38 protein-coding genes and 2 pseudogenes are annotated in these 41,947 nt (G+C 71.7%); 14 read left to right on the forward strand and 26 right to left on the reverse strand.

What is annotated here, in order from left to right; genetic code table 11:
- Positions 1-416 precede the first annotated feature (416 nt).
- The 3 genes from I6A81_RS24110 (at position 417) to I6A81_RS24120 (ending at position 2,995) form a co-directional block, all read left to right on the forward strand.
- On the forward strand, positions 417-575 hold the full coding sequence (locus I6A81_RS24110) for a hypothetical protein (RefSeq protein ID WP_203004029.1): 159 nt from the start codon (positions 417-419) through the stop codon (positions 573-575).
- Between the two features lie 640 nt (positions 576-1,215).
- Complete coding sequence (locus I6A81_RS24115) at positions 1,216-2,703, forward strand: helix-turn-helix domain-containing protein (protein WP_238429428.1); 1,488 nt, start codon at positions 1,216-1,218, stop codon at positions 2,701-2,703.
- Positions 2,696-2,995 (forward strand): 4a-hydroxytetrahydrobiopterin dehydratase, encoded by a 300-nt coding sequence (locus I6A81_RS24120; RefSeq protein ID WP_203004027.1) that lies wholly within the window; start codon positions 2,696-2,698, stop codon positions 2,993-2,995. Before I6A81_RS24115 ends, I6A81_RS24120 begins: the two co-directional genes overlap by 8 nt.
- A gap of 212 nt (positions 2,996-3,207) precedes the next feature.
- On the opposite strand, the gene I6A81_RS24125 is transcribed toward I6A81_RS24120, so the two are convergent.
- Positions 3,208-4,680, reverse strand: a complete 1,473-nt coding sequence (locus I6A81_RS24125) for a PEP/pyruvate-binding domain-containing protein (RefSeq protein WP_203004026.1) — start codon at positions 4,678-4,680, stop codon at positions 3,208-3,210.
- A 154-nt stretch (positions 4,681-4,834) separates the two neighbouring features.
- A complete protein-coding gene (locus I6A81_RS24130) occupies positions 4,835-5,719 on the reverse strand; it encodes a hypothetical protein (protein WP_203004025.1) in 885 nt (294 codons plus the stop codon).
- A 71-nt stretch (positions 5,720-5,790) separates the two neighbouring features.
- Here I6A81_RS24130 and I6A81_RS24135 point away from each other — a divergent pair, with 71 nt between their 5' ends.
- A complete protein-coding gene (locus tag I6A81_RS24135; RefSeq protein ID WP_307874875.1) occupies positions 5,791-6,378 on the forward strand; it encodes an NUDIX domain-containing protein in 588 nt (195 codons plus the stop codon).
- An 11-nt stretch (positions 6,379-6,389) separates the two neighbouring features.
- On the opposite strand, the gene I6A81_RS24140 is transcribed toward I6A81_RS24135, so the two are convergent.
- From I6A81_RS24140 to I6A81_RS24185, 10 genes are all read right to left on the reverse strand, one after another.
- Positions 6,390-7,058, reverse strand: a complete 669-nt coding sequence (locus tag I6A81_RS24140) for a 3'-5' exonuclease (RefSeq protein WP_203004024.1) — start codon at positions 7,056-7,058, stop codon at positions 6,390-6,392.
- Entirely contained in the window at positions 7,052-8,113 is a 1,062-nt protein-coding gene (locus tag I6A81_RS24145; RefSeq protein ID WP_203004023.1) for a DegT/DnrJ/EryC1/StrS family aminotransferase, read from the reverse strand. The genes I6A81_RS24140 and I6A81_RS24145 overlap by 7 nt, the downstream gene beginning before the upstream one ends.
- A 14-nt stretch (positions 8,114-8,127) precedes the next feature.
- The gene (locus tag I6A81_RS24150; RefSeq protein WP_203004022.1) at positions 8,128-9,180 is read right to left on the reverse strand and encodes a radical SAM protein; all 1,053 of its coding nucleotides are present in this window, start codon (positions 9,178-9,180) and stop codon (positions 8,128-8,130) included.
- Positions 9,177-9,896: a nucleoside/nucleotide kinase family protein gene (locus I6A81_RS24155; protein WP_203004021.1), complete on the reverse strand. Its 720-nt coding sequence runs from the start codon at positions 9,894-9,896 to the stop codon at positions 9,177-9,179. The genes I6A81_RS24150 and I6A81_RS24155 overlap by 4 nt, the downstream gene beginning before the upstream one ends.
- Entirely contained in the window at positions 9,883-10,644 is a 762-nt protein-coding gene (locus I6A81_RS24160) for a WbqC family protein (RefSeq protein WP_203004020.1), read from the reverse strand. Before I6A81_RS24160 ends, I6A81_RS24155 begins: the two co-directional genes overlap by 14 nt.
- Positions 10,641-11,342 carry a PIG-L deacetylase family protein gene (locus I6A81_RS24165; protein ID WP_203004019.1) on the reverse strand — a complete coding sequence of 234 codons (702 nt, stop codon included), beginning with the start codon at positions 11,340-11,342 and terminating at the stop codon, positions 10,641-10,643. The genes I6A81_RS24160 and I6A81_RS24165 overlap by 4 nt, the downstream gene beginning before the upstream one ends.
- Before the next feature lie 94 nt (positions 11,343-11,436).
- Positions 11,437-12,561: a glycosyltransferase family 4 protein gene (locus I6A81_RS24170; RefSeq protein ID WP_203004018.1), complete on the reverse strand. Its 1,125-nt coding sequence runs from the start codon at positions 12,559-12,561 to the stop codon at positions 11,437-11,439.
- The gene (locus I6A81_RS24175; RefSeq protein ID WP_203004017.1) at positions 12,558-13,049 is read right to left on the reverse strand and encodes a phosphoribosyltransferase; all 492 of its coding nucleotides are present in this window, start codon (positions 13,047-13,049) and stop codon (positions 12,558-12,560) included. Before I6A81_RS24175 ends, I6A81_RS24170 begins: the two co-directional genes overlap by 4 nt.
- Positions 13,039-13,758: a 7-carboxy-7-deazaguanine synthase QueE gene (locus I6A81_RS24180; protein WP_203004016.1), complete on the reverse strand. Its 720-nt coding sequence runs from the start codon at positions 13,756-13,758 to the stop codon at positions 13,039-13,041. The genes I6A81_RS24175 and I6A81_RS24180 overlap by 11 nt, the downstream gene beginning before the upstream one ends.
- Entirely contained in the window at positions 13,758-14,141 is a 384-nt protein-coding gene (locus I6A81_RS24185) for a 6-pyruvoyl trahydropterin synthase family protein (RefSeq protein WP_203004015.1), read from the reverse strand. The genes I6A81_RS24180 and I6A81_RS24185 overlap by 1 nt, the downstream gene beginning before the upstream one ends.
- Before the next feature lie 1,125 nt (positions 14,142-15,266).
- On the opposite strand from I6A81_RS24185, the gene I6A81_RS43825 reads away from it, so the two are divergent.
- The gene (locus I6A81_RS43825; RefSeq protein WP_238429423.1) at positions 15,267-16,850 is read left to right on the forward strand and encodes a hypothetical protein; all 1,584 of its coding nucleotides are present in this window, start codon (positions 15,267-15,269) and stop codon (positions 16,848-16,850) included.
- On the opposite strand, the gene I6A81_RS24195 is transcribed toward I6A81_RS43825, so the two are convergent.
- On the reverse strand, positions 16,786-17,637 hold the full coding sequence (locus tag I6A81_RS24195; RefSeq protein ID WP_203004014.1) for an alpha/beta hydrolase: 852 nt from the start codon (positions 17,635-17,637) through the stop codon (positions 16,786-16,788). The genes I6A81_RS43825 and I6A81_RS24195 overlap by 65 nt on opposite strands.
- Positions 17,638-18,229: 592 nt before the next feature.
- Between I6A81_RS24195 and I6A81_RS24200 the strand changes: the two genes are divergently transcribed.
- The 7 genes and pseudogenes from I6A81_RS24200 (at position 18,230) to I6A81_RS24230 (ending at position 24,149) form a co-directional block, all read left to right on the forward strand.
- Positions 18,230-19,183, forward strand: a complete 954-nt coding sequence (locus tag I6A81_RS24200; protein WP_307874876.1) for a radical SAM protein — start codon at positions 18,230-18,232, stop codon at positions 19,181-19,183.
- Complete coding sequence (locus I6A81_RS24205; RefSeq protein WP_203004013.1) at positions 19,176-19,865, forward strand: hypothetical protein; 690 nt, start codon at positions 19,176-19,178, stop codon at positions 19,863-19,865. The genes I6A81_RS24200 and I6A81_RS24205 overlap by 8 nt, the downstream gene beginning before the upstream one ends.
- 100 nt (positions 19,866-19,965) lie before the next feature.
- Positions 19,966-20,322 (forward strand): annotated as a pseudogene (locus I6A81_RS43830) (AAA family ATPase); the annotation flags it as partial.
- A 283-nt stretch (positions 20,323-20,605) separates the two neighbouring features.
- Complete coding sequence (locus I6A81_RS24215) at positions 20,606-21,073, forward strand: NUDIX hydrolase (RefSeq protein ID WP_203004012.1); 468 nt, start codon at positions 20,606-20,608, stop codon at positions 21,071-21,073.
- A gap of 465 nt (positions 21,074-21,538) precedes the next feature.
- Positions 21,539-22,387, forward strand: coding sequence for a ribulose-phosphate 3-epimerase (locus I6A81_RS24220; RefSeq protein WP_203004011.1), 849 nt, complete (start codon positions 21,539-21,541; stop codon positions 22,385-22,387).
- 62 nt (positions 22,388-22,449) lie between these two features.
- Positions 22,450-23,298 (forward strand): SAM-dependent methyltransferase, encoded by an 849-nt coding sequence (locus I6A81_RS24225; RefSeq protein ID WP_307874877.1) that lies wholly within the window; start codon positions 22,450-22,452, stop codon positions 23,296-23,298.
- A 119-nt stretch (positions 23,299-23,417) separates the two neighbouring features.
- On the forward strand, positions 23,418-24,149 hold the full coding sequence (locus I6A81_RS24230; protein WP_203004009.1) for an AAA family ATPase: 732 nt from the start codon (positions 23,418-23,420) through the stop codon (positions 24,147-24,149).
- Positions 24,150-24,382: 233 nt separating this feature from the next.
- Here I6A81_RS24230 and I6A81_RS24235 read toward each other — a convergent pair whose 3' ends face one another.
- From I6A81_RS24235 to I6A81_RS24290, 12 genes are all read right to left on the reverse strand, one after another.
- Positions 24,383-24,631: a DNA-binding protein gene (locus I6A81_RS24235; RefSeq protein WP_307874878.1), complete on the reverse strand. Its 249-nt coding sequence runs from the start codon at positions 24,629-24,631 to the stop codon at positions 24,383-24,385.
- A gap of 393 nt (positions 24,632-25,024) precedes the next feature.
- Positions 25,025-28,780 carry an AfsR/SARP family transcriptional regulator gene (locus I6A81_RS45060; RefSeq protein ID WP_203004008.1) on the reverse strand — a complete coding sequence of 1,252 codons (3,756 nt, stop codon included), beginning with the start codon at positions 28,778-28,780 and terminating at the stop codon, positions 25,025-25,027.
- A gap of 229 nt (positions 28,781-29,009) precedes the next feature.
- The gene (locus I6A81_RS24245; RefSeq protein WP_238429422.1) at positions 29,010-29,489 is read right to left on the reverse strand and encodes a hypothetical protein; all 480 of its coding nucleotides are present in this window, start codon (positions 29,487-29,489) and stop codon (positions 29,010-29,012) included.
- The gene (locus tag I6A81_RS24250) at positions 29,486-29,938 is read right to left on the reverse strand and encodes a TadE/TadG family type IV pilus assembly protein (protein ID WP_203004007.1); all 453 of its coding nucleotides are present in this window, start codon (positions 29,936-29,938) and stop codon (positions 29,486-29,488) included. The genes I6A81_RS24245 and I6A81_RS24250 overlap by 4 nt, the downstream gene beginning before the upstream one ends.
- A complete protein-coding gene (locus I6A81_RS24255; protein ID WP_238429421.1) occupies positions 29,935-30,351 on the reverse strand; it encodes a hypothetical protein in 417 nt (138 codons plus the stop codon). The genes I6A81_RS24250 and I6A81_RS24255 overlap by 4 nt, the downstream gene beginning before the upstream one ends.
- Positions 30,348-30,629: a hypothetical protein gene (locus I6A81_RS24260; RefSeq protein ID WP_203004035.1), complete on the reverse strand. Its 282-nt coding sequence runs from the start codon at positions 30,627-30,629 to the stop codon at positions 30,348-30,350. Before I6A81_RS24260 ends, I6A81_RS24255 begins: the two co-directional genes overlap by 4 nt.
- Before the next feature lie 48 nt (positions 30,630-30,677).
- Positions 30,678-31,565, reverse strand: a complete 888-nt coding sequence (locus tag I6A81_RS24265; protein ID WP_203004006.1) for a type II secretion system F family protein — start codon at positions 31,563-31,565, stop codon at positions 30,678-30,680.
- Entirely contained in the window at positions 31,562-32,464 is a 903-nt protein-coding gene (locus tag I6A81_RS24270) for a type II secretion system F family protein (protein WP_203010312.1), read from the reverse strand. The genes I6A81_RS24265 and I6A81_RS24270 overlap by 4 nt, the downstream gene beginning before the upstream one ends.
- Complete coding sequence (locus tag I6A81_RS24275) at positions 32,461-33,798, reverse strand: ATPase, T2SS/T4P/T4SS family (RefSeq protein WP_307874879.1); 1,338 nt, start codon at positions 33,796-33,798, stop codon at positions 32,461-32,463. Before I6A81_RS24275 ends, I6A81_RS24270 begins: the two co-directional genes overlap by 4 nt.
- A gap of 245 nt (positions 33,799-34,043) precedes the next feature.
- Entirely contained in the window at positions 34,044-34,925 is an 882-nt protein-coding gene (locus tag I6A81_RS24280) for an SAF domain-containing protein (RefSeq protein WP_203007284.1), read from the reverse strand.
- A 178-nt stretch (positions 34,926-35,103) separates the two neighbouring features.
- Positions 35,104-35,748 (reverse strand): hypothetical protein, encoded by a 645-nt coding sequence (locus I6A81_RS24285; protein ID WP_203007285.1) that lies wholly within the window; start codon positions 35,746-35,748, stop codon positions 35,104-35,106.
- A 248-nt stretch (positions 35,749-35,996) separates the two neighbouring features.
- Entirely contained in the window at positions 35,997-36,599 is a 603-nt protein-coding gene (locus I6A81_RS24290) for a hypothetical protein (RefSeq protein ID WP_203007286.1), read from the reverse strand.
- A 562-nt stretch (positions 36,600-37,161) separates the two neighbouring features.
- Here I6A81_RS24290 and I6A81_RS24295 point away from each other — a divergent pair.
- A complete protein-coding gene (locus I6A81_RS24295) occupies positions 37,162-38,022 on the forward strand; it encodes a hypothetical protein (protein ID WP_203007287.1) in 861 nt (286 codons plus the stop codon).
- Positions 38,023-38,027: 5 nt separating this feature from the next.
- Positions 38,028-39,392 (forward strand): DUF2637 domain-containing protein, encoded by a 1,365-nt coding sequence (locus I6A81_RS43840; RefSeq protein ID WP_285222945.1) that lies wholly within the window; start codon positions 38,028-38,030, stop codon positions 39,390-39,392.
- A 194-nt stretch (positions 39,393-39,586) separates the two neighbouring features.
- Here the strand turns inward: I6A81_RS43840 and I6A81_RS24305 are convergent.
- Positions 39,587-41,947 (reverse strand): annotated as a pseudogene (locus tag I6A81_RS24305) (MobF family relaxase); the annotation flags it as partial.

The raw sequence follows: 41,947 nt of genomic DNA on the forward strand, positions 1-41,947 counted from the left end.
CCCACCGGAACTGGCAGCCCTGCTTGACCACGTGAGCCACTCCCGCCCACTAGCCACCCCAACCTGACCAACCAGCGACTAGCCGACAAGCCGCCACGCACCGCCCGCCCATCCCACCCCACGCCACTGGACCGCGATCATGAACATCGACGACACCGACGGACCCGCCCTCGACGAGGCCGACCCGTCAGGGCAGGCCGACCCGGGCCTGCTGGACGCCCTCGTGTTCGCCCTCGCACCGCGTCTGTTCGCGATCGTCGCCGAGCCCGCGGACCCCGCCGACATCCACATCGCCGCCTGGGGGCTCCAGTTCCCCGACGAGGTGGTCGTGGTCAGACCCGACGGACAGGTGACCGGCTCCTTCGCCTCTCTCGACCGCGCCCTGCGGATCTTCTCCTACCTGAGAGGGCGTTCCGGTGGCTGCCGAAGCCACCCGCAAAGCTCTCCTCACCTGCGAACTCACCGACATCCTCACCCTTGTCGTGACGTCGCACTGGAACCGCCTCGGAGTGGCCGCGGCGACCCGAGCGGCTCTCGCCCAAGCAGCGGCCAACGTCTACCTCCGACAAGACTGACGGCCACGGACACCGGTACCGAACACCACGGGACTGGTCGTCGGCGCGACCCTGACCGCCTTGCCGCGGTCAGGGCGTCGGCGCGCCGCCACTCATCCCACGACACCTAACAGGGGCCCGAGTCCAGCGGTCTTCTTGTTGCCGTCGCCGTCGGTCCTGGGAGAGCGGCCTGGCTCCCAGCGGCGACGCGCCACTCACGCAGATCTCCGCCGCGCGCCCCCAGCAATCACCACGACACGGCGCTCCCGTTGCCTGATGGTGACGATGGCGGGCGCGTGCCTGCCCGCACCTGTCGCCTGCCGCGCGCGAACTAACGCACCGCCTGGCGCCGAACAGATCGCACCGCCTCGCGCCATTTCGGCAGCTCATCGGACTCTTGGCAGCCGAAGAAAATGTTCGCGGTGGGGGAATGACATGTACCACCAGGCTAAGTGATCATTGTGGTGCCTGCCGTCCTCGTGGAGAGGGCGGTGTCGTGGACGACTGGTGCCGCCGGCTCGGGCCCGCAACGGCTGATCATTGAAGTGATCTTGTCATTTCTGGAACGGTGGACCAGCGCCGGTCTGCGGGGTTGATCTGGAGGGGATACGGTGTGAGTAGGCACAGTCTGCGGGTGGAGCAGGAGGAGTTGCGGGCGCGGATGCGTGCGGTGGGCATGTCGCATGACGAGATCGCGATCGAGTTCGCCCGCCGCTACCAGCTGCGCCCCCGCGCGGCCCACCGGGTCGCGCATGGCTGGACCCAGATGCAGGCCGCGAACCACATCAATGCTTACGCCGCCCGCGCCGGCCTCGACCCCCAGGGCACCGCGCCCATGACTGCTCCGCGATTGTCGGAGCTGGAGAACTGGCCGCTGCCGAACAACCGCCGCCGGCCCACCGCCCAGATCCTCGCCCTGCTCGCCGAGGTCTACGACACCAGCATCCACAACCTCATCGACCTCGACGACCGCGAACACCTCACCCCCGCCGACACCCTCCTCATCGACACCGCGCGCCGAGGCCATCGATCGCCGGGGTCACCGCCTGCGGACCCGTCCTCCAGGCAGGCCGGTCCCGGCTTCGAGTCAGGACATCGCGGTGGCGCTCCCAAGCGGCGGCGTCTCGATGCAACTGCTGGGAACATCGAGTGGGTGGATGCTCTCGGCCGCCGCGGGTTCACCTTCCTCGCCGGATCAGCCGTCGTGGCGGGTCTTGTCGGCACCGGGCGCGCCCGCCATGTCGACCCGGCGCTCGTCTCCTACTTCGACAGCCAGCTGAAGGGCCACTACCACGCGGACATGCTGCTCGGCTCCGGCGCACTGATCGGCACGGTCGCCTCCCAATGTGAGATCATCGCGCAGTTGGTGGACTCGGCGGACGGATCGACCCGTCAGCGCATGGCGAAGGTCGGCTCGTCGTTCGCCGCGTTCGCGGCCTGGCTGTGGCTCGACGCCGGCGATCCGGCCGCAGCGATGCGCTGCCACGACGCTGCGCTGGAACTGGCCCACCGCTGCGGGGAGCGTGATGCTGTCGCCTGCGCACTGGTCGACCGAGCGATGGCCTTCACCGACCTGGGAAACGCGGCGGCCGTGATCGACCTGTGCCAGGCCGCGCTGGTCGACGCGCGGCGTCTCTCGCCCGAGGTCCAGGTGTTCGCTTTGCAGCAGCAGGCACACGGTGCCTCGCTGCGCGGCGACCGCCGGCAGGTCGATCTCCTGCTTGATCAGGCTGGCCGGCTCGTGGATCACGTCGACGTCGAGGAGTGGGGGACGGCCTGCCGCCGCACCGACGGCTACGTCGAGGTGCAGCGCGCCACCTGCTACGGCCGGCTCGGTCTCGCCGACGACGCCGACCGTCTCTGGCAGCAGATCATCCCCTCCGCACCCCCGTCAGCCCGCCGCGACGTCGGGGTGTGGTCGGCGCGCCACGCGGTCGCCGCCGCACGGCAGGGAGAACCGGAACGGGCATTGGAACTCGCGCGCCAGGCGAGCGCGCTCGCGGTGGAGACCGGCTCCGCACGCGCCCGGCGGGAACTGGACACGGTCGCGGCGGCGATGGCCCCGTGGCGTGCTCACCCCGTCGGCCAGGATCTGGCGGACGTGCTCACGCCCATCACGATCGACGAGCCAGGGAGGGATCATGGCTGAGGCGCTGTCCAGGGAACAGATCGAGGAACACCTCAAGACGCTGGACGGATGGACGACCGACGGCCGGCGCATCGAACGGCTCTACTCGATACCCCACATCCAGGGCGCGGCGTTCATCACGCACATCGCCGCCATCCAGAACGACATTGGCCACCACTCCGACGCCACGCTCGGCTACAAGACCGTGCACGTGTCCATCAGCTCCAGCGACATCGGCGGCTACGTCGCCGAGCACGACATCGAGCTTGCCAGGCGCATCCAGGCAATTGCGTCAGCACATGGAGCAGGATAAGGAACAGGCCATGCGCCAAATTCAACACCGCTACGGCGCGCGGGCAGGAATTCCCGTCGTCGTCATAGATTCTTGAAGATTATCCCTCTGGGTAGACGTCGTGCTCCTCTCGCCACAGCAGGCGTTCCGGTCAGAACTGGCGGGTTCTATTTTATGGCCTCACACAGTCATCCGCCTACGGCCCGCGTTGTACACAATACTGGGCCGATGGGTCAGGTGAGTTTGGCGGGGTGGGTCGGCCGCTCGTGAATTGTTTCCCGGTCCTCAAGGGCTACCAGCCGGCTAGGGAGGGGGCCTGCATCGGTAGGCCAGGCAATTCTTCCGAGTCCCGGGAGGCGGTATTCCTGGTAGCCGGTCGGCAGTGGCGGGAGCGCTGGCTCTTCGCTGGGTTGGAAAGCGCCGACGGGTGGTTGGGCCGCATGTGAGGCGGCTTCGGCGTCGTTGCGTAGGAGCGGTAGTTCATCGCCCGAGAGATGGAGAAGGAGAGTGGCCGCTCGTCCGTCGAGGGGGATGGATGTCGGTCGGGTTTGCGTGACGACAGCCGCGCCGGCGAGTGCTGGTGGCTGTCGGCGTGGTGGTTCTTCGGCGGTGACGGCGAGTCGGGCCGTGCCCGCTGTTCCGTCGACGGTGAGATGGGTGCCGGGCGTGACCTTGAGGAGTTCGCGGGGCAGGGCGGTCACGCAGGGGATGCCGATTTCGCGGGCGACGATGGCGGCGTGAGAGAGCGGCCCTCCGGATGTCGCGGCGATCGCCGCTGGGCTGGCCAGGAGAGCCGGGAGCGCTTCAGGGCCGATGTTGTCGCAGATGAGTACGGCTCCGGCCGGTATTTTGTCCGTGAGGGCTATGGCCTCGTGACGCTGGTGATGGGCGGGGCCGGTGCCGCGGCCAGGTGCTGCGGGAATGCCATGCCAGATCGAGTCGTCGCCGTGCGGCGCATTGTCGGCGGGGTCGGGGACGGGGCTGGTGAGCGGGCGTGCCTGAAGGATATGGATGGTGTCGTCGGCAGTTACGGCCCACTCGATGTCGATGCGGTCGAGGTTGAGCACCGCGGCGGCACGGCTGGCAAGACGGAGAAGACGGTTCCGGGTCGATGTGGTGAGCAGGTGGGCGTCAGGGATCGGAGCGGGAGCGTAGAGGTGGAGCAGGCCGGCTGCCGAGGTTTGGATCTTGGCGTGCTGTGGTGGTTGTCCGTGGGCTACGGGCAGGGCGATCCACTCGCCGGGTGGCTGGCGGAGCTCGTCGGCGGCGCCGGGCAGAAGGATCACATCCTGCTCGGCCGGCGTCGGGCTGTCGCTGGTGCTGTGGTGGCGTTCGCCGCGCTGGCTTCCGTCGACTACCGGTAGCGCGAGGCCGCGGACAGCGTCGAGGGCCCACGGCGCAAGGTCGTCGGCGTCGCAGGTGGCGGCCAGTACCCCTGCGGCGTGCGGACGGATGGCTGGTTGGAGGAGAACTGCGAGGTGTGGGGTGGGGCGTACGTCGCGGTGCGCGGCGTAGGCGGCGAGTGCAGGCGTGTTTGCGGAGGCGCGCACCTCGTGGATGGCAGCGAGAAGTGCCTCGGGATGGGTGGGGGTGAATCGGGAGGTGTGGAGACCGGCGAAGGACGCCTCGGGACCGTCTTCCGCAGGCGCTGAGGAGCGGGCGACGAGGCCGTAGCGGGTGTCGACGGAGGTTGCCCAGTCCAGCACGGTGAAGACCGCGCTCGCGAGCTGGTCGTCTGGGAAACCGGCGGGCAGGACGAGTCCGTGGGGTACGGGTAGGCCATGGTGGATCAGTGTCGCGAGGGCGGTGGCCTTGCGGCCGTGCCGGACAGGGTCGGTGGCGTCGGCCAGCCTGGTGACCTCAACGGCGTGCATCGGCGTCAGCTCCTTGGAGATCGGCTGCGGCGATCCGGCTTGGGTCTGTGCCGGTGAGGTCGCACCAGGCGTGCGCTGCGGTCAGAAAGCGTTCGCGTAGTTCCTTACGGCGCTCCTCGCTGTCGGCCGCCCACCCCAGGAGCAAGGCCATTGCGCGGATCTCCGTGACGACTTGGTCGTTGCCGGCCGCCGCGAGGAGGGCGGCGGTGGTCCACGCTTCGCGCCGGCGAGCGGCCCGCGTGCGCTGTGCGATCAGGCCAGCTGCCGGGGCGGCCTGTTCCTGCTGTCGAGCCGCCATCTCGACGTCCAAGGCGGTCGCCGCTTCCGACTGGCGGGGGAGCTGCATCTGGGTGGCCAGGATGTGTCCGGGCGCGGCGGGAAGCTGGAGCGCCGACAGGCAGATCAGCGCGGCGTCGCGGGAGCCGAACAGATCGGCGAGTAGGCGTTCCCAGTGGTCTTCGGGGAGCAGCCAGTTCACGATGTGCGTCGCGTTGACCCTCGTGAACGCTGCGGTCGCTGCCGCGAGCGCTCGCGTGAGATCGCCGACGTCGCCTCGCCGCCTGGCATCGTCAACGCGGTCGAGGACGGCGCCGGCGACGTCCCGGTCGTGGGTGGCCCGAGTTATCAGGTTGACGGCATAGTCCAGTCTGGCGAGCTGGCGGTGCCAGGCGCTTGTCAGGTCGCGGTGGGTCGGCTCGGGGATGTCGACGATGCCCGCGCGGCGGAGCTGGCCATACGGCATGGGGTCGTCCATGAGGATCAGGGGCCACCGAATGAGAGCCTCGGTGTAGAGGTCCCACTCCAGGTGGCTGGCCTGGGGGCGGGTCCGCTCGTAGTCGCAGGTCAGGACCCCGTTCCAGACGGGTTCCATGGCCACCTCCCGTACTGCTTCCGGGTACGCGACGCCTGATGGGCCGACGGCGTACCGGTGTCTTGGCGTGGGTGTGGGGTGTCGTGTCGGGATCGGTTGGGGGCGGTATGGGAGGCTCGCGCCATTCCTGCGAGGGCGCCGGCGAAGGCGGGAGCGGAGAGAAACAGGCGATGATCAAAGAGGCGACGGCGACGGTCTTCGTTTTTCGCCAGAGCGAGGACGCGGGCTGGCGGGTGGCGATGATGTGGCATCCGCGGTTTGCGGGCTGGATTCCGCCGGGAGGTCACGTCGAGGCGGACGAGAGCCCGGCGGAGGCCGCGGTCCGGGAGGTCGTCGAGGAGCTGGGTTGCCGCACGCGCCTGGTTGCCGGTCCCGCGACTCCGCTGCCGGACGGTTTCCCGCACACGCCCGTGGTGGCGCCCTGGTGGATCGTGGAGATGGCCGCGAGCCCGGACAGCCACACCCGCGAACGGCACGTCCACGTCGACCATGTCTTCGTCGCGCTCTGGGACGGTGATGTGCAGCCCCCGGAGACGAGGGTGCACTGGTTCGACGAGCAGGAGCTCGCCGACGGGGCGGACATCGCCGAGGACTCCCGATTGCAGGCCAAGGAACTGTTCGCCCGCATCAGCGAAGTCGAGGAACTCACGCACAGCTGACACGGTCCGCATCAGAACAGCGACTGCTGAGTGGTAGTGTCCGTCGGTTCCTGCGTCGCTCGTTTGGGCGGTACGCCGCCGAGGCGGTCGAGGTCGGCGAGGGTGGACCATCGGCCGGTGGCGGCGCCGTCGGTAAGCAGACGCCCGAACAGCGCGATGGTCAGCTCCACGTCGGGCAGGGCGCGGTGCCGGTTCGGGGGCAGTGGAATGCCCAGGTGATGCAGCACCGTGTCCAGGCTGTGGGATCGCAACTCGGGGTAGGCGATTCGGGCGAGGCGGACGGTGCACAGCAGCGGTGTTGTGGCCAGCCGGGGGCAGTGTTCGTGTTGGCGGGCGATCAGACCTGCCTCGGTGGGCGCGTGGTGGGCGACCAGTCGGTAGGGCGGCGCGGTCAGGCGGGCGTCGAGAGCGGCCATGACCTGCGAGGCTGGTCGTTGGGCGCGCAGCTCCGTGGCGGTGATGCCGGTCTGAGCGACGTCGAACGGGGTGACGGCGACGTCGTCAGGTGGCCGCATCAGGGCGCTGAACCGTCCGGTCTCGGCCCAGTGGCGGGTGCAGAAGGAGCCGGCGACCGCCGCGACCTCGATCGGTTCCGCGGGCCGGCCTTTAGGGGTGAGCGCCTCGAAGTCGATAACGACGAACGTGTGGCCCAGGAATGCGGGGTCGTCGAGGGTCACCATGCCGATACCTCGCTCTTGATCAGAGTCGCGATCTGGGCGAGGCGCGCGTCGTCGTCCGGGACCGGGACCGCGAGCAGGGAGTCGACCGCGTGTGCGGCGTGGGGGCAGAGCGCGGGATGCAACGGGCGGCAGGCCGGATGCAGGTGGGCGGCGCGCAGGTCGAAGGTTCCGACGCTGTTGATGACGCCGACCTCGGCGAGGTGGCGGCACAGCCGCCGCGGTCGCGGCAGCAAGATCCGCCATAGTGCGCTGTATCCGTTGGGCTGTTCCCCTGCTGCGACCGGTATGGGGGCCAGGCCGGGAACATCGCCGACGAGATCGACCAGACGGTTCGCGGCGTGCCGGCGGCGGGCGAGTCGCTTGTCGAAGCCGGCGAGGCTGACTCGGGCGAGCGCGGCGAGTGGCTCGGCGAGTCGGTAGTTCGTGCCGAGGCGAGACAGCGCCGGCTGGCCGGCGGCAGAGATCTGCCAGTGGGTCTGGAACGCGGCGGCGCGGGCCGCCAGGTCCGGGTCGTCGGTAAGGAGGTAGCCGCCCTCACCGGACGAGATCAACTTTCCGTCTTTGAGGGAGAAACAGCCTGCCCTCCCAATGGTGCCGAGGAGCCGTCCGCGATACCGACTGCCGTGTGCCTGGCAGGCGTCCTCGATGAGATCCAGCCCGGCGCTTGCGGCCAGCTCGGCGACGGCGCCCAGGTCGCCGGACCGGCCGCCGAGGTGGATGGGAAGCAAGGCCCGCGTCCTGTGCGTGATCTTTGAGGCCGCGTCGGCGAGGTCCAGAGGCTCGCCGTCCGGCCCGGCGTCGACGAACACCGGACGTGCGCCCGCCTGCACGACGGCAGCCACGGTCATGATCACGGCGAGCGCTGGGAGCAGGACCTCGTCGCCCTCGCCGATGTCGCACGCGACGAGCGCCGTGTGCAGGGCCGCCGTTCCGGAGGAGACCGCGATCGCATGCGCAACGCCATGCATGGCGGCTAGCTCGGCTTCCAGCAGAGCTGCCTGCTCGCGGCCGACCGGATCGGGCATCCGCGCAACGACCCGTTCGAGTAACGCCATCGGATCTTGGGTGTTCACGAAGCTGTCCCAGCGGAGGTCGACAGGACCTGGTCGAAGTCCATAAGTGGCCACATGTTGACGCAGTCGACCGAGAACAGCGGGCAGTCGGCGCGGCCGTCGTCCGCGGCGAAGACCTGGGCGGCGGCGCCGTCCAGAATCGTCCGGCGCCGCGAGGTAGGGGTAGCGGCGATGCGAAGGGACGACGGACAGTCCCAGACAGACCCATCGGGTTCGATGAAGAAGAGGCTTCGCCCGCCGAAGCAGCCGCGGACGAACCCGGTGGGGACCCGGACCGCGTCGGCGACCTGACCGGGGTAGCTCGCCTGTGGTGTCCACACCGGCAGCTGTGCGTCGGCGAGGGCGGTGAACTGCTGACCGAGGGCCGGCAGGTCGTCCGTGGTCAGGGACAGTTGGCGGTGCAGCGTGTGGTCGGAATCGAGGGCGACGGGCTGCGGGACGAAGTAGTCGCAGCCGAGGTCCGCGGCGAGGCGGCCGGTCGCGGCCAGGTCGGCGAGGTTGTGCCGGGTGACGACCATGTAGACGCCGACCCGCGGAGCGGGCGCGGCGCCGCGGGCGGTAACCAGCGACCCGATGCCGTCGATGACCTGCTGCCAGCCGTCCTTGCCGTTGCGTGCCGGGCGCCAGGCGTCGTGGTAGGCGGCATCGACGGAGTCCAGTGACACCGACACCGCGTCGACCTGGAGGTCGACGAGGGCGCGCGTGAGGTCGGGACGGTTCAGCGGGATGCCGTTCGTGGCGACGACGACCTGCACGCCACCGCTCTTCAGGATCTCGATCAGGCTGAGGACGGGTGGCCACACGAGTGGTTCCCCGCCGGCCAGGAACACCCGTTTCACCGCCGACCCGGCGATGCTGCGGGCGAAGGCGAGTACGTCGGCCGTGGGGAGGTCGTTGCGCGACAGGTGCGACAGTGTTCCCGGACCGATGACGGGGCTATCTCGATGCTCCTCGATCGTTCCGAAGTAGCAGTACCGGCAGGACAGGGGACATGGGCTGCGAAGCGCCCACAGCAGGGTGACCGCATCCTCGCCGCCACCCCTGGTCATCGGGGCTCCTGGGGCCGGGCCGCGGCTCGGTCGCAGGCCGCGACGATGCGCCGCACGCAGGCGTCCGCGTCCAGGTGGGTGCGGTCCAGGATCTCGAACGTTTGTGGCGATGCGGCGGCGAACAGCCGATAGAGGCTGGTCACCCGTTGCATGAGCGCCGCCTCGCTCGGGCTGGCCTCGCGGCCGATGCGGTGCTCGAAACGCTCCAGACAGCGGTCCGGGTCATCAACAAGCAGGAGCGTGGTGGCGGGCAGGGGCCGCCACTGCGCCAGCAGCTCCAGAATGCGATCGGCCACGGCGAACGCCTCGTCGAGGGGAGCCTCAGCCGAGAGGACGGCGGCCTGATAGACGGCCACGCTGTGGGGGCCGCGGTCCTCCAGGACGACCTGCCCCGGGGCGATCTTTGCGGCCTCGTGTCGGTGGACCTGAAGCGCGGCGAGCAACAGGGTCTCGGTCTGCGGATGTCCGGTACGCAGGAACAAGTCGCCGGTCGCGCGCAGGGCGCTGATCACCTGGCCCGGGAGCAGGGCGGGGGCCTGGTCGGGAAGCTCGACCAGCGGCACACACCGCTGTCCGAGGCGGTGGAGGGCGATGCGGGCCAGGTAGGTCTTGCCGACACCGTTGGTGCCTTCGAGGGTGACCCAGGCTTGCGTGGGCGCCGGGCCGGGTGCGGTGCGCAGGGCGCCGCTGGTCGGGGGTTGATCATCGGGCGGCATGGGCGTCCTCCGTGGGGGTGGCCGATGTCCACGGGCTGTTCGCCGCGCCGGCTGCCAGGACGCTGCGAGCGTCGGGTCCGCGGTGCAGCAGGAGATCCAGGGCAGACAGGCCGGGGCTGAAGTCCGGGCGGCCCTGGCCGTAGGGCGGGTGGGCGTAGGTCGCGATCTCGATCTCGATGTCCGCGCGGGCGAGGCTGTCGACATCGAGGTAGCTGGTTGCGCCGGTGCCGACCCGCAGCGTCCGCGTGCCGGTCAGTCGGCACAGGTCGATCAGCATGTCGGTCCTGCGACCCGTTGGTCTCAGCGCGCTCGAACGCACGATGTCCACCGAGATGCCGAAACCATCGAGGAGAAGTCGCAGCAGCGCCTCGTTCAGGGCGGCGAGCCGCTCCCAGGGCCGGCCGTAGACGGCCGCCAGGCGCGGTTCCCACTGCGGCCAGAATGGGGCGCGGCGGTATCCGTCAGAGATGATCCGCCAGTGCCGCCCTCGCCACCTGTCATCGTCGATGAGGACGTCGCAGATCGGTTGGTGATGTGGCCGGCGGATCGGGACCGTCAGCAGTCGGCGTTTGCCGTCTAAGCCCAGCACGTGGTTGCGCTGCTGCCAGCTGCCTGCCGAGTACTGGACATGGTCGAGCAGAAGGAAACGGTCGACGTCCAGAAGCCGGGCGAAGTAGCCAGGCCAGGGCAGGTAGGCCGGCTGGTGCGCGACGATGACGTGGCCAGCGGCCAGGTTGATGCCCGTCATGAGAACGCCATGCGATACACGGCGAACCGCTCGGCCGCGGGGGTGCCCACCTCCGCGCCGGCCGCGCAGTCCTGCGCCTGGATCTTCTCGACGCTGCGGGGATGCGGGTCCTCCCGCAGCTGGCTGCGGTAGCAAGCGAGCGCCTTGGCCTTGGTCTGAAGCATCGGGGTGATGTCGACGAGCACGGGCCGGGGTGAGGGACCGGCGAGCCAGGCCCGGTCTTCGGGCCCGTCGTAGCCCAGGACGACACGCGGCAGCGGCCGGCCGGCGCGAAAGCCTGGCCGAACCGCGGCGAGGGCGGCCAGATGTACGGCCTGGTGATCCTGGTGATGGCCACCGGCCGGGATGAACAGGGCGGCCGGCCGGGATACCGCCAGGGACACGTCCGGGCCCGATTCGATCAGTGCGACCAGGTCGGGAAGATGCGCGCTGGGGCTGGCCGCGCGCTCGTCGTCGAGCCAGGCGACCCTGCGCCGGTCCACACCGAGCACATCGCACGCCTCCTGGAACTCGTCCAGGCGCGTGCGGGTGTCAGAACTGCCGCCGTACATCGGCGCGGTCACGCAGGCCACGGCGAGCGCGTCGACCTGGATGCCGTAGCCGGTCATCGCGGCGATCGTGCCGGCCATGCCGACGGTTTCATCGTCGGGATGGGCACCGACCACCAGCGCCCGATCTCCGGGATATAGCCCGAACACAGGGGCCCTCCTCTTGTCCGTGGAAGGGGTGCGACGGGGCCGTACGGACAACCCGTACGGCGGAGTTCCAGACCCGGGAAGATCCGGGTTGTCATTAGGCGGGGGCGGCGGCCGTCGCGGCGAGGAACGCTTCGGCTGCTTTCTCGGGTGTGTGGGCGGCGAGCCGCGCGGGTGCCGATCGGCTGGCGGCGTGGTACTCCTCGGCGTTGGCCAGCAGGTCGTCGAGCGCGTCCCAGACGGCGGGGAAGCCCGACCTCAGCGACACAACCCGTCCTGCCGGGCCGATCAGCGTGGGAACGTAGCCGTGCCCAAAGGTGATCACCGGGGTGCCGGCGGACAGCGCCTCGGCAGCCGTGTGGCTGAACGTCTCCGGTTCCAGGGACGAGATGACCGTGGCCGCCGCGCCGGCGAAGAACGAGGGCACCTCCCACCACCCCAGCGCTGGCAGGAGCTGGACAACGTCGGGACGCCGCGCCGCCTGCTTACGGCACGCGGCCAGCGCCGCTGCCTGCTCGCCGACCTCGAACTCGAAGTCGGCCTCGGCGAGCACGATCTCCACTCGGCGATCCCACCGCCTGGGCATGGCCGCCAAGAACGGGGCCTGCCCCTTGACGGGCGCGACCCGGGAGACGACCCGCAGCGGGCCCGACTGGCGCAGCCGTTCCCGCTGCTCGCGGTCTGGTGGCTGCGGAAGGGTGAGAACCCCGTTGGGCACCACCCGCCAGGCGCTGGTGTCCCAGCCGTCCTGCACCGCCGCGTCCACGAGATAGGGGCTCGCGGGCAGGACCACGTCGGCGGCGGCCATCGCCGTCCTCCACGTTTCCGCCGATCCGGGGCGGATCTTGTTGTGCATCATCAGCGCGGTCCGTACCCCGCGCGGCGCCGGGTTCAGGTAACCCAGCCCCCAGACCGGCGCGCCCCAGCACACGACCTCGATCCGCCGCTCGCCCAGCACACGCGACACCTCGGCCACGACGGGTCCGGGCTCGGCGAGCGCGGCGAGCACGTCGGCGTTGAGCGCCGGCCGTGGCAACCGCACCGACTCCAGGCGGATCAGCCCTGGCTCGGCCTCGTCTCCCGGCTCCGCGGGGCCGCCGGCAATGACTACGACACTGTGGCCAAGGCTTCGCAACCCAGCCGTCAACGCGGCGATGCTCCGCTCGATACCCGACGGATGATTGGGCCGGTAGGTCAGCAGGCAGAACGCGACCGCCGTCATGGCCGCTCCCACGGAAAGACCACCCACCGCCGGATCTCGCGTCCGATGTAGGTCGCAGTACGCCCATTACCGCTCGCGGGACCGCGTGCGGCCGGCCAGTTCGCCAGGTTCAGGAGGCACACGGCGGTACGCACGCTGCCAGGGTGGCTGTGGGCCAGATGGCTGCGGGCAGCGTCGAGCGTGTCGCCACTGCCCACGACGTCGTCGACGAGCAGCACGTCCCGGTCGTCGAGGCGGCCGACGGAATCTGGGTTCGTGAGGACGGGCCGTCCGACCTTCGGCGCGTTCACGCCGTCCGACTGGGTGTGAGTGATCGTCAGGGCGCGTACATCCCGGACACCGAGATGGTGAGCGAGCAGCACCGCGGGGACCATCCCGCCCCGCAGGATGCCCACGACCACATCCGGGACCCCGTCAGCGATCACCACGGCGGCTAACGCCTCGGTGATCCCGGCGATGTCATGCCAGGTGAGTAGGTCAGCGTCCACGGGCGTCTCCCCACAGGAGGATGTGCAGGCGAGGCGTCAGGTTCCATCCGCGTGCCAGCACCTCGTCGGCCAGCGATCGCATTACGGCGAGCGTCGACTCCGCGTTGGTGCCCTCGGGCATCATCCAGATCGGCGCAAGGCCGAACCGGGCCTCCAAGCCGGAGATCTCGTCCAGATCGGCGAGGTCCCGGACAACGAACTTCCACACGCAGGCCGTTGTCTCGGCGAACGTTCGGATGGCGTCCGGACGGACTCGTCGGTCTTCCCGCATCCCGCTGTTCGCCAGTTTGATCCCCACGTTGAACTGCGCGGTGGACGTGGCCAGCGCAGGGCCGGGAACGAGCGTGCCGTTCGTCTCGATCTCCACACGTTTGCCCGCAGCCGTCAACGAGGTCACCAGGTCTGCCAGGCCGTCCCGCTGAAGCAGCGGTTCTCCTCCGGTGACCACGACGAGCGTCGCCGTGGAGCTCGTCGCCCAGGTGACGAGGTCGGCCACACTGGCGCGGCTGGTCTCGGCGCCGTGGTCGAAGCGGCTCCAGTCCCAGGTGAAAGGCGTGTCACACCAGCCGCAGCACAGGTTGCAGGTGGCGAGACGGAGGAACAGCGCGCGCCGGCCGGATGAGGCGCCTTCACCTTGGAAGGTGGGTCCGAAACATTCGCTGACCAGGAGGTCCCGAGGCGGTGCTGCGGATTGCACCGTCGGGGTCATCAGTCGCGCCCGGGAGGGGTGTATTCGGCCCAGCTCCCAGGCGTCTCCGCGACGCGCATCGACACGAGCCTGCCCGGGATCAGCGGCTCCAGGTTGTCGATGAACCAGTGAGCCAGGTGGGTTGCCACCAGCTCGCTGGTCGGTGGAACGTTTATCATCTCGTTCAGGTCGCGATGGTCGAAGTGCTTGTCCAGGAAGTCGCTGAACGGCGCCAGATCGCCGAAGTCGGTCACGAATCCGGGCTCACTGAGGCGGTCTGCGGTGAGCACGACCTCGACGGTGTAGGTGTGTCCGTGCACACGGGCACACTTGTGTCCTGGGGCGAGCCCTTCAAGATGGTGGGCCGCGTCGAAGGAGAAACGCTTACCGATCCGGTAATCCACGTGTCACCCCAATTCGGAAAGCCGTCAGGCGGCCTTCATCGTAAACGAAAGGTAAAAATTTCTCGTCCTCGGTACGTGGTCGTTCCCATAGTCGCGAAAGGGCTCTCTTCGCCCATAGCGCCGACACCCACGGCTGGTGTTTCTCCCGACGCGCGTACAGTCTGCCGCGCGGTTCGGGTAGACCCTCTTGGCGTTAAGGATCTTCCTTGAGGGTAGGAGGATCGGGATAAATGCCTCCTTTGTCCGAGAGTCGCCGCAAGATCATTTAGGCGGGTGTGTGGCGCGTCACCACGATGACCGACGTCGGGGAGGCAGGTCATTCCCTCCACCGCGAACATTTCGTTCGGCCTCTGGGGGAAGGCTGACCTGCGAAAACACCGCCGTGTGGTCGCCCTTATCTGAAGCGATCATGTAGATCTGTTCGGTGTCTCCTGCTGGGTTCCGTTGCCACCGTCGGCGGCCGGTGCTGAGCCACGTACCTCCGCCGAAGCTGGCCAGCTCTCTTGGACGACTGCTGCTCCTCCGTCTACCGAGCTCGGCGCCCACGGACACGGCGTTGACGGCCATGCCCTCGCCGAGCGGCTGTGCAAACACATCCACGCCTATACACCGACCGCAAAGGTCGCCCGTCCCGGATATCTCACTTCTGACCAGGCCGGCATCGCCGCCAACGCGATCGCCAAGAAGACCTGCGCGATCATCGTCACCCGCTGATCCACTGCATAAGCGACCCTGCTGACCGCTGCCGGAGCCCCCTACCGGCCGCTCGTCCCGCACCCCTCCGGCCGCCAGGAAGTGATCGTCCCTGCCCGACAGCTCCGGAGATCGCGGCGACACCAGTGCTTGAGCGGACATCGACATGGGTGTGGCGACCACACCGCGAGCAGCGGACGTCGGACGCCGGCGGTTCGGCCCCACCTTCGCCTCCGTCGCGACAGCCCTCTCCGGGCCATCACCGGTCCGCCTTCCTGTGCGTGGACGGCGCGCCCGTATATCCCACGTGCCTCTTGTCGAACACCCGGCTGCTCGAACCGTGATTGTTTGACTACCCTGATATGGATTCGTGCTACGGATAGAGGGCGCAGCGATCAGCATTCACGTCTGGAGAGGATGCGCGGTGGCGTCATGAGCAGGTCCAGCCAGCGGGTGGAGCAGGAGGAGTTGCGGGCGCGGATGCGTGCGGTGGGCATGTCGCATGACGAGATCGCGATCGAGTTCGCCCGCCGCTACCAGCTGCGTCCCCGCGCGGCCCACCGGGTGGCGCATGGCTGGACCCAGATGCAGGCCGCGAACCACATCAACGCTTACGCCGCACGCGTCGGTCTCGATCCCCAGGGCGCTGCTCCGATGACCGCTCCGCGGCTGTCGGAGCTGGAGAACTGGCCGCTGCCGAACAACCGCCGCCGGCCCACTCCCCAGCTCCTCGCCCTGCTCGCCGAGGTCTACGACACCAGCGTCCACAACCTGATCGACCTCGACGACCGCGAACACCTCACCCCCGCCGACACCCTCCTCCTCAGCCGCATCGATCGCACCGGGCCCGGCGAGAACCGCGATCTGTCTCTACCCGTTGCGCCGCCCAGCGCTGGGCATCCTCAGCAGCCGAGCCCCTTGGCCGAGCGCGGCGAGATCCCGTCGCATCTCGGGACGCCATGGCCGGCGCTCGGGGCTGGGGCATCGGCAGTCGGCGGGGGCACGGCGACGCCGATACCCTCCTCCGTGGGCGTTGGCGGGGGGCCTGCGGTGGCGTTCGCTGGAGATCTTTCGGGCGCTTTCCACAGCAGCGATCCTGTCGGTTACCTTCGCGACCAGATCCGGGCCTGCGCCGGTGCCGACGGCGCACAAGGCCCGGCCGCCGCGCTCCCGACCATGCTGGGCACGATCTCGTCGATCGAGGATGCCATGCGGCGAGAACCGCTCGGGCACCGACGCGAGCTGCTCGGTCTCGGCGCGCGGGCCGCGGAGTTCGTCGGCTGGCTCTACCGGGACGCCGGTCTCCTACCTGCGGCCTCCTACTGGCAGGACCGCGCCGAGCAGTGGGCACAGGAGGCCGGGGACCTGCCGTTGCAGGGGTACATCCTGTTGAAGAAGAGCCAGCTGGCGTGGGACGAACGTGACGGGGCGCGCATGCTGACCCTGGCCCAGGCCGTCCAGGACGGGCCGTGGAACCTGCCGGCCTCGGTGCGGTCGGAAGCCGCGCAGCAGGAAGCCCGCGGCCACGCCCTGACGACCCGAGATCTCGCGGCCGTCGAACGCAAGTTGAACGAGGCACGTGACCTGCTCGCGGCCAGCGTGCGCGAGCACGGTGAGCAGGACATGTCGCAGCACTACAGTCCGGCTCTGCTGATGCTCCAGACGGCGCTGTGCTACGCGGCTGCTGGGCAGCCCGACCGGGCCTTGGCGATCTTCCAGCGGGAACTGAGACCCGCGGCGTTCTCGCTGCGGGACTATGGCTACTTCCGGGCGCTGATGGCGGGTGTTCTGGCGGACCTCGGTGAGCCGGACGAAGCCGCGGTCGTCGGCGCGCAGGCGCTGAGCATCGGCCGGATCACGGGTTCCGTGCGCACGTGGACCGAAGTCAGTCGCACGGTGCATGCGCTCACGCCGTGGGTAGCACGGCCGTCGGTGCGCGAGCTGAAAGACGCTATGGTGACGGTTGCTCTTCCGCTGGCAGCTGCTCACAGGCCCAGTCCGCCACTGTTCGGATGACGGACGCCTGCCAGATCTGGGTTTGGGGGTCGGCGTAGGTCGGGTCGTCGTGGACGGCGATGCCGTGCTGTGCTCCGTCCACCGTGACCAGGCGGGCCTCGCCCCCGAACCTGCCGACGGCCGCCCGTGAGCTGTCCACGGGGATGAAGGTGTCCTTCGTGCCATGCACGATCAGTGTCGGCGCGGTGACAGCGCCGAGTTCGCGGTCCGGGCGCAGGTAGAAGACCTCGTTGAGCAGTGGGCGGCCGAGCCGGAACGTCGGCGAGTGCTCCAGGTGTCCGTCCTCCGCCAGACGCCGCCCCGCCTCCTCGTCGATCTGGTCGTCCTGCCAGTAGGGCTTCTGGTCGATGAACCTGTTCTTGTAGTCCAGGAGAGGATTGAAAAGCACCAGGCCGCGAACCTGCTCGGGATGGCGGGCAGCGAAAAGCGCGGATATCCCGCCGCCGAAACTGGCACCCACCAGCACCACCGCATCCGCTCCGACCGCCCTCGCGGCATGCGAGGCAGCGGCCCGGATGTCGCCGAGTATCCCGGCGATCGTGAGGTCCTCCATCCGCCCCTGGCTCTCGCCGTGCGCCCGGAAGTCGAACCGGAGAGACGCGACTCCAGCCTCGGCCAGCCCATGCGCGAGGCGAGTGAAGAAGCCACCCTCCTCGCGGGTCACACCCCCGCCATGCACCAGCACCGCGATCCCCAACGGGGTGCTCGACGGCCGCAGCAAGTTCCCTGCCAGCAGCAGTCCGTCGGGACTGCGGAACCTCACGGCCTGTTCGAGATCTTGGGTCATGTCACTCCTTGAGCCGCCATCCTGGCTCTGCCCCGCCAGCCGCCGAACGCCTGCCCGCGCTCGACCATCATGATCCGTGGATGTCCAGGCGTCCTCCACGCGCGTCGCCGCGAGCGACACCATCACATCACGGTTGCCGGTCGCCTCGTATGGCTGCGAGCAGTGGCCAGCGACGCGCGTGCCTGCCGTGAGGCGTCGGTCCCGCGCGGGGCCGCACACCCTGCAACCGACAGCGTGGATCGCCGTGCCGGGAAGCACTACAAGCTCCCACGAAGACGCGAACGGATCACCGCTGCCAAGCCGAAGATAAGGGCTCGCGGTCTTACTTTCGGGCAGGTCAGCGACCACGCAGGCCCCGAATCAGATGTTCGCTCTGTAGGGAATGACCGTCGTGTGGGTCGCTTGGGACGCTGGAGGTGTTCAGCGTCGGCGTGGCAGCTCGCCGTCACGAAGGGTGGCGGTCAGCTTGGCGGTCGCCGTACGCGCCTACGTCGAGAAGGACCTGATGATCGCATATTCCCCGTCCGTTCCTGCGGCTGATCCCACGGCGCGGTCCGCCAGTGACGAGGCGTCCCGCCGCGCTGATGAACCTGTGGTCTTCACTGACGGGCACCACTTCGATCTCGCGGCGTCCCTGGACCTGGAGGCGGTCGCCTCAGCGGCGAATGGTCCGCTGTCGGTGATCCTTCAGGTGACGAAGCGGTGCAATTTCGACTGCTCGTTCTGCTCGGAGACGTTGCAGGAGCCCGACCCGACGCTGGCCGCGTTGGAGCGGGTGCGGGACAACCTGGCCGGGGTGCCGCGGGTGTTCCTGTCCGGCGGCGAGCCGCTGCTGCGCCGGGACATCGTGGACGTCGTCGACATGTTCGCCGGCACGGTGATCGGCCTGCCGACCAACGCGACGCGCGGCCTCCAGCACGCGCGTGACCTGGCCGGCAAGGTCGCGTTCGTCAACGTCGGGCTGGAAGGGCCTCGGGCGACGACGAACCGGGTCCGCGGCGACTACGACAAGGTCATGGAAGGGGTGCGGGCGTTCCAGGACGCGGGGCTGCCGCTGTCGCTGTCGGCGGTCGTCTACCGCTCGACGCTGACGGCGCTGCCGTTCACGCTCCAGATCGCCGACGTGCTCGACGCAGGGAAGCTCAAGCTGATCCTGCCTCTGCGCAAGGGCAACGCGCTCGATCTCGCCGACCACGAGTTCCTCACCGTCAAGGAGGCCACGGCGGCGTTCGAGCGGCTGGCCGAACTGCGCACGGCGCACGACTGGCGGCCGGCGCTGCGGCTGACCGCCTGGACCCCGGAAACCGAAGGCCACATGATCGTGGTCAGCCCGCGTGGGCTGGCGAGTGCCTGGCCGGTCTACGACGCCCCCGACCTGCTGGAACCGCTGGGCAACCTGCTCGACGAGTCGATCAGCCAGATCTGGGCGCGGTACCGGTTCAAGCGCAACCACTACGCCAAGTACCTGGGCCGCTCGATCCACACGGTCAGCCGCACCGGCCGACCCCCGGCGGCCCGCCGTTCGTTGCGGATCGCGCATGCGTGAGGCGACCAACCTGAGCTGGACCGACACCCCGTTCGGCGGCGCACGGCGGCCGTTCGCCAACCGGACCCCCCTCCTGGCCGCCTTCTCGGTCAACGCGACAGGCCACTCCCCGGCCGCGGCTGCCGTGTACCTCCCGCTGCCACGGGCGCGCTCGCTGACGGTGACCGACGGGACGGTGCGGTTCGGCTTCCACGCCATCGCCGCCGAGGAGCCCGCGGAGACCTCTGCCGTCACGGCCTCGATTGACGCGCTGCTTGTCCAGGCCCGACGTCAGGCGGCGATCCTGGCAGGTCACCGGCTCGGCGACCAACTCGCGGCCCTGCCCGCCGCCGGCGCGGGACAGCCAGCACGAGGGATCACCGCCATGCGCGCCGCGTGGCACAGCCAACCCGCGGAACGAGGTCTGGCTCGCCTTCATGACACCGGTAGCGGACCGGGGCCGATCACGCTGGCAGACATCTGTGCCGGCTACAACCTCGCCCTGCCCGCCGATATCCCTCTGGCTGGACCTGACCAGGCAACCTCACAAATCCTTCGGCAGCTCCTCATTTACGCGCTCGCGATCGCGCTGATCGCCGCGAGGAACGTGGACCGCTACCAGTGGCAGGCCCTCCACCCTGGTGCGGTGGTCGAGGCCGCCGCCTGGGACCAGCTCACCGACCTGCCACTGCGACTCCTATGACCGGCGCAGACGTCACGTCCGACCGGACCCGGCGCCCCGGTCCCGCGTACCGTCCCGCCGATCGCGGCGACCAACTGCTGGCCGCGGAAGGAACTCGCTGATGCTGCGTAACTGCCTGGTCGTCGCGGTCGAAGGCACCCATGCCTCGGGCAAGACCACGTTGACCCACGCGCTGGCCGCCTACTACCGGGAACATGGCGTACACGTCGCCTGCGTGCCCGAACCGGCCCGGAACAGCCCGTTCATCGAGGAGATCGTCGTGCACGGCCGCGGCGAGTTCGACCTGGAGACCGAGGTCGACCTGTTCGCCGCACAGCTATCCAGCCAGCTCCGCGTCGCCCGCCAACACACAATGATCATCTGTGACAAGACTGTAGCGAACGTCCTCGCCTACGCCTGGCTCGTCCTGCCCGGCGGCCCCAACGGGCCCCACGCCCCCGTGCTGCACGCCATGGAGACCTTCTGCCGGGCCTGGGCACACGTCTACGACGCGGTGTTCTACTGCTGCGACAAATTCGACCAGCGCCAGATCGGCGACCCCTACCGGTCGAAGGTCCTCGACATCCAACCCGCCGCCGACCGGTCGTGCGCAGTATCTGCGCCACCGTGGGACAGCGGATCTACGACATCCCGCCGAACATGTCCACCAGCCAACGGGTCGGCTGGATCGCCGAGCAGCTCACCGCTCTCGGCCTCGCCCCAACCGCCCGCTGACCTGCGTCGCTGGGAGACTGCCTACCATGGCATATACCAGTGTCATCGACGTCATGCTCCTGCTCGTCCGAGACGACACCGTTCTGCTGGCCTTGCGGTCCGGTACCGGTTTTGCGGACAACTGGTGGAATTGCCCGTCCGGCAAGATCGAAGACGGGGAGGACGCCGGCACCGCGCTGTGCCGCGAGGCCCACGAGGAGGTCGGCCTTCGTCTGGACCCGGTGTCGCTCAGCCTCGTCTCGACCGTGCGTTTCCGGAACGATCATGGGGAGGGGCGGCTGGGCTTGTTCTTTCTGCCGCAGCACTGGGACGGCGAGCCGGTCAACGCCGAACCGCACAAGTGTTCCCGCATCGACTGGTTCCCGATTGATGCGCTTCCTGATAACACCTATCCGTACACCCGGCTCGGCGTCGAGCTGTACGCGACAGGCCGGAACTTCGCCGTCCACGGGTGGAACCTCACCGGCAGCCAGCCGGGGCAAGTCAACGGCTGACGGACCGACATCGGGGCGATGATCTGCGGAGCGGGTGGCCGGCGCAGCGCGCAGACACCTGGCCACACGGCACGCGAGACCGCCACCGTGACAGCAGTAGCGTGGTATGACGCCGAAGCGACTCGGAGCTGACCATCCCGCGTGGCGCGAACATGAGGACGACCACCCCAGGCCGCGCAGCTGTGGCGCGCCCTCACCTAAGCAGCGGGCACTCGCTGGTCCACCCCCTGTAGGCACCCGGCGCCACGCGACCTGCTAGGCCATCCGGCGGCCACCGGCCCGCCGCCTCCGAGATGGCCGACGGCAGGGCGGGCGGTTACCTGTACCGGCCTCCCACCAGGAGGACCTGCCACCGATGATCCTGACTGCATGAGTTCGCGGCACGAAGAAACCGACCGCCCGTGAGCCCGTACTTGCTGGTCAGCGGCCCACCAACGCTCGAACGGTTCCTTCGTGCGCGGGGGAATGACCAGCCCCGCGACGACTGCGACCATGATCTCGAAGGCTCCCCGAGGTCGAGAGGTTGCGCAGCCGATGACGACCGAGCAGACGACCTCGGCGAGCCGGCCGGCCGGTTGGCTGGCTGCGCTTCCCGAACGCCGGCTTCTGCTTGATGTGTCGCTGTGGTCGGCGGATCTGGCCGCGCTCGGGGCGGAGCTCGATCGGACCAGTGGCGTCGCTGACCTGGTCCACTTTGACATCGCGGACGGGTACTTCGGGCCGGACCTGATGTTCTCCCCGGCGATGCTCGCGGCCTTGCGCGCTCGAACGACGGTCCCGTTCCACGCCCATGTGCTGGCGCGCCGGCCGATGGCGCTCATCGACGCAGCCGCCACGGCTGGCGCCGATCTGATCACGGTGCCTGCCGAGATCGAGGACGTCGCGCGTGCCCTGCATCGCATTCGCGAGAACGGTAAGGCGGCCGGTCTGGCGCTCGGCGTGGACACCCGCATCGTCGATGCCCGTCCCCACCTCGGCGCGATCGACGTGCTGGTCGTCGTCTGCACGCCTGGCTGCGCGCGGGACGCCGCGCTGACCATGGCCGCTCTGCGCCGCGTCCACGCCGCTCGACGACTCCTTGAGGCAACCGGACGCCAGCGCACGGTGCGCCTTCTGGCTGAGGGAGGGGTCGGCGCGCGCACCGTCGGGCCACTCCGGGTCGCCGGGGTTGACGGCCTGGTCACCGACCTGCCCGTCCTCAGCGACGACCCCGCGGGCATCGCCCACTGGCTTCGTAGCCAACACCCGGCGCGATCGCGCCCTGCGCCGAGACCGCCCCGGAACGGGCAGGGGTTCACGCGAAGGCTCACCTAGCGTGCCTGGACCACAGCGAAACGATCATCAAGCGGGCTGAGTCGACAAGGGGTATGGCACCAGTGGCGGAACAGGACAGGACGGTCGACGACTGGAACTTCCAGTCGGCGGTGCCGAAGGCGGCGGTGCCGAGGGAGTTGCGGACCGACATGCCGCACCTGGCCCGGATCTACGACTACTGGCTGGGGGGCAAGAACAACTACCCGGCGGACCGGGCTGTCGCCGAGGCCATGATCCGGACGGTGCCCGAGATCTGTGAGGGCGTGCGGGTGAACCGGGCGTTCCTGCGCAACGCGGTGCACTTCCTGGCAGCCGACTGCGGGATACGGCAGTTCCTCGATATCGGCACCGGGCTGCCGGCTGCCGACAACACCCATGAGGTCGCTCAGCGCGTCGCCGCGGATGCCCGCATCGTTTACGTGGACAACGACCCGCTGGTTTTGCTGCATGCCCGAGCGCTGCTGACCAGTACCCCTGAGGGTGTCACGGCCTACCTGGATGGCGACGTGCGCGACCCGGCGAGCATCCTCGAACAGGCCGCCGCGACGCTCGACCTGACCCAGCCGGTTGCCCTGATGCTCGTCGCGCTCATGCATGCGATCCCGGACGACCAGGACCCGTACGCCGCCGTGTGCGCGTTGCGCGAGGCCGTGGCGCCGGGTAGCTACCTGGTGCTGTCGCACCTCGGGCTCGACGTCTACCCGGAGAGGACCCACCTGAAGGCGGGCGTCGACCAGGTCAACGCCGCCGCCCCCGGCACCCTGTTTCCGCGGACCCGGGACCAGGTGGCCCGTTTCTTCGACGGCTGGGAGCTGATCGACCCCGGCCTCGTCCCCGCGCCGGCTTGGCGGATGACCAGTGAGTCTGTTTCCGCGATGTGGGCCGGCGTCGCCCGCAAGCCAGCCGCCTAGCTTCGGCGACCGCACCGTCCTAGCCTGCGGCGGGCGCGTGTGCTTCACCTCGGGTTGTCGGTGGCTGCCGCTAGCGTGCGCACCGACCATCGGCGCTCGCCCGGCTCCTGGAGGCTTCCGTGACCCGATCCGACCAGCCGTCCCACCACGGACTTGTCGCCGTGGAGGGCCTGCGCTGCACGGGGAAGACGACGCTGGCGACCGTGCTCGCCAGCCAGCTCGGCGCCACCGTCATCCCCGACGCGGCCGACCTCTCCTCGCCGCTGCCGTACCCACCGAGGACCCTCGGCGACGTCCGGTCCGGCCTTGACCACCTGTGCCAGGTGGAGCGGCAACGTGCCGAGGCCGCCCGCCGGGCGCGCACCGGCCTCGTGCTGTTCGACCGCGGCCCGCTGTCGCACATCGTCCACCAGCATGCCGTCGCGCAGTTCGGCGTTCCCGCCGACCCTGGCTACGCCGCGCAGACGTTCACCGCTGCGGCCAACGCGGGCATCACGCTGAGCCCTGGCCGCTACCTATATCTGCGGCTGCCCCACGCCGCGGTCGCCGCGCGGCAACGCCGGCGCGGGCCGGTGCACCCGCACCTCGTCGACCCCCGCTTCCTCACCGCCACCGATCGCGCCTTCCTGCGCTACCTGGACGCGCTGCCTGACGACCGGTGCCTGGTGCTCGACGCGGGCCTGCCCGTCGGCCACCTCGCCTCCACCGCCGCGGCCTTCCTCGCCACGGAACCGACCTCGCCGCCACCCGGCGCCTGGACACGCACGCTCGCCGCCCCCCAGGTCGTTCCGGCGCGTTCGTCCACGTCACCCCGAGCCGCCGCGGCCGGCAACGTTGAGACGAGACTGTGATTGTGTCCGAATCCCGTTCGGTCGACCGGAAGCTGCGGGCGGCGGCGCGTTTTGATCGACGCCGGTGAACCGTTCAGGTCGGCGTCCCCGTGCCAGTCTGCGCCCCAGGGTTTGTGGGTCCAGCTGGTCCGTACCGGCATCAGTGCCAGCTGGCTGGCGCTGTTCGGGACCTGGTTTGTCGGGACCATGGACGCGACATGTCGGCCGGCGGGTTCATCGTCCCAGGGACCGTGTTATCGGAGGTCCGGGAAGTTTCCCTCGGCGCGCTGTTGCAGGTCGCGCGGGCGATGGACGTCTATCCACGTGTCAAGGTCGGCTTTGCGCCAGATGCGTCCGAGTCCGGTCTCACCTGCTGGTTTCGGGAACGTGGGGCGTTTGGTGAGCTGGAAGCAGCGTGTTCGGGATCTGCCGAGCCGTTTCATCAGATAGCCGATGCCCACGAGGCTTCCGTCCTCGTGGACCTTGCCGTCGGAGTCGTTCACGGCAGCAACACTAGCTGTCTGAGGCATCACTGTCGAGTCCGTCAGTGTCTGAGGTAGCAGTCTCGGAGTCATCCGAGGGTGTGCTGTTCGGGATCCGAGGCGTCGGTCGATTCCGCGCGCCGGGCGGTAGGGCGTCACGTCGCCCGCGCGTGACCGTTGGCCTGGTGTGTCCTGGGTGGTCACGTACGCGGGCCGACTCCGTACCTGCCGTTGGTTGGCGGTGGAGATGGCTGCCGGCAGCTGGCTGTGGGAGTGATGCCGCCGGCTTCCCGCCCAAGGAATGGATGCGTCCCCTGGCTCGCGGGGATCACCCTGGATCGGTGTCGGGGCAGGCCGCTTCAGATCGTCCGCCCGCCGCCCGGCGGTTCGACAAGTGTGACCCTGGGTCGGTGCTCAGCGCGCACGGGTGTCGTTTTTTGGAGCGGTTTTTCTGGTGAGGATGCGGTGGAGGTAGGCGAGGTCGGGGTTGGTTTCGCCGTCCCAGGTGGGGTCGGCTTGTTCGGTGCGGAGGTAGGCGTGGTAGTCGGCGGTGAGGGCGAGTTGGTCGCCGGCGGTGTGGTGGGCGCGTAGGCGCAGCGCGAACAGCTCTGGGTGGGCGGGGAGGATTTCGAGGCCGCGGGTGGTGGCGTCGAGGGCGGCGGCCGGGTTGCCGGTTTCGAGGTGGAGGTCGGCGAGGAGGATGGCGGCGCGGACGGCGGTGGTGGTGAGGATGGAGCCGAGTTCGGCGTCGATCCATTCGTAGAGGGCCGGGGTGCCTGTGATCAGGTCGAGGGCGTCGGTGAGGACGGGGATCGCGGCTTTGGGGTGTGCGCGGTGGCGGCGGGCGTAGTCGAGGCGGTGGGTGAGCAGGTCGAGGTCGGTGGTGACGGCGGGGTGTAGGTGCAGGCGGGTCTGGCCGGTGGGGATCCAGGCGCGGGCGTGTCCGCCGGCGAGTTGGACGAGCAGGCGGCGGGCGCGGCCGAGCTGGTTGTTGACGGAGCGGGCGAGGAGTTTGTCGTCCGGCCAGATGGCGGTTTCGAGGTTGGTGCGGGTGCGGCCGGGGTGGGTGGCGAGCCAGGCGAGGATTTCGAGGGTGCGGCCGCGGGCGAGGTCGGGGGTGGGGTGGGTGCCTGCGCGGTTGGTGGCGTCCGCCGGCCCGTACAGGTGGATCATGATCTGCCAGTCGGGTTCGACGTAGGGCGGCGGCCCCATGGCTGTCTGGCTGTCCGGGGTCGCGGGTGTGTCGCCGCTGGCCGGGCGGGCTGGGGTGTGGCCGTTCAGCGTGCCGGCGGGTTCCGATGGGCTGGCAGGTAGGGACGCTTCGGGGGCGGGAGCGGCAGGGACCGGCAGGTCGGTGGTCGCCGCGGAGGTGGTCGAAGGTTCGTCGCCGGGCGGGTCGGCTGGCGCGGCCGTGGCTGGTGGGGTCCAGATCGGGAAGACCGTCGCGGACGCCGGGGTAGCTGTCGCCGCGGGTGCTGGAGGGCGCCATGTCGGGATGTCGGGGATCCAGCCAGTGTCGGCTCGGCTTCTTCCGCTGGCTGGTGTCCCGGGTGGCAGTGGCGGCAGTGGCCGGACGTCGGTGACTGGTGGGACGCCAGGCGTGGGGGATGGAGCTGGGGGTGCGGCCGGGATGGGTGGCCGGGCGACGTCGGCGAGGAGGGTGCACAGGGCGTCGAGTTCGGCGGCGGCGAGGGTGGGTGGGGTGAGGATCAGGCCGAGCGGGTCGAGCCGCCAGCGTGGCCCGCCTGTTCTTGTGCTCTCCTCGTCGCTGTGGCCGGCGGGGTGGCGGGGCTGGCGTCCGAACTCGTCGTCATCGTCGGGGTCGTCTTCGTCGAAGTCGTTGACGTCGGCGAGGTCGACGGTCCCGTTGGGTGTGAGGCGGTCCGGGTCGGCGTCGCCGTGGCTGTGCTGGTTGCCGTTGGTGGTGGCGAGGTTGGGTGGGGTGTCGGAGTGCAGGAGGGTGAGGCGCCAGGTGGAGGTGTGGCCGGGGGCGGCGGGTTGGAGGACGGCGAGGCCGGTGCCTCCGGCGCCGGCGAGGGTGGCGAGGTCGGCGAGCTGGTCGCTGTCGGTGTCGTTGGTGGGTGGGGTGGCGACCAGGGCGATGGTGGGGTCCCAGTTGTCGTCGGGGGCGGTGGCGCGGGCGGTGAAGGTGGTGGGTGCGGCGACGGTGGCGAGGTCGGTGCGTAGGCCGGTGGTTTCGCTGGTCGCGGTGGTGGTGAGGGTGGTGAGGTCGGGTGCCGGGTGGACGCGGTCTTCGGCGGCGAGGCCGGCTGGGTCGAGGCCGAAGGTGTGGATGGCGGGGGCCGCGGCGAGTGGGCTGAGCGCGAGGGTGGCGAGCAGGGCGCGGGCGAGGCCGACGAGGGCGGTGGGGTTGTTGTCGGTGGGGTTGAGGGTGAGGGTGCCGAGGGCTTCGAGGTCGGCGTAGACGGCGGCGCCGTCGGGTTGGGTGCCGAGTTGGGCGAGGGCGGGGCAGGGGGGTGGGGTGCCGGGGTCGACGGGTGGGAGGTCGGCGTCTGGGGGCAGGGTCCAGATCTGGCCGTGGGCGTCGGCGATCCACGGGTCGGGTGTGGCGGGTAGCGGGTCGCGGAGGTAGACGTCGAGGGTGCCGTCGGGCAGGGCGAGCACGACCTGAGGCGTCGGGCCGCCGAAGTCGTCGTGGGGGTCGGCGTGCAGGGCGGCCAGCGCGCGCAGGGCGTGCTCGAGGCGGCCGGTCGGGTCGGCTGGGGTGCTGGCGAGCAGCGCGGTGTGCAGGGCGGCGGCGTCGGGGTCGGGGGTTGGTGGGGTGGTGCTGGTGGTGGTCTGGTGGTCGCGGCGGCGTCGCCGGTGGGTGACGGCGACCAGGAGCGCGACCGCGAGCAGACCACCGGCGCCGATGCCGGCGATGAGCTGCCACGGCTCGACGGCGAGTCTGTCCTGGTCTTCGCGGCCTTCTGGTCCGGTGGTGACGGGCGTGGCGGTCGAGGTGGCCGCGCTGGGGGCCGGGGGCCCAGCGGCCGGGGGTGTCGAGTTGGCCGTCTGACCTGGGGGCAGTGAGGTGGCGAACGGGCTTGTCGACGGGTCGGCGGTCTGTGGGCTCGGTGGCGCAGCCGGCTCGCTGGTCGGCCCGGTGTCACCTGCCGACGGTGGGGCGGAGGTCGTGGGGTCGCCGGCTGGTGCGGGTAGGTCCGGGGCTGGCTGGGTGGGGCTGGTGTGGGGGCTGATGGTGGGTAGGTCGAGGACCATGCCGGGGTTGATCAGGTCCGGGTGGGTGAGGTGGCGGCCGGCGGGGTCGGTGGCGTCGCGGTTGGTGGTGAAGACGGTGTCGACGGCTGTGGGGAGTTGGGCGGGGGTGGCGGTGGGGTAGGCGTCGGCGGTGATGTCCCACAGGGTGTCGCCGGGTTGCACGATGTGGCTGGTGGCGGTGGGGACGAGCGTCGTCGGTGGGGCGGTGTCCTGGCCGGCGGCGCGACCGATGGTTCCGAGCACCGGGCCGGTCCCCGCGGGGTCGGCGGCTTGCTGGTCATCGGGGAGGTGGACCCAGCCGGTGGGGCTGGCCGTGGCGGTCGCGGCTGGGGCGGGGCCGGGGGTGTGAGTCGTGGCGGGGGTGGGGCTGGCGGTGGCGGCGCGGCTGGTGAGCAGTGTGATCACGACGCTGGCGGCGGCGACCCAGCGGGCGGTGCCGCGCCGGACGGCGTGGGGCGCGGGCGCGCCGCGCCGAGGAGCGGTTCGGATGCGCGCCGATCGAGATGCGCTGGCAGGCCCGGTGGTCGCCTGGGATGCGCCTGTCTGCCGACCTGGTACGGCGGGGGAGACAGCGGCCACGCGGTGGTAGGGCGTGGGCGTACCGATGTGTCTCCCGCGGGGTCCTGGCATGGCAGGTGCGACAGGCGGGCCGGTGGTGAAGCGGGACGCGGCGCGCTGGTGGCGGTGGGTGGCGGCGACGGCCTGGGTGATGATCTCCCAGAGGATGCAGAGGGTGAGCCAGGCCCACAGCAGCCAGGCGACGGCCGCGAGGGTGTTGGGGGCGACGTCGGGGTGGATGTAGCCGGCTTGGAGGAGGTTCCACCAGCGGTCGGGTTGCCAGGTGGTCGGGAGCGGGTTGGCGCGCCAGGTCCAGAGCAGCGCGGGGACGCCGGCGAGGAAGCCGAGGAGGGTGGTGAGCGCGAGCAGGCTGCGCAGGACCTCGCCCACGCCGGGTCGGGCTGGCTGTCTGCCGCGGCCGGGCGGCCCGAGACGGGACCCGTTCACCCGGCGGCGGGGTGCGGGTGAGGTGATCGGGGCCGGTGGGGCGGGTGGCCGGGGTGTGGGTGTGGGGGTGGCCCGGCGGGGCATCGGCGTCTCCCTGCGGGGATGGGCCCGGGCGGTGCGTCGCGTCGGAGCGTGGGCGCGTCGGCGTGGGTGGCGGCCGCGGGTGGGCGGGTCAGGGTTGGGTGGTGGCGCGGGCGGAGCGGGTCTGGGTGACGGTGGCGTGGCCTGGGCCGAGGGCGTCGAGGAGCTGGTAGTCGACGCGGGTCGTGACGGTGACGGTGACCGTGAGGCCGTCGATGGTGATCGCGGTGAGGGTGGCTTCGGGGTGGCGGGCGAGGTAGGTGCGCGCGTTGGCTTCGGCCTGGTCGGGGTCGAGGGTGGGGGTGCCGGTGCGCAGGCTGGTTTCGTCGAGGGCCTGGGCGCCGGCGCGGGCTGCGGCGGCGGCGAGGTCGGAGGCGTGGCCGGCGGCGTCGAGGGTGCGCCCGGCGTCGACGAGCAGGGCGGTGAGCAGGAGGACGCCGGCGAACAGGATGGTCATCGTGAGGCTGACCGTCCCCGCATCCCGGCGCCAGGCCGCCGGACACGGGCGGACCGTGCCGGTGGCGTCGGCCGGGTCTTGCCGCGCGGCGGCCGACATCAGGGGAGCGCTCATGGGGCGACGGGGAGGGTGAGGCCGCCGCGGTAGCGGTCGAGCACCGCGTCGCCGGTCGCGCGCAGCTGGCGGGTCAGGCCGAGGCCGGGGATCGGGCGGGTCTGGCAGCTGACGGTGACGGTGACCAGGCCGAGGTCGCCGGGTGTGGGGCCTGTGGTGGTGAGGCCGGTGTGGATGGTGATGTCGGTGCAGGTTCCGGTGGCGAGGTTCGCGCGGGCGGTGGTGTCGGCCAGGGAGACGGCCTGGTCGGGCGTGGTGGCGAGGGAGGCGGCGCGGGCGGCTTCGCGGGCGGCGCGGGCGACGTCGGTGCGGGCGCCGATGGTGGTGGCGGCGACGGCGAGGACGAGCAGGCCGAGGATCAGGATCGGCCAGGCCAGCGCCAGCTCGACCGAGAACGACCCACGGTCCGCCTCGGCGCCTTGTCGGTGTTCGCGTGGGCGGGTGGTCATCGGGCCTGGGCTTGGGGGAGGAAGCGGGCGGCGGGTCCGGTGGCGGTGCGGGTGACAGCGCCGCCGAGCAGGGCGTGGACGGTGACGGCGACGGTGACCGTGCCGGTGGTGGTGTCGCGGTCGATGCGGACGTCAACATCGGTGATGGCTCGGCTGGAACGGGCCAGCGCCGTGGCGACCTGGGTGGCGGCCGGGTCGGTGCCGTCAACGGACTGGGCAGTCTCAAGGGCGCGTCCGGCGGCGGTGGCGGCGGCCTGGGCGGCGAGCCAGCGCATCCCGAACACCAGGACCAGCGCGAACAGGGCGAGCACCGCGCCCATGACCAAGGCCAGTTCCACCGGGCTGGCGCCCCGGTCCTGGCCCTGGCCAGCGCGGCGGCGGCGCCGGGGACCGTCGTGGGTGAGTGGGGTCACTGGCAGGTGGTCGGGTCGGCGTTGGTGCAGATGTTGTTCGCGGTATCGAGCGCCTTCTGTCTGATCACGTAGATGACGGCCGCGGCGATGAGGACGAGGCCGACGGTGATGACCGCGGTGGCCAGGGCGTCGCCCCGGTCGCGACGCCCGGCGCGCGACCGGGCATCGACGGTGGCGATCCGGTCGGTGAGCCGGTCGGCGATCCGGTCGGTGAGGCGGGTCGGGAAGGTGGTGAGCCAGAGTGCGGTGAGGGTGAGGTGCGCGCCGAGTCGGCGCATGGGTCACTCTCCACTTCTCCTGCGAGGGGTAGGCAGGTCGGTGCGTCATCAGGGGGTGATCCCGGTGGCGGTCAGGACGGCGAGCAGGGGGTAGGTCAGGAACGCGACGAACGCGAGGGCGACCGCGGCGGCGGGTAGTTCGAGTTCGGCGTCGGCGGTCGCGGCCTCGGCGCGGGCGGCGGCGGCTTCGGTGGCGCGTAGGTGGGTGGCTTTGGATTCCATGGCGAGAACCGGCGAGGCGCCGCGAAGGGCCGAGGTGACGGTGAGCCGCAGCTCGCGCCACTCCGGCAGCGGGATCCGGGCGGCCAGCTGGTCGAGGCCGGCGTCGGGTGGCTGGCGGCGGGCGGCGGCCGTGTCGAGCGCCGCGCGGATCTGGGTGAAGGCCCAGCCGGTGCCGGCGTCGGCGGCCAGGCGCAGCGCGGCGTGCAGGGTGAGCCCGCCGGCGAGCAGGACACGGACCAGGTCGAGGTAGGCGGCGACCGCGAGCCGGGTCTCCTGCCGCCGCGCTTTCGCGACCGCCCGCACCGGCCGGTCCGCGACCAGCACCCCAACTGGAACCGCGAGCGTGACGAGCGCTGGGCCGCTGAGCGCCGGCACCGGCAGGCCGACGAGGGTGGTGCCGGCCGTGAGCAGTGCGGCGGCCAGGGCTGCGATGGTGGCGTGGGCGAGGCGGGTGGCAGTGTGCGTGACGGGGTCGCGGCCGGCGATGGCCAGGTCGTCGGTGAGCAGTAGTCGCCGTCCCCGGGCCGGGCCGGCGGCGCGGGTGATCTGGCCGGTGAGCCAGGCCGCGCCGGTCCGCGTCCACCGTCCTGGCTGGCCGGGTTGGCCGGGTTGGGTTGGTGGGGTGAGGGCGGTGCGCAGGGCCAGGTAGGCGCCGGTGGTGGCGGCGGCGCCGCACAGCCCGGTCAGCAGTCCTACGGCGGGTAGGTCGCTCATCGCGCGTCCCGTCCGAAGAAGTCGGGGACCGTGGGTGGGCGGGAGCGGCGCAGTAGCGCGCGCACGGCGGTGCCGACGAGCGCGAGGTCAGCGGCCAGCGCGAGCTGGCCGAGTGGGGTGCGGTACGGGGTGAGCAGGGCGGGCCAGGCGGCGAGCAGCCCTGCGGTGGTCAGCGCGAACAGGCCGAGCAGCAGGGCCATCGCGCGGCGGTGCCGGGCCCGGCCGGCGTGTAGGTCGCGCACGACGGCGACCCGGTGGCGGGTCGTCTCGACTTGGCTGGCCATCAGCCGTCCCAGCTCGCCCGCGCCGTGGCGGTAGGCCAGGGTCAGCGCGGCGACGACCTGGCCGACCGCGGGATGGCCGGCCTCGCGGTGAAACGCCGCCAGCGCCACCGGCAGCGCCTCCTGCGCCTCGAGCCGGCGGGCCAGCGCCGTCAGCGGAGCGGCCAGTGGTGGCGGGGGGAGTTGGCAGGAGGCGGCGACGGCGGCGCGCAGCGGCTGGCCGGCGTCGAGTTCCTGGCGGACGGTTTCGCACCAGGTCGCGACCGCCTCGCCGAGCTCGTTGACCGCCGGCACCGCCCGCACGCCACGGGCCTGCCGCGCCAGCCACACCACCCCCGCGGCGACCAGCGCGAGCACGGGCAGCCCGACCAGCGCCCCGACGACCAGCCCGGCGCCGGCGGCCGCCCCGACCGGGCCGACCGCGGCGGGCAGCGACCGCCACCGGCCGGCCGCCGCCCCGCCGCCGCTGGCATCTGGCCGCTGCGGAGAAGCCCGGCCCGGTGGCGGTGCGGCCGGCCAGGTCAGCCGGCCGGACGCGGACAGGGCCAGCAGCGCGGCCCCGACGCCGGCCGTGGCGCCGGCGGCGGCGAGCGCGAGGACCCGCAGTCCGCCGCTCACCAGCTACCACCGGTGGCCGCGGCCGGGCGGCGGGCGCGGAACTGGTCGGGGTCGGTGACCGTCGCGAGCTTCGCGGTCAGTGTTTCGGACAGGTCGAGTTCGGTGCGCACGGTCCGGCCGGCGCGGGGGTGCCAGCGCCACAGCTCGGCGGAGGTGACCGTGCCGGCCCGGTGCTCCCCGATCTCCCGGATGCTCGTGACCACCCGGCCCGCCGGTAGCTGCGCGACGTGGATGACCAGGTCGACCGTGGCCGCGATCGTCTCCAGGACCACCGCCTCGGGCACGGTGCGCGAACCGATCGCGGCGTAGGTGCGCAGCCGGGCGACGACGTCGACGGCACTGGGCGCGTGGATCGTGGCCGCGACGCCGTGGGCGATGCCCTGCCCCGCGGCCAGCAGCAGCGGCAACACGCCGCCGTCGGGGCGCAGCTCGCCGAGCAGGACCCGGCCCGGGGTCTGGCGGCGCAGGTCGGCGGTCAGGTAGCGCTCCATCGCGTACTCGCCGCGGCCGTCGACGTTGGCCTCGCGGGTTTCGAACTCGACGAGGTTGCGCCACCGGGTCCGGTCCAGGAACAGTTCGGCCTCGTCCTCGACGACCACGACCCGCTCCAACGCCCGGTCGGTCGGGGTGGCGTTCGCCCACGCCCGCAGCAGCGTCGTCTTGCCCGCCCCGGTCCCGCCGGAGATGACCAGGCCGAACGGGACCCGCAGTGCCGCGGTCGCGGCCAGCAGCGCCACCACGTCCGGCCCGCACATCCCCGTCCCGGCCAGGCCCATCAGGGTGTCCAGCGCCGGGGTGAACAGCCGGCAGTCCAGATGGGTCAGCGACGTCACCCGGCCCACCGCGTGCACACGCACCCCGTTCGGCAGCCGGAACCGGACCGACGGGTTGGCCTCGTCGAACCGCCGCCCGGCCAGCGCCGCCTGCCCGGCCGCCCACTCCCAAACCTCCTCGTCGCTGGCGAAGGGGGAGGCGGCTTCGAGCCGGGTGCCGCTGGCACGTTCGGTGCAGATCATGTTGACGGCGCCGTTGACCTCGACGTCGCTCCACCGGTGCGTCGCCGTCAACACCGGCCCCAACGGCCCGAGTTCCGCGCGGGCGGCCCGTGCCCGCCGGCGGATCACGTCCTCGACCGTTGGCGCGAGCGCCGGCCGGCCGTCGGCCGCGGCCTGCTGGCGGGCCGCGACGAGGACAGCGGTGATGGTCTCCTCGACGAGCGCGCCCCGCTCCGCGGCCCGCGTCGTCATCCCCGCGCGGCGGGCCTGCGTGAGCCGGGCATCGACCAGCTCCCCGATCCGGTGCACATAGTCGGCGACCAGCCCGTCGTCGATCACGGCGACCGGCGGCGGGTCCGGCCGCCGCCCTGCCCCTCGGTGCTCGCTGGCCGGCCCCGTCGATGTCGCCGTCCTCCAGTCCGCAGCGCCGTGCGACGCCGGTTCGGGACTGGTCGGGCGACGCGGTGGCGTCGACGGCGGGATTCCGCCCCGGCGGGCGGTGACCGTCGCCGGGGCGCTGGGACCGTGGACCCGCTGGCCGGCCGTGGCGCGGGCGTCATTGCTGGGGGAGCGGGGCGCGGCCATCACCGGCCACCCCCGACCGTGCCCGCCAACCCGTCGCCCGTGGCGGCCGCGCTGTTCGCCGCGCCGCCGCTGGTGGTCGGAGGCGTGGACTCCGCGCTGCCCGTACCGCCCGCGCCGGTGGAAGGGCCGCTCGTCGCCGTCGGGCCAGAGCCGGTCGGCGCGGTGGTCCCCGCCGTCGGTGGACCGGTGGTGAGGGCCGGCGCGGGGGAGGTGTCGCTGGTGGCGCCGAGGAGGCGGACTCCGGGGCTGAGCGCGGCCACGGTCGCGACCCGGGCCGCGAGCTCCGCCGGAACGGCCAGGTAGACGACCGTCTCGCCGGTCGAGGACGTGCCCGACGGGCGGCGGACCTCGGTCACCGTCACGGCGCGGGCCAGCGTCACCGCGGTCTTCGTCGCCGGGTCGACCCCGACGACGTCGACCCGCTCACCGGGGCGCAGCGCTGACGACGGCAACCCCGCCGGATCCACCGCCACGCCGAGCGTCAACGTCCCCGCCGGCCCCGCCACCGAACCCACCAGCTCCGGCGTCAGCAACGTCCCCGCCGGCAGGTCGACCAGCGCCTGCCGGCCGACCAGCGTGTCGCGCGCGATCGCGGCCGTCGCCAGTCGCACCGCGCCGCCGTCCGTGGCGACCCGCACCTGCGCCAGGTCGCCTGCCGTCACGACCTGTCCGCGCGCGACCGGGCGCGCGAGGGCCACGGCGTCCACCGTCTGCTGCCCGCCCGATCCCAGCCACAACGCCCCGCCCGCACCCAGCACCGCCAGCAGCAGCCCGGCCAGGACCCCACCCCAGCGGCGCGGCGCCCGCCCCGCGCTCGGCCCGGCGGGGGCGTCGAGGCGGTCGTCCAGGCCGGTGTCCTCCCACCGATCGGTGTAGGTCATCGCCCACCACCCGTGCGCGGCGCATCGATCCATAGGCGGTTCGCGGGTCGCCGTCCATCGGCGAGCTGAACGGTTGGCCGCGAGCTGGCTGGACGCTGGGCGGGCGGCGCGCTGGGGGCGGGCGGCGTCTTCGCGCGCCTGCGGACGGCGAGGGTGGGCCACGGGGTCAGGGCTGTGGTCATGAGCCGTTTCTCTCCAGGGCCTGGTACTCGCGCACGACGGCGTCGAACACGGTGGTGGTCATCAACGGGTCGAGAGCGCCGGACTGGCCGTCGCTCGCCGTCCAGGTGACCGACCAGCGAATCGACAACGACGCCGCCCAGGACCGGCCGTTCGCCGCGGCTGAGGAGGCGTCGCGGTAGGTGTAGGAACAGGCCGGCGCCACGGTCGGCGGCGCTGACGGGTCGAACGTCGAACCCGGTCCGGCGCAGGTGACCGGCGCGGCGCCGTCACCCGGGTCAAAGACCAACTCCACCGGGGTGGCCGTCACCGTCACCGACAAGCCCAGTGCCTCGGCCGTGCCCGTCACCGCGACCCACTGCCCCGCCGGAGCGGCGAACCACGTCGCCACGTTCACGACCAGCCCCCGGGTCAGGTCCGGCGAGAGCACCGGCTCGGGCAACGGCAGCCGACGGCGCACGTCGTCCACCGCGGAGGCCCGCACACTCGGCACATCGGCCAGGGCGAACCACTGCCAGCCGGTCACCGTGCCGTCCTCGCAGATCCGGGCGTAAAGCCGCGACGTCGACCCGTCCGGCTCCACCCGCTCGGCCTCATGCACCGAGCCGTCCTCGGGAACCACCTGCCCGATCGTGCCGGTCACCGCCGTACTCGGCCGCCACACACATGTCGGTGCGGGCCCGGCGGGGCTGTTTCCGCCGGCGGGCGTGGCTTCGTCGTCCTCTGCGGAGACCGACGCGAGTATCTGTTGACGGTCCTCATCAGACTCGACCTGGCCGTCAGCCTGAACACCTGTGCTGTCCCACCATCTGAGCGAGAGTGGGTCGTCGGCTGCGGCCGGTGGAGCCGCGGTCAGGACGGTGACAACGACGATTGCGGCACCGGTCATGGTCAGGAGGCGGCGGGCCGGGGCGGGCACCGGTTCTCGCCTTCCCAGCTTTCGACGACAGCGCCGCTGCTGATCTTCCAGTTGCCGGCGGGTTGCTCCACCCAGGTCGTGCGGGTACGTCCGCTGCCAGGAGTGTTCCGGACGAAGATCTCCTGGCCGTCGGGAGCTCGGTTGACTCCATCGATGACGGGGTCGCTGTCCCAGCTGCAGATTGTGGCGACCGCCTGTCCAGCCGGCGGCAGAGACTCGACGCTGATGTCCTCGATGACGTAGTAGGAGCCAGGGTCAGGACGGACGACGTAGCCGCGCTCGGCGAACCACGCGAGCCGGTCGCTGATGACGCCGCCGGCGGCGGAGTCGTCGGTGTAGATCGCGCGCAGGGCGGCGACGAGCGCCTGGTCGGAAGGGTTGGCCGCGGCGGCGCGGTAGGCGTCGAAGTACTGCTTCTGCGCTGCCGTGACGGCGGCACGGACCTCGGTCGTGGGGTCGGCCGGTGACGCCGTAGCCGTGCTGCCTGGCCCGCTCGAGGCCGGCTGGGGGTTGTCATCGTTGCCGGAGCTGCCGCAGGCGCTGGCGGTCAGGCACATGCCGAGCAGAACCGCCACCGTGGCGGTTCGCGCGCGGACGCGCGATGTCCTGTTGTGGAAATGCGATGGCCACATCTGGTCATTCGCTGTCCACATCGGGACGTTCCGTGTCCTGATGTGGACACGGCGGCCGTCGGCGGCATTCAGCGCGCGGCATTCTGGTCGCGGGCGGGCATGCACCAAGTCCTCCAACAAGCAGGTCCAGGACGCCTCGACACTGAAGCGCGGCAACGCCACCAGCCAGACCGCGAGAACAGCGAAACCCCAGGTCAACGCAGGTCACGCCCCAGAGCGACATGGCACCGCCCCACGACCGGACAGGGGCCGGCCGGCGAGGAACGGAGGCCTTGGTGGTTTCGCGCTGGCGGTGCGGACTAAGCCTTGGCGAAATGGTGGTATCACAGGAATAGGCGCGTGAATAGCCGTACCATGCGATCCTGTGGATAACTGGCGCCCGGTGTTGAGCACCGTCGGTTACCGCACTGGTGGACGTCTCGCGTCGCCCTCATCATGGGCGCACCAGCAGACCGTGTGACGGCTCCACCGTGTCGCCCACCCCTTCTGCTCCAGGGAGGTCACCGTGTTCGACGACGGGCTCTACCGCGTCGTGTCGCACGATGCCGGCACCGATGTCTGCGTGTTCTCTGATGCCGCCCCCGACGACACCAAGGCAGTCTGGCTGCGCATCGACGTACCCGGCGCCGACTCCACCTGGGCGCGCCTCGCGCCGGACGCCGCCACCGCCCTGGCCGACCTGCTGACCTGGCTGGCCCACAGCATCACTACACCCCGTAGCAATAGTGATTCACGTCACGTCAATGGCGGCGGGGGGTTCACCGGAGCTGACACCTCCGGTCTGACGGGTCTGCCGGCGACGCCGCCGCCCGGTTACGGCTATGCCCTGTCCGGTGTCTCGTTCCTCCCGCCCCCGACAGCCGAGATCGAGCCGGTCGACCCGGCCGTCCTCGAACACGCGCTCGACGCCATCGCCGCCGCCGAACGCGCGACCCACCGCCGCAGGACCCAGGCCGCCCGGCTCTACTGCCGCCAGGCCGCCCACGTCGTCCAGGCCGACTACCCCGACGCCTACACGATCATCATCACCATGGCCGACCAGCGCGGCCTGCCCGCCGGCCCCACCGACAGCACGCCGGCCAGCGACCCGCAGAAATACGGCGACATCGCGCACCCGGCGACCACCGCTGACGTCACCCACCCGTGCACCCTGGCCACGGCTGTCCCGCCGCGCCGGTTCGCGCTGCACACCGTGCTCGACACCGCGGGCCAGCCGATCGCCAAAGACACCGCGCCCACCCTCGACTTCGAACGCGTCGCCCACGACCTCGACCAACTGCTCACCGCCGCCCACGCGACCGGCGCCGCCCTGCCCGGCTGGGCCGGGCGCCGCGTCCTGCGGCTCGACCACCACGCCACCTGGTAGGCACGATGACCCTCGCCGCCCCCACCCCGACCGCGCATCGCTGGGAGCCCCCCGAGCCAACCGCCAAGCTGGCCGCGCTCCACCCGCCCCAGCAACCGGCAACCCCCGCCACCCCGCCGCCACATGACCCTCGCGACCCTGCCGCCGCGGCTCCACTCCATGCATCCGGCGGGGGGCGTGCGCCGCGTCGGCGCCGGTGGCCGGACGGGGACGGTTGGACACGGCTGGCCACCGTCGCCTCCGTGCTCGCCGTCGCCGGCATCGCCGCCACCGTCTCCTACCGCCATATGAGGGGCGTCGCCCTGGAGCACGGCGAGGACCCGATCGCCGCCGCGATCATCCCCATCTCCGTCGACGGTCTGATCGTCGCGGCCTCGCTGACGCTGCTCGCCGACAGCCGTGCCGGGCGGCGCCGCACCTGGCTGCCCTACACGCTGCTCGTCCTGGGTTCGGCGGCGAGCCTGGCCGCCAACGTCATGCACGCCGAACCAACGCTGGCCGCCAGGGTGATCGCGGCCTGGCCGCCGCTGGCGCTGATCGGTGCCTATGAGCTGCTCATGCGACAGATCCGCGCGACCACGCGCCCGTCCCATGCCGACAGTAACGCACCTCGCCGTGGTCATCGGCGTGGCCCGACGCCCGGCGACGCCGGGTCGGCGCGCCCTGCGCCGGTGGCGACCGACGGTGCGGCCGGCGCGGACGTCTGCCCGGTGGCGTCGTCGGCTAGCCCCGGGCAGGCGGGGGTCGAGGCGATGACCGGGCCCGCGCGCGGCGCGCCGGCCGGCTCGCTCACCAGTGCCGCCGATCCCACCGCCGTGCACCGGCCCGACGTCGCGTCGGCGCCTGCCAGGCAGGCGTGTCTCGCCGGAACCGGCGCCGGTGGACCGGGGGTTGAGCCGTCGCTGGACGTCGGCGCGGTCGGTCTCCCACGGCTGGCGCGTTCGCCCGGATCCGACGCCGAGTCGGTCTCCGGTCGGGAACCCGCGGTCGGGTGCGCCGCGTGGTCCACGCCGCCAGCCGCGGTGCCCGGGCAGCGTATCGAGCCCGATCCGGTGGGCGGCCGGGAACGGCCCGCGGCGTTGCGGCCGACCGACCTCGCCCAGCCGCGGGCAGCGCACGGCCAGCCAGGGACCTCGACCGATCTCCCCGGGGTGGACGCCCGGCGCCGTGCGGCCGGGCCTTCGGTACAGACTGGTCCGGCCAGGGCTGTCAGCAAGCGTTCCCGCCTGGCCGCTCTCGTGGCCGCGGTCGACCCTGAGGACCCTCGGTCCAACTACGCGCTCGCCCGTGACCTCGCCCCCACCGTCGGCCTGCACGAAGGCACCGCGCGCCGCTACGTCGCGAAGCTCCGGCAGACCACCCCGGCCTGATCACGAACGCCAGCGCGTAGACCCGGCCGGCCAGCCAGCCAGCCGGGCGGGGCGGTGCGCGCGAGGCGCCGCCGACCGCGCCCCGGTCGGGCGGCGGTACGGCGTTTCCGGCTGTCGCTGCCTCAGAGGCCGCGGCCGCGCGGGGCTGATCAGCGGCCTCCGAACTACGCGTCCGGCTGGTCGGGGCCGGTCTTCTACAGCAGGAACGGCGTTCCGAGGTTGACGCTTGCCTGGTGTGCCTGGTGTGCCTGGTCGTAGGCGTCGGCGGCGGCCGGGTCGCTGGGGCGGTCGCCGAGGGCACCGCGGATGGCGTCGGGGTCGTCAGGCTGGGCGGGGGTGCCGTGGGGCAGGCCGAGGTGGTGGTGGCGGTAGTGCTCGGCGCGGTAGGCCGCCGCGTCCCAGGCCGTGGCCTCCGGAGCCGAGGCGGGACGAGGGCCGAGCAGAGCGGTGAGGTAGGCGGCGGGTTCCGCCCTCGCCTGGTGGAGCGCGTGGGTGGTCTGGCGGTCGAGCGCGGCGTCGATGCGGATCCGTCGCGCCTCCCGCGCCGCCGCCGGCGCGTGGACCTGCGTGGCCGCGCGGCGCACGTCAGTGGTGCTCTCCAGCTTGTCGGGCTGGTCGCCGAGGGCGCGCCGTTCGACGAACAGCGCTCCGGTTGGCCAGGTGGTGAGGTGGTTGGTTTCGGCCAGGTCGAGCAGGCGGGTGACGTCGTTCCATTCCTGCTGGGCGGTGCGCGGGGCGGGCAGCTCGTAGTGGGCGCCGTCCAGGCTGGCGGCCGCGCACAGGTCGACGACGCGACGGGCGAGGACGGCTGCGCCGGCCTGTAGGTCGGTGAGGGGTTCGCGGACGAGGGCGGCGCGAAGGTGGTCGGGGTGGTGGCCGTGGTCGAGCAGGGCGTGCAGGCCGGCGATCGCGCGGGCGCGGGGGAGGGCTTCGCGGGGGCTGTGGAAGCGGGTCCGGGTCTGGCCGTCGGGCAGGGCGTTGGCCCAGGTGCGGGCGAGGTGGGTGGCCTGGTCGTGGTGGTGTAGCCAGGGGTCGTGGCGGCGGTCGTCGGGGGTGGCGCCGGGTGGTGGTCCGGGGTCGTGTGCCGGGGTGTCGGGTTGGTGGCGGGCGTGGTAGATCGCCAGCGCGGTGACGGTGTCGTCCCAGATGGCGCGGTCGGGTCCGGAGGCCGGGCGGGGGCCGATCCGTTCGACGAGTGCGGGTGGTGGGTGGGTGCGGGCGGTGGTGCGCACGGTGGCTTCGGTGGCGAGTTCGGCGCGGCGCAACAGGACCTGGCGCGGCAGGCCGGCGCTACCCGGCGCGGTAGTCGGCGCGTTCGGCGCGAACCGTGGCGCGCCGGGCGGCGCGAGGTCCGGCGCGCCCGGCGCGTCCGGGGCGGCGCGCGGCGCGAACGGCGCGAACGGCGCGTCCGACGCGGAAGGGGTGGTGGTCGAGGAGCCGGGGTCGCCGCCGGCGCGTTGCCTGCTCGACGGCGCATCCTGGGCCGGCGGCGCGTCCGGCGCGGGCTTCGGCGCGGACCTGGGCGCGTGCGGCGCGGGTGTGTTCCTCGGCGCGGTGGCGCCGGTCGCCGCCGGCGCGCGCCGCGGCGCGTCGGGAACGTCCGCGGCCAGGCGCAGGGCGGTGAGCTCGGCGAGGGTGTAGCGCTGACGAAGGATGTGGGCGGCGACGGCGGTGGGGTCGTGGTCGGTGGCGAGACGTTCGTTCCTGGTGCGGGTGAGGTGGTCGGCGAGCCGGTCGAGCGGGCTGTCGGGGTCGGGTCCGGCGGGCAGCCAGGTTTCGTCGTCGTCGCGGTGGGTGAGGTCGGCACGGCCCAGGACGTAGGCGTGGAGGTCGGTGCGGGCGCGGGAGAGCATGACGTAGGCGGCGGGGCGGGTGGTGTCGTCGGACAGGACCGCGCGGGCGGTGTCCATGGTGGCGCCCTGGGCTTTAGCGGCGGTGATCGCGTAGGCGTGGCCGAGGCCGCCGTCACGGCCGTCGTCGAACCGGTGGGTCAGGTACTTCCACGGGACACGGACGGTGCCCTTCTTCGGGAAGTACACCTCCAATGCCTGCTCATGGGCGTTGTCGGCGAGGTGGACGGCGGTGACGACGCCGACGGTGCCGGTGCGGATGTAGGCCGACGCGGGCCGACCGGCGGGGACGAGGGTGTGGCCGGCCTGGGTGAGGGTGATGACCTCGTCGCCGACCTGGAAGTCCCGGCCGGCGGCGTGCAGGACGGGTCCGGTCAGGGTGCCGTCGGCGGCCAGCAGGCGACGGGCGGCGGTGTTCAGTGTTTCGACGTCGTGGTGGCGTTCGGCCATCATCTGAACTCCCACCGGCCGGGCCGGCAGGCCGGCCGCCACGGCGGGCCGCGCGCGAACGGCCTCGTCCGTTGTCTCCTCGCCCGGCGCGCTCCCGGATGCCCCGACGGCGCGGCGGCCAGGTGGCGCTCCGCGCGCCGGCTCCGTGCCGGCCGGCCCGGTCGGTTGGGCGGCGGGCGGCGCGGTCGCGGCCCTTGGCGCGCCAGGCGCGGCGCGGTCCGGCGCGGGCGGCGCGTCGCTCGGCGCGGGTGGGTC

The organism is Frankia nepalensis (assembly GCF_016786325.1).
Taxonomy (GTDB): Bacteria; Actinomycetota; Actinomycetes; order Frankiales; family Frankiaceae; genus Pseudofrankia; species Pseudofrankia nepalensis.

Coding starts and splice junctions, on each gene's coding strand:
- I6A81_RS24115 (WP_238429428.1), top strand. CDS start 1,216: ATGCGTGCGGTGGGCATGTCGCATGACGAGATCGCGATCGAGTTCGCC.
- I6A81_RS24170 (WP_203004018.1), bottom strand. CDS start 12,561: ATGACGGCGGTCGCGTTCTGCCTGCTGACCTACCGGCCCAATCATCCG.
- I6A81_RS24130 (WP_203004025.1), bottom strand. CDS start 5,719: ATGGAACCCGTCTGGAACGGGGTCCTGACCTGCGACTACGAGCGGACC.
- I6A81_RS24205 (WP_203004013.1), top strand. CDS start 19,176: ATGCGTGAGGCGACCAACCTGAGCTGGACCGACACCCCGTTCGGCGGC.
- I6A81_RS24280 (WP_203007284.1), bottom strand. CDS start 34,925: ATGACCTACACCGATCGGTGGGAGGACACCGGCCTGGACGACCGCCTC.
- I6A81_RS43825 (WP_238429423.1), top strand. CDS start 15,267: ATGAGCAGGTCCAGCCAGCGGGTGGAGCAGGAGGAGTTGCGGGCGCGG.
- I6A81_RS24215 (WP_203004012.1), top strand. CDS start 20,606: ATGGCATATACCAGTGTCATCGACGTCATGCTCCTGCTCGTCCGAGAC.
- I6A81_RS24140 (WP_203004024.1), bottom strand. CDS start 7,058: ATGGTGACCCTCGACGACCCCGCATTCCTGGGCCACACGTTCGTCGTT.
- I6A81_RS24260 (WP_203004035.1), bottom strand. CDS start 30,629: ATGCGCCGACTCGGCGCGCACCTCACCCTCACCGCACTCTGGCTCACC.
- I6A81_RS24145 (WP_203004023.1), bottom strand. CDS start 8,113: ATGGCGTTACTCGAACGGGTCGTTGCGCGGATGCCCGATCCGGTCGGC.
- I6A81_RS24220 (WP_203004011.1), top strand. CDS start 21,539: ATGACCAGCCCCGCGACGACTGCGACCATGATCTCGAAGGCTCCCCGA.
- I6A81_RS24180 (WP_203004016.1), bottom strand. CDS start 13,758: ATGACCCCGACGGTGCAATCCGCAGCACCGCCTCGGGACCTCCTGGTC.
- I6A81_RS24155 (WP_203004021.1), bottom strand. CDS start 9,896: ATGCCGCCCGATGATCAACCCCCGACCAGCGGCGCCCTGCGCACCGCA.
- I6A81_RS24150 (WP_203004022.1), bottom strand. CDS start 9,180: ATGACCAGGGGTGGCGGCGAGGATGCGGTCACCCTGCTGTGGGCGCTT.
- I6A81_RS24265 (WP_203004006.1), bottom strand. CDS start 31,565: ATGAGCGACCTACCCGCCGTAGGACTGCTGACCGGGCTGTGCGGCGCC.
- I6A81_RS24120 (WP_203004027.1), top strand. CDS start 2,696: ATGGCTGAGGCGCTGTCCAGGGAACAGATCGAGGAACACCTCAAGACG.
- I6A81_RS24245 (WP_238429422.1), bottom strand. CDS start 29,489: ATGAGCGCTCCCCTGATGTCGGCCGCCGCGCGGCAAGACCCGGCCGAC.
- I6A81_RS24250 (WP_203004007.1), bottom strand. CDS start 29,938: ATGACCACCCGCCCACGCGAACACCGACAAGGCGCCGAGGCGGACCGT.
- I6A81_RS24195 (WP_203004014.1), bottom strand. CDS start 17,637: ATGACCCAAGATCTCGAACAGGCCGTGAGGTTCCGCAGTCCCGACGGA.
- I6A81_RS43840 (WP_285222945.1), top strand. CDS start 38,028: ATGACCCTCGCCGCCCCCACCCCGACCGCGCATCGCTGGGAGCCCCCC.
- I6A81_RS24160 (WP_203004020.1), bottom strand. CDS start 10,644: ATGACGGGCATCAACCTGGCCGCTGGCCACGTCATCGTCGCGCACCAG.